Annotated in this window: 59 protein-coding genes, 1 tRNA gene and 1 pseudogene (2 of these 61 cut by a window edge); 29 read left to right on the plus strand and 32 right to left on the minus strand. The window is 62.9% G+C overall.

Features of this window, described 5'->3' with window-relative positions:
* Positions 1–905, plus strand: partial view of an amino acid permease gene (locus J0J06_RS00280; RefSeq protein WP_294039361.1) — the 3' portion only. 388 nt of this gene lie to the left of the window's left edge; the window shows 905 of its 1,293 coding nt (coding positions 389–1,293); its start codon lies beyond the left edge, outside the window; it ends in the stop codon at positions 903–905.
* Here J0J06_RS00280 and J0J06_RS00285 read toward each other — a convergent pair.
* The gene (locus J0J06_RS00285) at positions 882–2,477 is read right to left on the minus strand and encodes an NAD(P)/FAD-dependent oxidoreductase (protein ID WP_294039362.1); all 1,596 of its coding nucleotides are present in this window, start codon (positions 2,475–2,477) and stop codon (positions 882–884) included. The two genes, J0J06_RS00280 and J0J06_RS00285, sit on opposite strands and share 24 nt — an antisense overlap.
* Positions 2,478–2,582: 105 nt before the next feature.
* On the minus strand, positions 2,583–3,758 hold the full coding sequence (locus J0J06_RS00290; RefSeq protein ID WP_294039363.1) for an aromatic ring-hydroxylating dioxygenase subunit alpha: 1,176 nt from the start codon (positions 3,756–3,758) through the stop codon (positions 2,583–2,585).
* A 59-nt stretch (positions 3,759–3,817) separates the two neighbouring features.
* Between J0J06_RS00290 and J0J06_RS00295 the strand changes: the two genes are divergently transcribed.
* Positions 3,818–4,417: a 5'-methylthioadenosine/S-adenosylhomocysteine nucleosidase gene (locus J0J06_RS00295; protein ID WP_294039364.1), complete on the plus strand. Its 600-nt coding sequence runs from the start codon at positions 3,818–3,820 to the stop codon at positions 4,415–4,417.
* A 53-nt stretch (positions 4,418–4,470) separates the two neighbouring features.
* Entirely contained in the window at positions 4,471–6,177 is a 1,707-nt protein-coding gene (locus tag J0J06_RS00300; protein WP_294039365.1) for an FAD-dependent oxidoreductase, read from the plus strand.
* A 371-nt stretch (positions 6,178–6,548) separates the two neighbouring features.
* Here the strand turns inward: J0J06_RS00300 and groL are convergent, their stop codons facing one another.
* Positions 6,549–8,129, minus strand: a complete 1,581-nt coding sequence (groL, locus tag J0J06_RS00305) for a chaperonin GroEL (protein ID WP_294039366.1) — start codon at positions 8,127–8,129, stop codon at positions 6,549–6,551.
* A gap of 1,196 nt (positions 8,130–9,325) precedes the next feature.
* Between groL and J0J06_RS00310 the strand changes: the two genes are divergently transcribed.
* Together J0J06_RS00310 and J0J06_RS00315 are read left to right on the plus strand one after the other, a co-directional pair.
* On the plus strand, positions 9,326–9,787 hold the full coding sequence (locus tag J0J06_RS00310) for a hypothetical protein (protein ID WP_294039367.1): 462 nt from the start codon (positions 9,326–9,328) through the stop codon (positions 9,785–9,787).
* On the plus strand, positions 9,784–9,975 hold the full coding sequence (locus J0J06_RS00315; RefSeq protein ID WP_294039368.1) for a hypothetical protein: 192 nt from the start codon (positions 9,784–9,786) through the stop codon (positions 9,973–9,975). The genes J0J06_RS00310 and J0J06_RS00315 overlap by 4 nt, the downstream gene beginning before the upstream one ends.
* A gap of 420 nt (positions 9,976–10,395) precedes the next feature.
* Here the strand turns inward: J0J06_RS00315 and J0J06_RS00320 are convergent, their stop codons facing one another.
* A complete protein-coding gene (locus J0J06_RS00320) occupies positions 10,396–10,980 on the minus strand; it encodes a spermidine synthase (protein ID WP_294039369.1) in 585 nt (194 codons plus the stop codon).
* A 417-nt stretch (positions 10,981–11,397) separates the two neighbouring features.
* Complete coding sequence (locus J0J06_RS00325; protein ID WP_294039370.1) at positions 11,398–11,607, minus strand: cold-shock protein; 210 nt, start codon at positions 11,605–11,607, stop codon at positions 11,398–11,400.
* 487 nt (positions 11,608–12,094) lie between these two features.
* On the opposite strand from J0J06_RS00325, the gene J0J06_RS00330 reads away from it, so the two are divergent.
* From J0J06_RS00330 to J0J06_RS00345, 4 genes and pseudogenes are all read left to right on the plus strand, one after another.
* Positions 12,095–12,346 (plus strand): hypothetical protein, encoded by a 252-nt coding sequence (locus J0J06_RS00330; protein WP_294039371.1) that lies wholly within the window; start codon positions 12,095–12,097, stop codon positions 12,344–12,346.
* Positions 12,347–12,512: 166 nt separating this feature from the next.
* Positions 12,513–12,785: a hypothetical protein gene (locus J0J06_RS00335; protein WP_294039372.1), complete on the plus strand. Its 273-nt coding sequence runs from the start codon at positions 12,513–12,515 to the stop codon at positions 12,783–12,785.
* A 65-nt stretch (positions 12,786–12,850) separates the two neighbouring features.
* Positions 12,851–13,087, plus strand: coding sequence for a hypothetical protein (locus J0J06_RS00340; RefSeq protein ID WP_294039373.1), 237 nt, complete (start codon positions 12,851–12,853; stop codon positions 13,085–13,087).
* Between the two features lie 42 nt (positions 13,088–13,129).
* A pseudogene (locus J0J06_RS00345) lies at positions 13,130–14,172 on the plus strand (rod shape-determining protein).
* A 119-nt stretch (positions 14,173–14,291) separates the two neighbouring features.
* Here the strand turns inward: J0J06_RS00345 and J0J06_RS00350 are convergent.
* A complete protein-coding gene (locus J0J06_RS00350) occupies positions 14,292–14,603 on the minus strand; it encodes a hypothetical protein (RefSeq protein ID WP_294039374.1) in 312 nt (103 codons plus the stop codon).
* A 155-nt stretch (positions 14,604–14,758) separates the two neighbouring features.
* Here J0J06_RS00350 and J0J06_RS00355 point away from each other — a divergent pair, with 155 nt between their 5' ends.
* The gene (locus tag J0J06_RS00355; RefSeq protein ID WP_294039375.1) at positions 14,759–15,133 is read left to right on the plus strand and encodes a hypothetical protein; all 375 of its coding nucleotides are present in this window, start codon (positions 14,759–14,761) and stop codon (positions 15,131–15,133) included.
* Positions 15,134–15,416: 283 nt separating this feature from the next.
* On the opposite strand, the gene J0J06_RS00360 is transcribed toward J0J06_RS00355, so the two are convergent.
* Both J0J06_RS00360 and J0J06_RS00365 read right to left on the minus strand, forming a co-directional pair.
* A complete protein-coding gene (locus tag J0J06_RS00360; protein WP_294039376.1) occupies positions 15,417–15,875 on the minus strand; it encodes a hypothetical protein in 459 nt (152 codons plus the stop codon).
* A gap of 14 nt (positions 15,876–15,889) precedes the next feature.
* Positions 15,890–17,959: a catalase gene (locus J0J06_RS00365; RefSeq protein WP_294039377.1), complete on the minus strand. Its 2,070-nt coding sequence runs from the start codon at positions 17,957–17,959 to the stop codon at positions 15,890–15,892.
* A 218-nt stretch (positions 17,960–18,177) separates the two neighbouring features.
* Here J0J06_RS00365 and J0J06_RS00370 point away from each other — a divergent pair, with 218 nt between their 5' ends.
* Positions 18,178–18,519, plus strand: a complete 342-nt coding sequence (locus tag J0J06_RS00370; RefSeq protein WP_294039378.1) for a response regulator — start codon at positions 18,178–18,180, stop codon at positions 18,517–18,519.
* On the opposite strand, the gene J0J06_RS00375 is transcribed toward J0J06_RS00370, so the two are convergent.
* Positions 18,516–19,661, minus strand: a complete 1,146-nt coding sequence (locus J0J06_RS00375) for a PAS domain-containing sensor histidine kinase (RefSeq protein ID WP_294039379.1) — start codon at positions 19,659–19,661, stop codon at positions 18,516–18,518. The genes J0J06_RS00370 and J0J06_RS00375 overlap by 4 nt on opposite strands.
* Entirely contained in the window at positions 19,654–20,376 is a 723-nt protein-coding gene (locus tag J0J06_RS00380; RefSeq protein WP_294039380.1) for an alpha/beta hydrolase, read from the minus strand. Before J0J06_RS00380 ends, J0J06_RS00375 begins: the two co-directional genes overlap by 8 nt.
* A gap of 171 nt (positions 20,377–20,547) precedes the next feature.
* On the opposite strand from J0J06_RS00380, the gene J0J06_RS00385 reads away from it, so the two are divergent.
* The 4 genes from J0J06_RS00385 (at position 20,548) to J0J06_RS00400 (ending at position 26,314) form a co-directional block, all read left to right on the plus strand.
* Positions 20,548–21,180 (plus strand): tyrosine-type recombinase/integrase, encoded by a 633-nt coding sequence (locus tag J0J06_RS00385; protein WP_294040788.1) that lies wholly within the window; start codon positions 20,548–20,550, stop codon positions 21,178–21,180.
* A gap of 413 nt (positions 21,181–21,593) precedes the next feature.
* Entirely contained in the window at positions 21,594–23,000 is a 1,407-nt protein-coding gene (locus J0J06_RS00390; protein ID WP_294039381.1) for a 3' terminal RNA ribose 2'-O-methyltransferase Hen1, read from the plus strand.
* Positions 22,997–25,540: a polynucleotide kinase-phosphatase gene (locus tag J0J06_RS00395; RefSeq protein WP_294039382.1), complete on the plus strand. Its 2,544-nt coding sequence runs from the start codon at positions 22,997–22,999 to the stop codon at positions 25,538–25,540. The genes J0J06_RS00390 and J0J06_RS00395 overlap by 4 nt, the downstream gene beginning before the upstream one ends.
* A gap of 384 nt (positions 25,541–25,924) precedes the next feature.
* Positions 25,925–26,314, plus strand: coding sequence for a hypothetical protein (locus J0J06_RS00400; protein ID WP_294039383.1), 390 nt, complete (start codon positions 25,925–25,927; stop codon positions 26,312–26,314).
* A gap of 405 nt (positions 26,315–26,719) precedes the next feature.
* Here J0J06_RS00400 and J0J06_RS00405 read toward each other — a convergent pair whose 3' ends face one another.
* The 4 genes from J0J06_RS00405 to J0J06_RS00420 form a co-directional block, all read right to left on the minus strand.
* Complete coding sequence (locus J0J06_RS00405) at positions 26,720–26,893, minus strand: helix-turn-helix domain-containing protein (RefSeq protein WP_294039384.1); 174 nt, start codon at positions 26,891–26,893, stop codon at positions 26,720–26,722.
* A gap of 89 nt (positions 26,894–26,982) precedes the next feature.
* On the minus strand, positions 26,983–27,639 hold the full coding sequence (locus J0J06_RS00410) for a hypothetical protein (protein ID WP_294039385.1): 657 nt from the start codon (positions 27,637–27,639) through the stop codon (positions 26,983–26,985).
* On the minus strand, positions 27,636–28,811 hold the full coding sequence (locus J0J06_RS00415; RefSeq protein ID WP_294039386.1) for a site-specific integrase: 1,176 nt from the start codon (positions 28,809–28,811) through the stop codon (positions 27,636–27,638). The genes J0J06_RS00410 and J0J06_RS00415 overlap by 4 nt, the downstream gene beginning before the upstream one ends.
* A gap of 139 nt (positions 28,812–28,950) precedes the next feature.
* Positions 28,951–29,037: transfer RNA gene (locus J0J06_RS00420), tRNA-Tyr, on the minus strand.
* A 155-nt stretch (positions 29,038–29,192) separates the two neighbouring features.
* Here J0J06_RS00420 and J0J06_RS00425 point away from each other — a divergent pair.
* Positions 29,193–30,785: a M20/M25/M40 family metallo-hydrolase gene (locus tag J0J06_RS00425; RefSeq protein ID WP_294039387.1), complete on the plus strand. Its 1,593-nt coding sequence runs from the start codon at positions 29,193–29,195 to the stop codon at positions 30,783–30,785.
* A 2-nt stretch (positions 30,786–30,787) separates the two neighbouring features.
* On the plus strand, positions 30,788–31,543 hold the full coding sequence (gene rlmB / locus J0J06_RS00430) for a 23S rRNA (guanosine(2251)-2'-O)-methyltransferase RlmB (protein ID WP_294039388.1): 756 nt from the start codon (positions 30,788–30,790) through the stop codon (positions 31,541–31,543).
* Positions 31,544–31,654: 111 nt separating this feature from the next.
* Here rlmB and J0J06_RS00435 read toward each other — a convergent pair whose 3' ends face one another.
* The gene (locus J0J06_RS00435; protein ID WP_294039389.1) at positions 31,655–31,972 is read right to left on the minus strand and encodes a 2Fe-2S iron-sulfur cluster-binding protein; all 318 of its coding nucleotides are present in this window, start codon (positions 31,970–31,972) and stop codon (positions 31,655–31,657) included.
* Positions 31,973–32,041: 69 nt separating this feature from the next.
* Between J0J06_RS00435 and J0J06_RS00440 the strand changes: the two genes are divergently transcribed.
* Complete coding sequence (locus J0J06_RS00440; protein ID WP_294039390.1) at positions 32,042–32,665, plus strand: DNA-3-methyladenine glycosylase 2 family protein; 624 nt, start codon at positions 32,042–32,044, stop codon at positions 32,663–32,665.
* Positions 32,666–32,733: 68 nt separating this feature from the next.
* On the opposite strand, the gene J0J06_RS00445 is transcribed toward J0J06_RS00440, so the two are convergent.
* Complete coding sequence (locus J0J06_RS00445) at positions 32,734–33,141, minus strand: DUF2147 domain-containing protein (RefSeq protein ID WP_294039391.1); 408 nt, start codon at positions 33,139–33,141, stop codon at positions 32,734–32,736.
* A 124-nt stretch (positions 33,142–33,265) separates the two neighbouring features.
* Between J0J06_RS00445 and J0J06_RS00450 the strand changes: the two genes are divergently transcribed.
* Positions 33,266–34,591 carry an Nramp family divalent metal transporter gene (locus J0J06_RS00450; RefSeq protein WP_294039392.1) on the plus strand — a complete coding sequence of 442 codons (1,326 nt, stop codon included), beginning with the start codon at positions 33,266–33,268 and terminating at the stop codon, positions 34,589–34,591.
* 80 nt (positions 34,592–34,671) lie between these two features.
* A complete protein-coding gene (locus J0J06_RS00455; RefSeq protein WP_294039393.1) occupies positions 34,672–35,085 on the plus strand; it encodes a holin family protein in 414 nt (137 codons plus the stop codon).
* Between the two features lie 190 nt (positions 35,086–35,275).
* Here the strand turns inward: J0J06_RS00455 and J0J06_RS00460 are convergent, their stop codons facing one another.
* Together J0J06_RS00460 and J0J06_RS00465 are read right to left on the minus strand one after the other, a co-directional pair.
* Positions 35,276–35,941: a PEPxxWA-CTERM sorting domain-containing protein gene (locus J0J06_RS00460; protein WP_294039394.1), complete on the minus strand. Its 666-nt coding sequence runs from the start codon at positions 35,939–35,941 to the stop codon at positions 35,276–35,278.
* Positions 35,942–36,343: 402 nt separating this feature from the next.
* The gene (locus J0J06_RS00465) at positions 36,344–37,087 is read right to left on the minus strand and encodes a Yip1 family protein (RefSeq protein WP_294039395.1); all 744 of its coding nucleotides are present in this window, start codon (positions 37,085–37,087) and stop codon (positions 36,344–36,346) included.
* Between the two features lie 200 nt (positions 37,088–37,287).
* On the opposite strand from J0J06_RS00465, the gene hslV reads away from it, so the two are divergent.
* Together hslV and hslU are read left to right on the plus strand one after the other, a co-directional pair.
* On the plus strand, positions 37,288–37,839 hold the full coding sequence (gene hslV, locus J0J06_RS00470) for an ATP-dependent protease subunit HslV (RefSeq protein WP_294039396.1): 552 nt from the start codon (positions 37,288–37,290) through the stop codon (positions 37,837–37,839).
* A gap of 16 nt (positions 37,840–37,855) precedes the next feature.
* Positions 37,856–39,148, plus strand: a complete 1,293-nt coding sequence (gene hslU / locus J0J06_RS00475; protein WP_294039397.1) for an ATP-dependent protease ATPase subunit HslU — start codon at positions 37,856–37,858, stop codon at positions 39,146–39,148.
* On the opposite strand, the gene J0J06_RS00480 is transcribed toward hslU, so the two are convergent.
* From J0J06_RS00480 to J0J06_RS00525, 10 genes are all read right to left on the minus strand, one after another.
* On the minus strand, positions 39,149–39,523 hold the full coding sequence (locus J0J06_RS00480) for a hypothetical protein (RefSeq protein ID WP_294039398.1): 375 nt from the start codon (positions 39,521–39,523) through the stop codon (positions 39,149–39,151). It lies immediately after the preceding gene.
* Position 39,524: 1 nt separating this feature from the next.
* Positions 39,525–39,941, minus strand: coding sequence for a hypothetical protein (locus tag J0J06_RS00485; protein WP_294039399.1), 417 nt, complete (start codon positions 39,939–39,941; stop codon positions 39,525–39,527).
* A gap of 52 nt (positions 39,942–39,993) precedes the next feature.
* A complete protein-coding gene (gloB, locus tag J0J06_RS00490; protein WP_294039400.1) occupies positions 39,994–40,719 on the minus strand; it encodes a hydroxyacylglutathione hydrolase in 726 nt (241 codons plus the stop codon).
* Complete coding sequence (locus J0J06_RS00495; protein ID WP_294039401.1) at positions 40,719–41,762, minus strand: nitronate monooxygenase family protein; 1,044 nt, start codon at positions 41,760–41,762, stop codon at positions 40,719–40,721. Before J0J06_RS00495 ends, gloB begins: the two co-directional genes overlap by 1 nt.
* Before the next feature lie 4 nt (positions 41,763–41,766).
* Entirely contained in the window at positions 41,767–42,216 is a 450-nt protein-coding gene (locus tag J0J06_RS00500; RefSeq protein WP_294039402.1) for a VOC family protein, read from the minus strand.
* 141 nt (positions 42,217–42,357) lie between these two features.
* Positions 42,358–43,116: a tetratricopeptide repeat protein gene (locus J0J06_RS00505; protein ID WP_294039403.1), complete on the minus strand. Its 759-nt coding sequence runs from the start codon at positions 43,114–43,116 to the stop codon at positions 42,358–42,360.
* A complete protein-coding gene (locus J0J06_RS00510) occupies positions 43,116–43,823 on the minus strand; it encodes an alpha/beta hydrolase (RefSeq protein WP_294039404.1) in 708 nt (235 codons plus the stop codon). The genes J0J06_RS00505 and J0J06_RS00510 overlap by 1 nt, the downstream gene beginning before the upstream one ends.
* A 262-nt stretch (positions 43,824–44,085) precedes the next feature.
* Positions 44,086–45,006 (minus strand): alpha/beta hydrolase, encoded by a 921-nt coding sequence (locus J0J06_RS00515; RefSeq protein ID WP_294039405.1) that lies wholly within the window; start codon positions 45,004–45,006, stop codon positions 44,086–44,088.
* Between the two features lie 3 nt (positions 45,007–45,009).
* Positions 45,010–45,213: a helix-turn-helix transcriptional regulator gene (locus tag J0J06_RS00520; protein WP_294039406.1), complete on the minus strand. Its 204-nt coding sequence runs from the start codon at positions 45,211–45,213 to the stop codon at positions 45,010–45,012.
* Positions 45,213–45,620: a hypothetical protein gene (locus J0J06_RS00525; RefSeq protein ID WP_294039407.1), complete on the minus strand. Its 408-nt coding sequence runs from the start codon at positions 45,618–45,620 to the stop codon at positions 45,213–45,215. Before J0J06_RS00525 ends, J0J06_RS00520 begins: the two co-directional genes overlap by 1 nt.
* Positions 45,621–45,760: 140 nt before the next feature.
* Between J0J06_RS00525 and J0J06_RS00530 the strand changes: the two genes are divergently transcribed.
* Together J0J06_RS00530 and J0J06_RS00535 are read left to right on the plus strand one after the other, a co-directional pair.
* Positions 45,761–46,345: a hypothetical protein gene (locus tag J0J06_RS00530; protein WP_294039408.1), complete on the plus strand. Its 585-nt coding sequence runs from the start codon at positions 45,761–45,763 to the stop codon at positions 46,343–46,345.
* An 80-nt stretch (positions 46,346–46,425) separates the two neighbouring features.
* Complete coding sequence (locus J0J06_RS00535) at positions 46,426–46,611, plus strand: hypothetical protein (protein WP_294039409.1); 186 nt, start codon at positions 46,426–46,428, stop codon at positions 46,609–46,611.
* Positions 46,612–46,951: 340 nt separating this feature from the next.
* Here the strand turns inward: J0J06_RS00535 and J0J06_RS00540 are convergent, their stop codons facing one another.
* Positions 46,952–48,403 carry a Mur ligase family protein gene (locus J0J06_RS00540; protein WP_294039410.1) on the minus strand — a complete coding sequence of 484 codons (1,452 nt, stop codon included), beginning with the start codon at positions 48,401–48,403 and terminating at the stop codon, positions 46,952–46,954.
* 56 nt (positions 48,404–48,459) lie between these two features.
* Here J0J06_RS00540 and J0J06_RS00545 point away from each other — a divergent pair, with 56 nt between their 5' ends.
* The 4 genes from J0J06_RS00545 (at position 48,460) to thrS (ending at position 52,408) form a co-directional block, all read left to right on the plus strand.
* A complete protein-coding gene (locus tag J0J06_RS00545; protein ID WP_294039411.1) occupies positions 48,460–49,299 on the plus strand; it encodes an LD-carboxypeptidase in 840 nt (279 codons plus the stop codon).
* Between the two features lie 94 nt (positions 49,300–49,393).
* On the plus strand, positions 49,394–49,852 hold the full coding sequence (locus tag J0J06_RS00550; RefSeq protein WP_294039412.1) for a hypothetical protein: 459 nt from the start codon (positions 49,394–49,396) through the stop codon (positions 49,850–49,852).
* Positions 49,853–49,909: 57 nt separating this feature from the next.
* Entirely contained in the window at positions 49,910–50,182 is a 273-nt protein-coding gene (locus J0J06_RS00555) for a hypothetical protein (protein WP_294039413.1), read from the plus strand.
* 231 nt (positions 50,183–50,413) lie between these two features.
* Positions 50,414–52,408, plus strand: a complete 1,995-nt coding sequence (gene thrS, locus J0J06_RS00560; protein WP_294040789.1) for a threonine--tRNA ligase — start codon at positions 50,414–50,416, stop codon at positions 52,406–52,408.
* 41 nt (positions 52,409–52,449) lie between these two features.
* Here thrS and J0J06_RS00565 read toward each other — a convergent pair whose 3' ends face one another.
* Positions 52,450–53,262, minus strand: a complete 813-nt coding sequence (locus J0J06_RS00565; RefSeq protein WP_294039414.1) for a TorF family putative porin — start codon at positions 53,260–53,262, stop codon at positions 52,450–52,452.
* Positions 53,263–53,517: 255 nt separating this feature from the next.
* Here J0J06_RS00565 and infC point away from each other — a divergent pair, with 255 nt between their 5' ends.
* The gene (infC, locus tag J0J06_RS00570) at positions 53,518–54,048 is read left to right on the plus strand and encodes a translation initiation factor IF-3 (protein WP_294039415.1); all 531 of its coding nucleotides are present in this window, start codon (positions 53,518–53,520) and stop codon (positions 54,046–54,048) included.
* A 98-nt stretch (positions 54,049–54,146) separates the two neighbouring features.
* Here infC and J0J06_RS00575 read toward each other — a convergent pair whose 3' ends face one another.
* Both J0J06_RS00575 and J0J06_RS00580 read right to left on the minus strand, forming a co-directional pair.
* The gene (locus J0J06_RS00575) at positions 54,147–54,530 is read right to left on the minus strand and encodes a VOC family protein (protein ID WP_294039416.1); all 384 of its coding nucleotides are present in this window, start codon (positions 54,528–54,530) and stop codon (positions 54,147–54,149) included.
* 89 nt (positions 54,531–54,619) lie between these two features.
* Positions 54,620–56,075, minus strand: partial view of a [protein-PII] uridylyltransferase gene (locus J0J06_RS00580; protein WP_294039417.1) — the 3' portion only. It continues 1,295 nt past the right edge of the window; 1,456 of the gene's 2,751 nt are visible here — the last part of the coding sequence; its start codon lies beyond the right edge, outside the window; its stop codon occupies positions 54,620–54,622.

Consider the following 56,075-nt stretch of genomic DNA (forward strand, 5'->3'; position numbering starts at 1 on the left):
CGCTGCTGATGGTTGCGCTGACGCTGCTCAATTTGAGCGGCCTAAAGAGTTCCGGCCGGTTCCAGGTCGTGACGACCGCGCTGAAGCTGTTGCCGCTGTTCGCGGTCGTCCTGATCGCCGGGATGATGGCGCTGGGCGACCACGCCGCGTTCACCGCCACGCCGCACGCGCCAGTCGCCTTCGCGCCGCTCCTGTCCGCCACCGCGCTGACGATGGTCGCGATCATCGGGTTCGAATCGGCGAGCATCGCGGCCGAACGCATCCGCGATCCCGAACGCAATGTCATGCGCGCGACGATGACCGGGATCGTCCTGTCCTGCCTGCTTTATCTGGTCGTCTGCACCGCGATCACGTTCACCGTTCCGGCTGCCGAATTGTCGGCATCGAACGCCCCGGTCGCGTTGTTCATCGAATGGCATTGGGGGCGTTGGGCGGGCGATTTCGTCGCAGCGTTCGCGGTGATCTCCACCGTCGGGTGCCTTAACGTCTGGGTGTTGCTTCAAAGCGAGATACCGCTCGGCCTCGCGCGGGCGGGCCAGCTGCCGTCCTGGTTCGGCAAGACCAACGCGAGGGACATCGCGACGCTGCCGTTGGTGCTCGGGTCGGTGCTCACCTGCGCACTGTTGCTGATCGGATCGTATCGCAGCGGCGCCGCATTGATGGATTTCATGCTGCGGCTGACGGCGGCCTCGGGACTGTGGATCTACGCCTTTGCCGGACTCGCCGCGATCAAGGCGCGGGTGCGGCCGGTGCTGGCGTTGCTCTCCCTGCTCTTCTCGCTCGCGATGGTGGTCGGGTCGGGCACCGAGGCGGCGTTGCTCAGCATTGCGCTGATGGCGATCGCGTTGCCGCTCTATGCAATGACGCGCCGTGCAACCGCGTCAGCCGAACAGCCGGCCGAATAGGGAACGATCGCGCAAGATTTCGTGCGCCGCATTGTGCCCCGGCGCGCCGGTAACACCGCCGCCCGGGTGTGTGCCCGATCCGCACATATAGAGTCCCCTGATCGGGCTGCGATAGTCGCCATGGCCCAACATCGGTCGCGCCGCCCAGAGCTGGTCGAGGCTCATGTGCCCATGGAAGATGTCGCCGCCGATCAGCCCGAACTTACGCTCGAGGTCGAGCGGCGAGAGGATCTGACGCGCGATCACCGCCGCCTTGAAATTGGGGGCGTGGTGCGTGACGGTGTCGATGATCAGGTCGGCCACCTTTTCGCGATGCGCGTCCCAATCGGCCGCCGGATCGAATTGCTGGCAGAACAGGCTGGCGACGTGCTGTCCCGGTGGCGCCAGGCTGTCGTCGACCGTGCTGGGGATCTTCATCTCGACGATCGGCTGCTTGGACCAGCCCTGCGCCTTCGCGTCGGTATAGGCGCGGTCCATGTAATCGAGCGTCGGGGCAATGATGATCCCGGCGGTGTGATGCTCGGCCTTGTCCTTGCCCGGCAGCACCGTGAAGTCGGGCAGTTCGGACAGCGCGACGTTCATCCGGAACGTGCCTGAGCCGGTCTTGAAGCGGTCGATGCGGTGCGCGAAATCGGCAGGCAGGTCGGCGCGATCGACCAGCTGGCGGAACACCAAAGCCGGGCCGGCATTGGCGATCACCGTGTCGGCCGCAATCTCCTCGCCGCTTTCCAGCTTCACGCCGACCGCTTTTCCGCCATCCACCAGCACCTTGGCGACCGGCGTTTCCAGGCTGATCTCGACGCCCAGGTCAATGCAGGCCTCGGCCATGTAGCGTGTGATCGCGCCCATGCCGCCGACGCTGTGACCCCACATGCCCTTCTTGCCGTTGATCTCTCCGAAGACGTGGTGGAGCAGGACATAGGCGCTGCCCGGCGTGTCGGGACTGGCATAATTGCCGACCACCGCGTCGAACCCAAACGCCGCCTGGACGAACTCGTTCTCGTACCACCCCTCCAGGAAGTCGCGCGCCGACTTGACGAACAGGTCCATGACGTCGCGCTGCGCTTCGAGGTCCATCCCCGCGAGCCGTTTGCCCTGCACAGCCGCGGCGAGCAGCGCCCGCAGCCCACCGCCCGCGTTGGGCGGGGTCTTGAGCGCCATGTTGCGCAGCACTTCGGCGACGCGCTCCAGCGCTTCCTCGTAGCGCGGGAAGGTATCGGCATCCTTCTGGCTGAATCGCGCGAACTCCGCCTGCGTCCGCGCAGCGCCGCCGCCGAGCTTGAGATAGCCGTCCTCATGCGGGAAGAAGTTGCTGATCGTCCGCTCGACGATCCGCCAACCGCGCTCGTGCAGCCGCATGTCGGCGATCACCTTGGGGCGCAGCAGGCTGACCGTGTAGCTCGCGGTGGAGTTACGGAAGCCGGGATGGAATTCCTCGGTCACCGCCGCGCCGCCGATCACGTCGCGGCGTTCGAGGATGCGCACCTTCAGCCCCGCACGCGCGAGGTAGAAAGCGCAGACCAAACCATTATGTCCCCCGCCGATGATGAGGGCGTCGTATCGTTTCGTCATTCACCAGTTCCGTCATTCCCGCGAAGGCGGGAATCAATTGCCGCCACCGCTAGTTATTATCCGCTACGTCGCGCGAATGGATCCCCGCTTTCGCGGGGATGACGCTCAGACGGGATGCGGTCGACGGCTCCACCCCGGAGCGGGTGCGCGATGCTGGCGCGCTTCGGGGATGAGGCAGCGTATCTTCTTGGCGAAACTGCGCAGGCACACTTCGCTCGCGCCGATCGGGCCTACGGCGTAGCTGCGGCTTGCCATGCCCTGCTGGACGCGCTCGATCAGCCACGTATCCTCGGCATTGACCACGCGGTTGATCCGCCAATTGGCGTAGCGCACCAGCTTCATCTCGCGGCGGCCATCCGGCAGCGCGAAGGCCATTTCGCGCAGCACGCACGTCGTCGGCCCGGTCGGCAGCCATTGCATGAAATCGATCTGGTCGGCGTAGAGGTCGAACGCCATGTTCGGCCAGAGCTTGTAATACAGCCACAGCCGCTGGTTCTCTTCGGGCAAGTGATCCACGAGCGGCAGGTGCTTCTGGTAGAAGCGCTCCCACGGATTGTCGGAAGCGCGATCGACGATCTGGCCCGACATCTTGTCGACCCACGGCTGCGCCTCGATCGCATAGGATTTGCCGAACAGCCTGGTCAGCCCGTCATGCGCGACCGGGATGTGGAGGTTGTCCGAATAATTGTCGCCGACATTCTTCCAGTTGACCGCGCGCGGCCGCTCGCGAACCGGGGAGATGCAACGCATTTCCTCGAACCGATAGGGTGCGATCTCGTGCTCGTACGGCGCCATCATCGCCGCGACCGATGGCCCGTCGCCCTCCAGCCGGACGAACACGAAGCCGCGCCATAGTTCGACATCGATCGGCGACAGGCCGTTCTCCTCGAGCCGCAACGCCGGATAGTCGCCCTTCATCGGCACGCCGGTCAGCCGCCCGTCGGTCGCGTAGGTCCAGGCATGATACGGGCAGACGAGCTTCCTGGCGCACCCCGCCGGCCCCTCGACCAGCCGCATCGCGCGGTGGCGGCACACGTTGGTGAAGCCGCGCACCTGACCGTCGTCGCCGCGCGCGACGATGACGCTCTCGCCCAGATAATCGATCGTGTGGAAATCGCCGGAGCGCGCGATCTGGCTTTCGTGGCACACGATCTGCCACGAGGGACGAATCACGCGCTCCATCTCGACGCCGAAATATTCGGGGTCGGTGTAGAGCCAGCCGGGCAAGCTCCAGTCGGCGTCGGGATCGGTGTCTTCGATGTCAGCGAAAGCGTGCGCCATCGCCCATGTCTAGCAGACGTCATAGTCACAACGTAAGCCTGTGCCGGTTTTGGGAGACGATGATGCCGGACGTGATGTTCGTGATGGCGACCGAGCAAGAATACGGCGCCGAGCTGCGCCGCCGGATTACACCAGTGATGGTGGGCGTCGGACCGATCGAATCGGCGATCGGCACCGCCCTGGCGCTGCGCGCGCGCGCCGACGCGGGCGATCTGCCCAGCCTGGTCGTCTCGCTCGGTTCGGCGGGGTCGCACCGCCTCCAGATCGGCTCGACCTGGCAGATATCGAGCGTGTCGTGGCGCGACATGGACGCCTCCCGGCTGGGTTTCGAAAAGGGCGTCACCCCGTTCTGCGACCATCCCGCCGAGATCGCGCTGCCGACCCCGCTCCCAGGCGTGCCGAGCGCAACCCTGTCGACCGGTGGCGAGGTGATGGGGGGTGAGGCCTATCATCGCGTGCTGGCCGACCTGGTCGATATGGAAACCTTCGCCGTCGTGCGCGCGTGCCAGCGGTTCGGCGTGCCGGTGATCGGGTTGCGCGGCGTGTCGGACGGGCCGGGGACGCTCAAGGGCATCGACGACTGGACCGGGATGCTCGGCGTGCTCGACGAACGGCTGGCGGCGTTGGTGGACCTGGTCCCCGCAACGCTGGGTCGTTGAGGCGCGGAGCAGTTTCGGGCACAGTCGGTGCGTACTTGGGGTGGAGCACGACGATGGCCAACGCGACGGAACGCCACGATCAAATCTACCCGGTGCTGACCGCGGCGCAGATCGAGACCGCGCGGCGCTTCGCGAGCGGGCCGGAACAGACATTCGCGCCGAACGAGTTGATCTATGATTTCGGCGTGCGCGACGTGCCCGCCTGGCTGATCCTCGATGGATCGGTCACGGCGTTCCGGCGGAGCGGGATCGGCGCCGAAGCGACGATCGCGAGCTATGCGCCCGGCCAGATCACCGGCGAGACCAACCAGTTGAGCGGCCATGCCACGCTTGCCGCGGTGCGCGCCGGGGACGCGGGTGCGGTGGCGCTGCCGTTCGATGCGGCACACCTACGCGCGCTGATCATCGGGTCGGCGGATGTCGGCGAGACGATGATGCGCGCCTTCATCCTGCGCCGCGTCGCCTTGATCGAGGCGGGGCAGAGCGGCGGCGCCGGGTCGGTGCTGGTCGGCGAGCGCAACGCCGCCGACGTCGTGCGCCTGTCGGGCTTCCTCACGCGCAACGGCTATCCGCATATGGTGCTCGCGACGTGCGAGGCGGAGGGACGCGAACTGGTCCAGCGCCTCGGCGTGCACGACGACGACCTCCCGCTGATGATCTGTCCCAACGGCACCGTGCTAAAGCACCCGACCGATCACGAAGCCGCGACCTGCCTCGGCATCCTGCCCGAGCTACCGGCGGGCAAGGTCTATGACGTCGCGGTCGTGGGGGCTGGTCCGGCCGGGCTGGCGACGGCGGTCTATGCGGCGTCGGAGGGGCTGTCGGTGCTCGTCTGCGACACGCGAGCGTTCGGCGGCCAGGCCGGCGCGTCGTCGCGCATCGAGAATTATCTCGGCTTCCCGACCGGCATTTCGGGCCTCGCGCTTGCCGGCCGCGCGTTCAATCAGGCCACGAAGTTCGGCGCGGAACTGGCGATCCCGCTGGCGGTCGATCGGCTGCATTGTGGCGACGGAGGAGACCAGGGCGGTTTCACGCTCGATTTCAGCGACGGCCAGTCGGTCCGGGCTCGCACGGTCGTCGTCGCATCGGGCGCGCAATATCGCCGCCCGGACATTGCCAATTTCGATGAGGTGGAGGGTTCCGGCGTGTCCTATTGGGCGTCGCCGATCGAAGCCAAATTGTGCGAGGGCGAGGAAATCGCGCTGGTCGGCGGCGGCAACTCGGCGGGGCAGGCGGTGGTGTTCCTCGCGCCCTATGTGCGCACCCTGCACTTGGTCGCGCGGCGGCCGCTCGCGCAAACCATGTCGCGCTACCTGATCGACAGGATCGAGGCGCTGCCGAACGTCGAATACCATATCGGCTGCGAGATCGACGCGATCGAAGGATCGCGTGCGACGGGCGTCACCGGTGCCGTGTTCGCCGATCGCGCGTCGGGCGCGACCAAGCGCCACGATTTCCGTCACGTTTTCCTGTTCATCGGCGCCGATCCCAATACGCGATGGCTCGACGGCTGCGTGGCGCTCGACAATCGCGGGTTCGTGCTGACCGGGGAAGCGGCGGGGGCCGGCGTACGCTCACCGCTCGAAACCAGTCGCCCCGGCATCTTCGCCGCGGGCGACGTTCGCGGCGGATCGACCAAGCGCGTCGCCGCCGCGGTGGGCGAAGGGGCGGCGGTGGTCGCGCAGATCCACGCCTATCTGGCGGCACTTGATCAGGATTCGACGGCTGTAACGGAACAGCGTGTTCCTGCGTCAACCTGATTGACGCGGTTTCGAGGGTGGTGGTGGACAGGGCTTCCATCGAACAGAGAGGCCAAACAAACTGAAAATAAGTGGAATATTGCGCCCACATTTACGCCGTCCCCACATTATTCCCCACGGCACGCTTGCTCTGCGACATTCAAAGTCTAATGGTCGGGTCCTCCGAGAAGAGCCAAGTTTGCCAGAGCGATACAGGCGCGCAAAAGGGGCGATCTTGCGAGACATAAATTTCGAGGCGGAGCGACGGCGGGTTCGCGCCCCAGTATCGGTCATTCCGTGCCTTGGCGACTCGTCCTAAAAGCCGCCGATTCTCTTAAATAAGTCTCCTCCGGTGGGTCGCGGCTAACGTTACATCGGCAAGGCCTTTCGCCTCAGCCGGCGTTTGCAATTGCGGCTTCGGTGTTGAGCAGCAAGCCAGCAACCGACGCCGCGTCCTGCAAACTGGAGCGCACAACCAGGGTGGGATCGATAACGCCGGACTCGACGAGGTTTTCAAAGGTTTCAGTCTGGGCGTTAAAACCAATTGCAGGATCGTTGCCATCCAACAGGCGGCCAGCGATCACGCCGCCATGATGGCCGGCATTTTCGACAATCTGGCGCAATGGCGCCTGGAGCGCGCGACGAACAATGTGGATTCCGCTGGTCTGGTCGTCATTGGCGCCCTGCATGTCGATCAGTGCGTCGGCAGCGTATAGCAACGCCGTACCGCCACCCGGAAGGATGCCCTCCTCGACCGCAGCTCGCGTTGCGTGAAGTGCATCGTCGACGCGGTCTTTACGTTCGCGCATCTCTACCTCGGTCGAGGCGCCGACGCGGATGATGGCCACGCCGCCTACAAGCTTGGCAAGGCGCTCCTGCAGCTTTTCCTGATCATACTCGCTGGCAGTATTCTCAATTTGCGCTTTGATTGACGCAATGCGCGCAACGATCGCCTCATGTTCCCCAGCGCCATCAATGATCGTTGTCTCGTCCTTGTCGATCAAGACACGTTTCGCCGTGCCGAGCATATCGAGCGTAACGTTGCCGAGCCTGGTGCCGAGGTCTTCCGAAATAATCTGCGCCTTCGTGACAATGGCAATATCTTCGAGCATCGCTTTTCGGCGATCGCCGAATCCAGGAGACTTTACTGCTGCAACCTTCAGACCGCCACGCAACTGATTTACAACTAGCGTAGAGAGCGTTTCGCCCTCAACATCCTCGGCGATAATTAGCAGGGGTCGACCCGACTGGACCACGGCCTCCAGTACTGGGAGCAGTGCCTGTAGATCCGACAGCTTTTTTTCGTGAATGAGTATGTAAGGATCGACAAGCTCGATGTTCATCTTCTCAGCATTGGTAACAAAATACGGGCTGAGATAGCCGCGGTCGAATTGCATACCGTCGACCACCTCGAGTTCGAACTCGGTGCCCCGGGCGTCCTCAATCGAGATCACGCCTTCGTTGCCAACCTTGGCCATAGCCGCTGCGATCATATTGCCGATTTCAGCATCGCCATTGGCTGAGACGATGCCGACTTGCGCGATTTCGGCGTTGCTCGACACGGAGCGGGAGCGCGTACGGAGTGCCTCAACGACCTTACTCACGGCAAGATCAATACCGCGTTTGAGATCCATCGGGCCGACGCCGGCCGACACTGATTTCATCCCTTCGCGAACGATGGCTTGCGCGAGGACCGTCGCTGTAGTGGTGCCATCGCCAACATGATCCTGGGTGCGCGACGCAACTGCTCGAAGCATCTGCGCTCCCATATTCTCGAACCTGTCTTTAAGCTCGATTTCCTTGGCGACGGTCACGCCGTCTTTCGTGATGCGCGGCGCCCCATAGCCTTTGTCGAGAACGACATTGCGGCCTTTCGGCCCGAGCGTAACCTTGACCGCGTCTGCAATCATATCGACACCGCGCAGAATACTTTCGCGCGCGTCGTGGCCAAATTTCACGTCTTTGGCTGCCATCTGACTGCCTTTCAAACCTGAGGGATACAAGGCAGAGCACCGTACGAAATCAAATACCGCTCATCAGAAGGGTCGCCGGAGATCCCGCACCCGCAGCGTTAATCGCGCGGCGGAGATTGACGTGTCCCGTTCATACGGTTCTCCGTCCGAAGACGCCGCCGATACGAGCGCCTCCTCGCGTGATAAATCCGATGTCCCACGATTGCGGCTGCTAGCAACGCCATAGCCAATATCAGGCCATACGCGATGAGAAGTCGGGTCTCCATGATCACCCCCCTTTCGTCGCCGTCGAATCAAAGCCTCGCGTCGGCCTGACCGCGGTCAGGATTTTCGCTCAGCAAACTATCGAGGCTAGGCTGCAACTCGGCCGCGATATTCGCGATTGCGCTGCTGCGTAGCTTGCGATCTTCGCGAAGTTTGGAGGCTACGCCCTCCTTGGCCCAAGCGGCCGCGGCTGCAGTTGCGACCGACCTGACATTGTCGAGTGTAGTTGTGCGGGCGAGCGCATGTTGACGCGCTTCCTGCGTACGGCAGAGACTAGTGGAGGGCTGCATGGGGCGGCCTTTCAATTGAGTAGGTGTGATCAAGCTTGCCTTGGAGGTTGAACCTGTCCCGTGCCTTTGAGGGAGGGGTTCGAAGCATTCTGCTTCGGAGGGGCCGGCTTCTTCGGCTTGCGTGCTTCGCGGTTCCCGCGTTGTTGTCCCTTGGCCATATCGACCTTTCTTTGATCTGGAGCTGCGTGACGAAGGCTCGTGTGACGGCGGGAGCCGACCCACGGATGGTCAACCGACATTTTCGAGAGGCGAGGACCTGAGCACGCTGGGAGCAAGGCACTTAAAAATTCCCGCCTCTGAGCGGGAGCATGAAGGGCTCTCAGTCGCGGCCAAGCTCGAGAAAGGCGGCGCGATAGTTTGTATGTGGGGTCGGTAACGCAGTCGCGCCAGCCCCCTGAAAAAAGATTCGAACTATGAAACTATGAGATGCCAAGTGGCCAAGATTTTGTCTGGCCATATATCAGCGAGACAAAGGGGTCAGTGCAGCTTTTGACAAATTACCACAATGAACGGCCGCCGAGATCACGCCCATTGCAAATGGCTATGTCGCCTACCATTTATCGGCTACCGTTGATCAAAATACAGCAAATGAACGGCTGAGAGATGTCATGCGCTCCCGCTTACACGCAGAGGAGCATTCTGGTGACAAAATACCAAAATCACGAGAATTCGAACGAGTTGAATTCGCCATCGTGGGAAGACGACGGTGACAGCGTTCAGCACGATTTTCCCGACGGTGACCTCAACTCATTGCTTGCGCGAGAGCAATCTTCAATCATGAGCGCCGAAACGTCATCGACTCCCGCGCAGTTTGAGTTTCATCGTGACGCTTCTCGAAGCGCACGGCGGCTTGTAAATGCTACGCCGTATCCTGAGCATGAACCTCATGTTTTTGCCCGAGACCGAACAGCCGCGAGGGAGGATCGAGACGAACAGTTCGAGGCGCTGATCGAACTTGTCGAAAGGAATGAAAAGCTGTTGGCCCGCCGGTTCGCGGATGGGGAAGTCAGCTCCATATCACTCCAGCACCTCGAACGTTGCCAACGGCAAGACTGCGCACGCTTGCTTGGCACGTCGCGTGTCAACGTTGTGGAGAATGTATGATGGTTCGTGAGAACAAGCTCGGCCTTACAGAACTTACAGAGGCGGAAGAGAGGCAAATGATACAGCTTGGTATCGAACGTCGACCGATTGATTCTTTTAGAATCGGCCCATTCCGATACAGCAACCTGAAAGATGCCGTCGCTCAAGCCAAGCGGCAAACTCCAAACCAGCCTGGCGGCGCGCCATAGCCCAAGTTTATTGGAGGACCGACCGAGCTAACCGTCGCTGAACTTTGCAGGCCGCCAGGAATCTTGTGTTTTTTCGCTCCCACTATGCTCTGCCGAAAGCGAGTTGAAATTGCGAGTTCACGTATTCAGGGAGTAAAAAGCTTCGATTTTACGCTCAACGAATTGGGTATCAATCTGTCCCCTAAGCAAGGTCCGTGGAGATATTTTAAGACTCTGGACCTCGAAAGCGGCCGGTGCCGCATTGATCTAGATGTTGACGAGGCCTTGGCAAACATACCGGACAAAGGGTTTCACATAGTACCGGCTGACGTAACATTCGCGCTCAAGTAAGACCGCCGAGCAGGCGGTGATACTTGCGACCTGTATTCTTCGCGTCATGTCACCACGCGGAGCGAACGAATCAGCATTAGCGGCTGTTAGCTATCTTGGTTTCTCGGCGAGCCAAATGGTATGCACGGCTCGCTGTCCAATTTCCGTGTCAGGAACGGTTATTTCTTCGACGGCGAATCCTGCTCGGACCAAACGCTCCACAAACTCGTCGTCCGGGTAAGCCGACCAGATTGCAAGCACGCCAGTCGGTCGTAGAGCCGCGTACGCCGCGCGTAGGCCCCACGCGCTGTATAACCGCTCGTTGGCGGCGCACACGAACCCATCAGGACCGTTGTCGACATCGAAAATGATGCCGTCGAAAATCTCCTCTGCTTCCTCGATCACGTCGTGCACGTCCCGCATGTCGAGGAATAGTCGCGGGTCACTCAGTGTTGTGCCGAACAAATGTGCTAATGGTCCCGCTGCCCACTTGACAACTTGCGGTATAAGTTCCGCCACCACGATTTTGCTGGTCTGGGGCAGAACGGACAAAGCGGCTCCTAGTGTGAACCCCATGCCCAAACCGCCGATAAGAATATTGCCGTGATGGGGTGCCATTCGATCACACGCCAGGATCGCAAGCGCCTGTTCAGAATGAGAAGCGAGACTGCCCATCAACTCATCGTCGCCAAGCACGATGGAGAAATCCGAACCCCGGCGCAGCAGCTGTAAGTGCCCCCGCCCGGAATTTCCGCGCTATCGACGAGTTCGGTCGTCATGAAGGCGTTGACGTACCTGTCGGACGAGGTTGATCGTCGCGACCTTTCCGAAGGAGGGCGAACAGTTGCTTGCGAATTGACGAACCTGCCAAGTGCGGTGAGACCGAGCTATAACCTTCCGCCGACAATTGGCGGCCAATGTCGCTTCGGTCCCGGCATCTGCCCTCCCGAGCGATTTCAAAGGCACGCTCGACGGTAGTCAGGTGATGCATCGGCATTCCCTTTGATTGATGAAGCCTGACCGGGTCGCTGCCGACAAGCATTCGTCATAGATTATGCGCCGTCGGCGGCCGAGCATCGCCTAACGATGCCCGCGCCGCGAATCGTGGCGATCCTACTCGGCTGGCTTCAGGTTCACCGCAGCTTGCTTGCCGCGCTTGTCGGCCTCAAGATCAAATGACACGCGATCGTTCTGGTTAGGCGCGCCCATGCCAGAGATTTCTAGCGCCGAAATATGAACGAACGCGTCTTGCCCACCGCCATCAGGGGCGATGAACCCGTAGCCCTTGTCCGGATTGAAGAACTTCACGGTTCCGATAGTCATTATACGATTCCTTCTTCTGGCGGGTGACCAAGACGGTCAGCCCGGTGCCGTGGGAGCAGGGAAAGAAGGAGATGGGAGCCGCAAAGCGCCGAAGGCCGTCGATTTGCACTGTAGCACCATCGATATGGGCGCCACGCCGCGGCTGCGCAAGGTAAGATATTGCGATGCACGCACGACACGTCACGTATCGGCGGGGTCATCCCTGGCACCGAGCATATGAAAGAGGGAGGTTGGTCCTATGGTACCGGAAGCACCCAGCAGCGGATTGGAACGACACACGAACATGCGGGGAGGGCCGACGAGCTTACGGCTAGCCCTGAAACAATTATCGAAAGAGCGTCGCCCTTTTTAACCTTTTTCGCACGGCATGGACTCGCATCGGAACCTCTACAGCATGCCGGACATTAGGCTTAATCGCCGTGTCTACCTGAGGTTGACGGTTGACGGCGACCGGGTGACGACGCGCTCCCGCCATGGGAGCAAAGCCGTGCCCGTACATTTCTATCATCTTTGCGAAGCAAAAACTGTCCTGAAAGATCAAGTGGGCGTGCTCTTGGCCGACGGACGAATGGCGCGTTCCGTCGCAAGCCGCCACATTCGCGATCTCGTTGCCGGGGAAATCCGATCAAACGGTGTCGTCGATCTCGACCGAAGGCTTCAGGTTTGTCAGCCTACAGACCGCGAATTATTTGTGATCGCCTTTGAAGAGGCGGTCAGCGTTAGGCCCCGAAAAATTTGAGTTTCGCTCTCAGCTACCGTTGCCGAACCGCTTAATCGCAAGCGTGACAGTCATGGGTCGCTATTTCCGAGGCGGTGCGCTATGGTGTTTGCATCGCGTCCCCCAGCCAGCAGCATTGGCGCGACTGAGAGTGCTTCATGCTCCCGCTTCGAAGGAGCTTGTCGCCATGATGCCGACCATTCCCGCCACCAACGGCCACGATGCCTGGAGTAATCCCGGCACATCGCGAGCCATCAACGTCACCATGACACGCGCCGAAGTCGAGGCATTTTGCACCAAGCATAAAACGATCATCAGCGCGATCGAGGCACTGCCCCGCGGCGGCACCCGTGTCGTGATGATGAATGGCGATGAAGCAGCAATCATGCGCAAGGCGTTCGGCAAGACATTGATCGAGGGTAAGGTCGAACGCGAGCATTGGGCGACAGTCCGCCGATAACCGACGGCACGCTATGCCTTTCGGCAGGCAATAAGCCCAATACTTCGCGAGCGAAGGAGGCGACGATGGACAGGGTGATACCATCGGACATTGTCGAACAATGGATGTCCCATTTGCGCCTGCAGCGGTCTCGTGCGCGCGACGCCGTTTGGTTGATCGAACACGGCGCAACTTTGCACGACGGCCGTGACGGTACGCCTATGTACGACGCGACAGAGCGTTGGCTCGCCGAACAGCGCGAGGTCATTGCGGAGGTCGATCGTCTCGTCGCACTCTATGATGGAGTGAACGCCAAGAATTAGCGTGCGGATGGCTTCTCGCAGCGCGGCAAGTATCGGACATTGATGCGTATTCCCCGCTTGTTCAACACCTCTTCCAACGACATGGCCATCGATCTCGGGACGGTGAACACAATCGTCTATGCGCGGGACCGAGGCATCGTCGTGAACCAACCTTCGGTCGTGGCGATCGAAGAGATCAACGGCATATCCCGTCTTCGCGCGGTTGGCCTGGAAGCCAAAATGATGATGGGCAGGACGCCCTTAGGCACTCGAACCATCCGTCCGTTGCGCGACGGTGTGATCGCGGATGTCGAAGTCGCGGAGCAAATGATCAAGGCGTTCATTGATCTGGCGCGCGGTGGGCCCAGCCGGCTGTCGCGTCATCCCAACATTGTAGTGTGCATTCCGTCAGGTGCGACGCAAGTTGAACGCCGCGCGATCCGCCAGGCCACGGCCAACGCCGGCGCCGGCAGCGTCAGGCTGATTGAGGAACCGATGGCTGCCGGGATCGGGGTCGGTCTCCCCATCAACGAGCCGGTGGGTTCGATGGTGATCGATATCGGCGGCGGCACCACTGAAGTCGCGGTAATCTCGCTCGGCAATCTTGCCCATCATGCATCGGCGCGGGTCGGTGGCGATCGTATGGACGACGCGATTGCCTCCAGCGTTCGGCGCGCGCACAATTTGGTAATTGGGGAGCGACCGCCGAGCGCGTCAAGATGGCGATCGGTATCGCGCGGGTGCCAGCCAGGGGGCGTGGCCTGACGATGCTCGTGAAGGGGCGCGACCTGATCAATGGTGTGTCGCGAGAACTCGAGATCAGCCAGGCGGACATTGCAGGCGCGCTCAGCGATCTGGTTGGTCAGATCGTCTCGACGGTGCTTGGAATGCTGGCTCGACTTGAGCCGGAGCTCGCAGCGGATTTACATGAGCGAGGCATCGTCATGACCGGAGGCGGCTCGCTGCTCCGCGAAATTGACCAGGCCCTATCCGCGGCCACAGGGCTACAAGTGTCGATCGCCCAAGATCCGCTTAGCTGTGTCGCAATGGGAGCCGGCCGAGCGATGGAGGACGCAATTTACAATGGTGTGATGGCTGACGGTTAGGTGGCATCGTCAGGTCGGTCATCATCCACTTCTCTGATTGCGCATCATGTTAGAACGGGCGACTAACCGTCGGACCAAGCCATCGTGCGACGTTCGAATCAGCATCTTCCGCTGCCGTCTCATGACGTCATTCGGTCCGGGGTTTCATTAGGGCCGTCGCTGAGCAACGTACGGTTTGCATCGATTGCCAACGCGAGCCTTATCTCCTCTGGTTTAGCGAACCGTGAGAAGGTCTTGCCGTCGACGCTGACAACCAATTCGACGCTGACGGCGACATATATCGGATCGAACCGGCCCTGGTGCACGTCCTCGTGCGTGTGCAGCGTGTAAATTCCGGGAGAGAACTCGCGGGAGTCCCGCCCCAGCTTGAACGGATATTTGAACTCGACCTCGGTCTTAATCGAGCGACTTCCTAATACTTCGTGCCCCATCGCAAATCCCCGATACGCAGCAGTTTCGCCTAGAAGGGGCTGCCCAGCGTCAGCATTCCTGTCCGGACCGCGAGGGCAGCGCAGCTCTGACCGACGCGAACCCGGCTTCACTGCCGCCTGCAATCTCGATCGGCCTACCGCCCAAAGTGGGGTGAATGTCGTTCATGAAGCTGCACGCTGCTTCTCGTGTGCCGCAAGCCTGGAACGCCATCAGCGCGATCCTCGATTGCCGCGATAACACGTTGGGATCGGGTCCGCCGGCCGCGGAGCGCCGAAACCTGACGCGCTTCACCTCTTCGCTGCTTGCGCCGGCAAGGATGTGCGTCACGCCGCTCATCGAAGCGACGGCTGAAAAGGTGAAAACGCTTCGAGATTGTCTTGCATCGCGCGAATGCGCTGCGCGTAGCCCCGGGCCAAACCCTGATGCGATGAGCGCGACGGCTGGCACGATGCGGCATCAGCCTTCATCAAAGAAACTTGATGGCGATGAAAAAGGTCATTCAGGTCCATTTTTTGGGCCTCGCAACTAATAAGCGAGAACACGAGGAACCCAGCCAGCGACGCTTGGGGGTAAATTGCCGCTGATATCCTTGATGTAGGTAGTGACCTGTATATTCGCAACCCGGTCACGAAATAATGTGTGGGCCGACTTATTTTAACCGCGCCCACCAAGGTAGTGGTGAATATTCTCCTTTAGTTTCAGGAATTGATGTCTGGTACCGCCATTCTGCGGTGTTTTGGGACCAAGGACTTTAGCCAACCGCTAATGCTGCTAACTAAGAGCACGCGCCATTAAACGCGGGCTGTCCCTACTTACTTTTTCGCAAGCCTCCTGGCGTTGGCGGTGGCGATGCGGTGGACGGGGCGCAAGGCACCGTGACCGAGATGGGCACCAGCTGCGATAGCACTTAGCGCATATTCGACAGTCTGCTCGGCTAAGACAGCGCTCTCGCCGACGGTGGGAAGCCGCCCGGACGTCATAAATGCGCCGACCCGCCGCAAGTAAATCATCCATGCGCGATGATTGGCCATCGCTGTTCTGGTTACAAACAATGTGCTGCGGCTGAAGGCATCGATTTTTTCCGGTACCATGCGGGAAAATTCGCCGAAATCGCCCTGCATCGGCGACGCGATGGCATCCCGCATCTTGTCGGTTCGCGCGGTTATGACCGTTTGAGATGCCTGCAGCGTTTCGACGCCTCGCAACCACGTCGACTGCATGTCGAGCCCGGCGCGAACCATGCGCGACCAGACGGTAAATGGATCAATCATGTTTTTTCCTTGAGTCAGGCGAGAGTGCGAAGCGACGGCTCGCGGCCGTAGAAGCGTTGCGTTGCGGCTTTCGCGAAATCACTGCCCAAACCGGTAATCCCTTCGCCCGGGACCACGCCGGCCTTCTCGAGCAGCGGCTGCGCTGCCTCACTGGCGCCAATGGCCTTTAGATGACCGAAAGCGTTCATCGCAAAGTCGATCGCGGCGCTCTCCTTGAGCAGCGCTGCGCAGCCCGCGTCAGACACAATGATCGCGACCGCATCAAAGATCTGGCTCGGCGATCCGGCGAGTTGTCCGTCGGCCTTCTGCTGCGACCCGTCCGATAACTTGGCTCCGCCGACCTTGGGGGCGACGATGACCGCCTTGCCCTTGGCCTTCGTCACAGCCGTGACGACAGACGTCAGTTCGCCAGCGTCGGTTCCGTCGGCGATCAGGATGCCCACCGAACGCCCCTCGAGCGTCGGCTTCATCTTTTTGTGGATCGACAGCGCGTCGGACGGCGCCATCTCGACCGGCTCGCGCGCGGCGGCAGCCCTCTTCGGCAGGGCGATGCCCAGCCCGTCCGCAACCCGCCTGGCGAGATCCTCGTCGACGTTACGCAGATTGGCGACCATGCGTGGCGGCACCTGGTCGAGCAGCCCGACCTTCGATAGTTCGAACACGAACGACGAGGCGATGTGCGCCTGTTCGCTTTCGGTTTGCGAGCGGTAGAACAGCCGGGCCTGGCTATAATGGTCGGCGAACGTCTCCGGCCGAAGGCGCAGCTTGTCGCCCATTTCGTCCGGGCTGCTGGCGGCGTTGGTCGTCGCGAATCCCCCGGGAGTCTCGCGCGGGCCGCCTTCCTCGCCATGTGCGGCCAGGCTGTTGGGTTCGTAATTGGCGCGGCCGGTCGAGACCATCGTCTGCATCATGCCGTCGCGCTGGAAATTGCCGAACGGACAGCGCGGTGCGTTGATGGGTATCTGGTGGAAGTTGGTCGTGCCGAGGCGCGACTTCTGTGTGTCCATGTAGCTGAACAGCCGCCCTTGCAGCAGCGGATCGTTCGAGAAATCGATCCCCGGGGGTACGTTGGTCGGCAGGAATGCGACCTGCTCGGTCTCGGCGAAGAAATTGTCGACGTTGCGGTTGAGCACCATGCGACCGATCACGCGAAGCGGTACATCCTCCTCGGGGATTAGCTTGGTTGCGTCGAGCACGTCGTAGGGCTGAGCATCCGCGAACTTCTGGTCGAACACCTGGATCGCCAGCTCCCATTCGGGAAAGGCGCCGGTATCGATCGCCTCGAACAGGTCGCGGCGGTGATAATCATTGTCGGCCGCCTGGAGCTTGAGCGCCTCGTCCCAAATCGTCGACTGGATACCGAGCTTAGGCCGCCAGTGGAACTTGACGAAGCTCGACTTGCCGGCGGCGTTGACCAGCCGGAACGTATGGACTCCGAACCCTTCCATCATGCGCAAGCTGCGCGGCAGCGTGCGATCCGACATCGCCCACATCAGCATGTGCGTCGTCTCGGGCATCAGCGAGGCGAAGTCCCAGAAGGTGTCGTGCGCGCTGCCCGCCTGCGGATAGCCGCTGTTCGCCTCCATCTTTACCGCGTGGATGAGGTCGGGAAATTTGATGGCATCCTGAATAAAGAACACCGGGATGTTGTTGCCGACCAGGTCCCAATTGCCCTCACGGGTATAGAATTTGACGGCGAAGCCGCGCACGTCGCGCGGCGTATCGACCGACCCGGCGCCCCCCGCAACTGTCGAGAAGCGCGCAAAGACTTCGGTCTTTTCGCCTTTCGTGAAGACGGCGGCCTTCGACAGATCCGAAATATCGTCCGTCGCCTCGAAGAAACCGTGGGCGCCGCTGCCGCGCGCATGCACGATGCGTTCCGGAATGCGCTCGTGATCGAAGTGAAAGATCTTTTCGCGAAGAACGAAATCTTCCAGCAGCGTCGGTCCGCGCCATCCGCTTTTCAGGCTATTTTGATTATCGGAAACGGCGACGCCGTGGTTCGTCGTCAGCGCCGGCATGCCAACCTCGGCTTGCTGATGCGTTTCGCCGCCGTTCGCACGGCGATCGGTAGGATTGGGCATGGCTGATTTCTCTCAAAGCACGCGCGGCGCTCCGCGGGTTTCGTCAATCCAACGCGCAGGCAGCAAGATCGACCCGCGCGAGACGAGATAATTGCACTGATCGAAAGCAGCTTAATTGGCCCTCGCTTGACAGTGACGAAATTTAATTCGGAGCGGGCGGTGTCACATCACGAAGCTGGCGCGTTGGGTCTCTTATTGGAGAGTCTTCTGTGTGCCACGTGCTGATTATCGAAGACGAACCGCTTATTGCGTTGGATATCGAGGACCTGTTGCGCGAGTACGGCGCGCTGACGTTCAGCTTTGCCGATACGCAAGACGATGCCGTGACACGGTCGCACGAGCAACGGCCCGATTTCATCCTATCCGACGTCTGGTTGCTCCAGGGAACCGGCCCGCTCGCGGTCGAGAGTATTCGTCAAGAATACGGAACGGTCCCCGTAATCTTCGTCACCGCGACGCCAGAAGCTTGTACGCCTTGCGCACCAGGAAGGATATTCCGAAAGCCGCTAAACCGGCCGGCGATCGGGGAGGCGTTCCGGCAGATGCGTGCCGCGTCCTAAAGCGCGACTGGCGATATCTCGCGCAGCGGCATCGTGAACGTGAAGCGCGTCTCGGTCGTCCCGGAATCGACGAGCAGAATTCCGTCATGCGCCTTCGCAATCTCCGACGCGATGTGGAGCCCGAGTCCGAGACCGACCTGGGTAGCGCGGATGTCGCCGCGAAAGAACGGTTGAAACAGCCGTGCCATTGTCGCCTCGTCGATCGGAGCGCCACCGTTGGCCACGGTAATACTGAGGGTCTCCGCATCGGTGCGTGCCTCAACGCGGATCGGTTCCGATTTACTCCCGTGCGTCAAAGCATTGCCGAGCAAGTTGGATAACAGCTGCCCCACCCGTACTCGGTCGCAATCGACCGGCTCGGCGACCGCGAAATCGACGCGGACGTCCCTGTCGGGATTAACCGACCTCAGCTCTGCGACCACTTGCTGCAATACCGGCGTTAAGGGAGCGACTGCATCCCGGCTCAGCGTCAAGCCACCGCCCAGCCTACCACGCGCGAAATCCAGTACATTGTCGATCAATTCGGACGCGCGAATGACGCTGCCCTGCATGAGGGTAAGGACTTGCCGACCGCGCACGCTGAGCGTTTCACGGGCCCCCAGCAGGCGAACGCCGCTGCTGATCGACGCCAAGGGGTTTCGCAGGTCGTGCCCCAACACGGCGATGAACTGTTCGCGCAAATGCGAGCTCTCCCGCTCCGTGGCAACGGCGCGCTCAGTTGCGTCATTGGCATCGATCAGCGCCCGCTCGTACTGGCGGCGTGCGGCAGCCCGGAAAATCGCCAGCCTGACGTTCCGCAGGTCGCCCGCCGCATCGCGGCGCTCCGTGACATTGACCAGGCACTGCACCTTGCCTCCGTCTCCAGCGCGGAAATCCATGGCGACCTCGTCCACGAAACCCTGCAGTCGAAGCAGCGGTGACACATTGGTTTCGTAGAAGATTCGAGTAGGCACCGTAAGGACGTCGCTAAGCGGCCTGCCAAATAAGTCTTCGGCGGCATGACCTATCCACTCAGCAATGCGACGGTTTGCAGCCCTGATCCGATTATCGGCGCCGAGCAAAAGATAGCCGCAGGGGGCTTCGTAGAAGATATCGCGGAAATCCTCCAGGGGAACGCCTGCGCGAGATGCCGACTCAGACAAAGGCTTTGATCGCGGCGATTTCCTGCTGTGGCGCGCTAAGGTTGGGACAATGGCCCGTGGCGTCGAGCACAACCAGTTCGCTGTCGGCGATATGATCCCGGACGTACTCGCCGACTCGTGTCGAGGCGATGGCATCGTCTCGACATTGGAGGATGAGCGTCCGCGCCGCTACGCCCGCCAAATCCTTGCGATTATCCGAAACAGGCGCCATCATAGCCGACCACCCAGGGTGATTGTCGGCCAGCGACTCGAGCAGCTCATCGATATCGGCGGCCGAGAAACCGCCATGATACGTAGCATCATCGATGTAACGAGGCGAAGGACACACCAGTACCAGCTCTGAAAACAGCGTCGGGTCAGAAGCTGCTGCAAAAATGCCGATCATCGCGCTGACCGAGTGCCCAACGAAAATTGCGCCCCGCAGATCGAGCTCGCGACCGATCTCTACCAAATCACCAGCATATGCCTGGAGACTGTCGTATTTGACGCTGTCGTAGGCTGAAAGCTGCGAGCCACCGGCACCCACATGGTCAAACAGGACAACTTTGAACATCGCCTCGAAGGCTGGTGCCACGAAGCGCCACATGTTCTGGTCGCAACCAAAGCCATGCGCGAAGACGATCGCGCGATCGCCTTGGCCTGCCACATGAACATTGTTGCGAATAAGAACCGACATGCCGCCTCTCTGAAACCCGCTGAGCGGCAAGGTAGACATCGTTAGCATTTCGCCATCAGTCCGCCAATGATTGTGCAACGCTCTAGAACACGCTTAGCCGTTGACCGTTTTTCCCTCGGGACGGCCAACTGCCATCGGCTCGGCTCTAGGCTTGTCGCCGAACTCAGGATGACGATCGCGCCCGGCCAATCAAGGCCGCGGAGAAGAACGATGGGATATTCCAGATACGATCCGGCAATGCAGGGACGCCCTGCGTGGAACGCAGGAAAGATGGTAGGCACCAAGCGGCCTCTGACACAAAAACAAATATGGGCAGTTCGTTTCTTTCTCGAGCGCGAAGGACGCCTTCGCGACCGCGCGCTGTTCGATCTCGCAATCGACAGTAAGCTGCGCGGCTGCGACTTGGTCAAAATAAAGATCGGCGACTTGGTTTCCGGCGCCGAGATCAGAACTCGGGCAATTGTCATCCAGCAGAAGACTGGGCGCCCTGTCCAATTCGAGCTGACTGCAGATGTCCGGTCCAGCCTCTTGGCGTGGTTAGAGCGACGCGGCGGCTCGATTGAGGACTATGCCTTTCCGAGCCGCGTCAACCACGCCGGGCACATAAGCACCAGGCAATACGCTCGCTTAGTCGATGAGTGGGTAACCGCAATCGGTCTCAGGCGCGCGGAGTACGGCACGCATTCGATGCGTCGGACGAAAGCATCAATGATCTACAAGGCCACCGGCAATCTTCGAGCGATCCAGATCCTGCTCGGTCACACGAAGATCGAAAACACGGTCCGGTATCTTGGCGTCGACATCGAAGATGCTTTGCTGCTCGCCGAGCGCACCGAAATCTAAGTTGAAGCGGCCCTTCGGTTTGAAGGGCCGCTTTGTCAGTTTCGCAGCCTGGAGCCATTCCGAAATCGGCCCAGTTTCGGCCGCTGATTATGAGTCAGCTGCCCAGCGTCCGCTCTGCTCGATCGAACATCACAACCTGCCGGTCGGTTATCGGCCCAAGCGTTACCAATCAACAAGCGAGGTTGACGAGCGCGGCAGATAGCTAGATGCTCCACCTCATGGCCTTGCGCTCGCGCACATTTATCGAATCCAATCGCTTCGCCGAAGCAGCGATGCCGTGTGTCCAGTATCTGCGCCCTGTCGCCAATCACCCTAGCGCTCAGGCTGCGCCATAGTCGGATCATCGCTCCACCGACCATGACCCGCAGCCCCGTCGAGCCCTCGATGGGGCTTTTTCATACCCGGAACTGACCATGCTTCTGACAATCACGACCACGCATCGCCCCGCAACCGACCTTGGTTTCTTGCTGATGAAAAACCCGGCGAACGTGCATGCGGTCGAACTCCCGTTCGGCTCGGCGACCCTTTTCTATCCCGAGGCGAGCGAGGAGCGTTGCACGGCGGCGGTGACGCTCAAGATCGATCCGGTTCAGCTCGTGCGCGGAAAGGCGGGACTGGAGGATCAATACGTCAACGATCGCCCCTATGCGGCTTCGTCGCTGTTGTCGGTTGCGTTGGGGCGGCTAGTCAACACCGCGATGGGCGGCAGGTCGAAAGACCGGCAAGAGCTCGCCGACGCGGCGATTCCGCTTGAGGCGTTCATCACTCCGCTGCCGGCACGGGGCGGGCCCGATCTGATTGAGCGCCTTTTTGCGCCACTCGGCTACACGGTCGAGGCGGCACCAATTGCGCTCGATCCGGCGCATCCAGAATGGGGCGATAGCCTCTATGTTGCGCTGCAGCTGAGCGGCACGGTGCGGCTCGCGGCGTTGCTGACGCACCTGTTCGTGCTGATCCCGGTGCTCGACAATCAGAAGCACTATTACATCGGCGAGGCCGAGGTGGAGAAGCTGCTCCGCAAGGGCGAGGGCTGGCTTGAAACGCATCCCGACCGCGAGCTGATCGTGCGCCGTTATCTGCGTTTCCGCGGGCTGATGAACCGCGCAAACGCCGCGCTCGAGGATAAGGTCGAAGCTGAAGCGCCCGAGGAAGCCTCGGCGCGCGATGCCGCCGAAGACGCGATCGAGAAGCCGATCCGGCTCAACGATCAGCGCATGGATCGCGTCATCGGTCTGCTCAAGGAGCTGGGCGCGGCGAGCGTGCTCGACCTCGGCTGCGGCGAAGGACGGTTGTTGCGCGAATTGCTCAAGGTGCCCGGCGTCCGTAAGATTACCGGGGTCGAGGTGGCGCCGCGCGTGCTGGCCGCGGCGGGGGACCGGCTGCGGCTTGAGAGCATGCCCGACATGAAGCGCCAGCGGATCGAGCTGCTGCAGGGCTCGCTGGTCTATCGCGACGACCGGCTCAAGGGGTTCGACGCCGCCGCGGTGGTTGAGGTGATCGAACACATGGATGCCGAGCGCTTGCCCGCGTTTGAGGCGGCGCTGTTTGGTCATGCCCGGCCGGCCGCGGTCATCGTGACGACGCCGAACGCCGAATATAACGCGCTATTCGAGAGCCTGCCTGCGGGCAAGTTCCGGCACAATGATCACCGCTTCGAATGGACCCGCACCGAGTTCCGCCAATGGGCGGAAAGCGTCGCGTTGGCGCACGGCTATGCCGTGCGGTTCGAGGGCATTGGAAGCGAGGATGCGAGGCACGGCTCGCCGACCCAGGCGGCCGTGTTCACGCGCGCGGAAGCGAGCGAGGGGATGGCGGCATGAAGATCGAGATCCCCGAATTCGCGCTCGTCCTGCTCGTCGGTGCGTCGGGCACCGGCAAGTCGAGCTTTGCGGCTAAGCACTTCCTGCCGACCGAAACGGTGTCCTCGGATCGGATGCGTGGCTGGGTTGCCGATGACGAGACCGATCAGAGCGCGACTAAGGACGCTTTCGACGTGCTGCACTTCGTCGTTGAAAAGCGGCTCAAGGCACGGCGTTTCACGGTCATCGATGCGACCAACGTCCAGCCGGACGCACGAAAGGGCCTCATCGCGCTCGCCAAGAAATGGCACGCGCTGGCGGTCGCGATTGTGTTCGATCTGCCAGAGGCGTTGGCGGTTGCGCGCAACGCCGAACGGCCCGATCGCCAGTTCGGCGCCGGCCCGGTGCGGCGTCAGATGCTCAACCTCAAGAAATCGATGCGCGGTCTGCAACGCGAGGGACTGCGTTACGTCCATGTGCTGCGCTCGGTCGAGCAGGTCGATGCGGTGGAGATCGTCCGCACCAAGCTGTGGACCGATCGCCGCGAAGAAACCGGGCCGTTCGATATTATCGGCGACGTCCACGGTTGCTGCGACGAACTAGAAACGCTGCTCGGCAATCTTGGCTATGCGGTGACTTGGTCGGGCAAGGACGTGACAGTGGTGCCGCCAGAGGGGCGCCGCACGATCTTTGTCGGTGACCTGGTTGATCGCGGACCGCGTTCGCCTGACGTGCTGCGCATCGCGCGCCACATGGTCGAGGCAGGAACCGGGCTTTGTGTTGTCGGCAACCATGACGACAAGCTCAAGCGGCATCTGTCGGGCAAGAACGTCAAGGTCGGGCATGGCCTGGCCGAGACGATCGAGCAGTTCGCGGCCGAGCCGCCGGAGTTCGGGCCGAGCATGCGTGATTGGCTTGACGGCCTGATCAGCCACTACGTCCTCAACGGCGGCGACCTCGTCGTCGCGCATGCCGGCGTGAAAGAGGATATGCAGGGTCGCGCGTCGGGCGCGGTGCGCAGCTTCTGCATGTATGGCGAGACCACCGGTGAGATCGATGAGTTCGGCCTGCCGGTGCGCTGGGACTGGGCGGCCGAGTACAAGGGCAAGGCCAAGGTCGTGCACGGCCACACGCCGGTCGTCGAGGCGAACTGGGTCAACGGCACGCTTTGCATCGACACAGGCTGCGTATTTGGGGGCAAGCTCACTGCGTTGCGCTATCCCGAGATGGACCTGGTCGAGGTGCCGGCGCTCAAGACCTATTACGAGCCGATCCGCCCGCTTGGCGAACCGTCGCCGTCGACCAGCGAAGCACAGCCGCATCAGTTGGATCTGGCCGACGTTCTCGGCAAGCAGGCGATCGATACGCGGCTCTATGGCATCGTCACGGTGCGCGAGGAAAATGCGGCCGCGGCGCTGGAGGTGATGAGCCGTCACGCCGTCGATCCGCGGTGGCTGGTCCACTTACCACCGACCATGTCGCCGGCCGAAACCAGCGCGATCGACGGCTGGCTCGAGCGGCCCGAGGAGGCGTTCGCTTTCTACGGGTCGAAGGGCGTGACCAACCTCGTCGTCGAGGAAAAGCACATGGGGTCGCGCGCGCTGATCGTGCTCGCTCGCAACCAGGACGCTGCGGCGCGCCGGTTCGGCGTGGCCGATGGGGGGCGCGGTGTCATCGTTACGCGCACCGGACGCCGCTTCTTCACCGATGCCGAGCTCGAAGCGGCAGCGCTTCATCGCATCGATAAGGCGATGGAGACCGCCGGGATGTGGAACGATCTCGGCACCGATTGGATGCTGTGGGATGCGGAGATCATGCCGTGGAGCATGAAGGCCGGCGCGCTGATCCGCGATCAATACGCCGCAGTGGGTGCTGCGGCTACCGCTGGGCTCGATGCGGCGTCAGTAGCGTTGGAAGCGGCCCGCGCGCGAGGCGTCGATGTTGGCGACCTCGCCGATGCAACGACGAAGCGGCTGGACGACGCCTTGCTTTATCGCTCGGCCTACAACCGCTACGTCGCACCATTCGTCGGGATCGACGATCTGCGCATCGCGCCATTCCACCTGCTAGCCAGCGAAGGTGCGGTGCATGACGACAAGAACCATGTTTGGCACATGAGCCAAGCGCATCGCCTTGCCGCGGCCGACCCTGCGCTGATCGTCGCGACCGCGCATCGCCAGATCGACCTGGAGGATGCAACGCAAGTCGCGAACGCGATCGCGTGGTGGGAACAACTCACCGCTTCGGGCGGAGAGGGCGTGGTCGTCAAGCCGCTCGAGTTCGTGGCCCGCGTTCGCAAGGGTCTGCTCCAGCCGGCGATCAAGTGCCGCGGGCGCGAATATCTGCGGATCATCTATGGCCCTGATTACGATCAGCCGGAGAACCTTGCGCGTCTGAAGAAGCGTGGTCTGGGGCAAAAGCGGTCGATGGCACTGCGTGAATTCGCGTTGGGGCTGGAGGCACTTCACCGCTTTGTCGAGCATTCGCCGTTGACCCGCGTCCACCAGTGCGTTTTCGGCGTGCTCGCGATGGAGAGTGAGCCGGTCGATCCGCGACTCTAATCGTAGGTTAGCTTTGGCGCCGTTGAGCCTTCAAAACTGATGGGCCGCTTTCGGACCAACGGTGGTCGCTTAGACGTCATCAGCCGCTTGCGCGTCGCGGGAACAGATCCTTGGCACAGCATCGGTTTCGATGCGCGGCCACACCTTGATTCCCGATAAAAGCGCGATTGGCGCTGGCGCCGAATCAACTTGCCGCGTACCATCATTACGTCGCTCGGGTCTGAACAGCCTTAGCGGCGCACAACTGCGTGCTGAGCACGGGTCCGCTCATGTCGGGCGGCCCGCTGAATACAACAGGCTTCGCCGAATAAGCGGGGCGTGCTGCACCCGTGCTCGCACGTGTTCAACCACCCGGCGCCAGCCGGGCGAAACACGGGGCTTGCGATGACTAACTCACTGCTGGTGCTGATCGTTTTGATATTGCTTTTCGGCGCAGGCGTCGTTCGCGGTGTGCTGCTGAATTTCGTTGGCCTGATCGTTTTTGCCTTATTGGTGGTTGCGATATTCATGACCGTGCCGCCGATTGTCTTTGCGATCATAGGCTCTGTAGCTGGCACTATAATCGTCGCCCTGTTGGTTCGGGATCATCGCACGAATGCGCGACGTGAGCGGGCGATGGCTATATTTCGCAAATACGAGGATGCGCGTTTGGCGGAAGAGCGTCGGCGGCGTCTGGAAGCTCAAATGGTTGAGGCGGAGAAAAAGCGGATGCGCTTCCACAATATCGCACCGGACAAGGCCGCGCGTCGCGCGATTAAGAGACATTTTCGGTGAGCCTTGTGTGTGGCTGGACATTCAATCGAGCCAAAACTTGAGCCGAAACGACTACTCTAATCGCATTTGGCTTTTGGTGGGATCCGGTGAACAGACAAGCGGGACCAGCCCCGCCTTAGAATGGCGAAGCCGATCCCGCTAATCTCAATGTCGCTTTGGCTTTTGGAGCCGACCGGCGTTTTTGAGACCCCGAGCGACGCAGATGAGACGCGCCCGGATCGCCGCCTTCTTAACGAGATGGCTCATCCCACCCCGGAGATCCATGGGCATGCGGCTTCAGCGGTGCCCTTCGGGTTTATGATCTCAGCCCCACAGTACCCGATATCAATCGCCGAGCTGCCGTCTTTAAGCCGAACCTCGGGTTGATCCGCCGATCATGCGACGGTCATTGGGGTCGCGACAACGCTAACTGCTGTCGTTGCCGTCCGTCAGTGCATGAAGGGATGAGACGCGGATCAAGGTTCGTCGGCCGATCTTTACAGTGGCGAGCTTACCTTGGCCGATCAGCCTGTATAACGTCGATCTGCCGATCGAAAGTAGAGTCGATGCATCGGCGATCGACACCAGCATATTGTCCATTTCGTTTTCCGTTCGGGAATGACAAGGCGCGCTGAGCGCTGCCGGGACATGCTGGGAGACGAAATTGATAAAAAGCGCCAAACGAATGGCTAGCTGGCGCTTTTTTTGGGCCTGCCCCGATCGCGAATGCTTTCAACAAGAACATCAGGTTCTAGTTCAAGACCGAAGTACATCACCATTTCCGGAGCAGCGGGCAAAATGTATCCACGCTGCCTCGCGCCTTTTTTACCTTCTCTGATTGCCTTTTTTGTGCCCTCATCACCAGACGAAATCTTACCTAGAGCCTCTCGGGCGCTATCTCGCGCTTCTTCGGCACGCATCCCCAAGTTTTGATTTCCGGTTGCGAGATAAACCATCGCCGCCGCCGACCCAGCTTTGGCACGCTCACGTCTTGCTTGACCGCCGTCGGGCAAGTCTGCGTCTTCGCGGTGTGCTAGTGTTAATTTGAAAGGTTGATCAATGCTTGGCTTGGTTAGATCGATCAAATGCCTGGCTGTCGATTTCCCGACACGTTTTGCCAAAGCGCGTATTGCGCGAAACCGAACTGAGGCATGAACAGGATTTGCCAAAGCGCCGGCCATCCAAGCTAAATCTCTGGTGAGCTCAACGCGGTCGAGAATGTCCTCATCGGACGGGGCTTTCTGACGGCGCTCCGAGGTTTGAGGACCAGTGAGAGCACCGATGTCCCGAAAGATTGCCTTGGCGTCGGGGCTCAAATGCGTAGCAATGGACGCCTTTTTGTTCACGATGCGAGTCTCACGACATTTCGTATCGGGCCGCCGCAAAAAGCACCCCACGCGGCCATGAGTTGTCGGCGTTTTTCGAGAAAGTCTGTGCGGCGATATGCCGCCACCACTTTGTCAGCGACGACGTGTGCCAACGCCGCCTCGGCAACCTCTCCAGGAAAGCTGGTTTGATCGGCAGCCCAGTCTCGAAAGCTGGAGCGAAAACCATGCGGTGTAGCGACGACTTTCATATCACGCATGATTTTTACCAGCGTCATGTCCGACATTGGCGTATCTCGCTTTGCTCCTGGGAAGACGAGATCAGTGCCTCTTATCCGCAAGCTTGACGCTGTTTCAAAAACGCGGACAGCTTCTTTCGAAAGCGCAACCACATGATGCTTTCCGGCTTTCATGCGCTCAGCCGGGATGGTCCACGTCTTCGACTCAAGGTCTAGTTCTGGCCAGCGAGCTCCACGAACTTCGCCAGATCGAACGGCGGTTAGGATCAGCGCTTCCAAGGCGAGGCGACCGAATGTTTGGCGACCTGCTTGTAGACTTGTCAGAAACGGCGGAACCTCGTCATACGGTAGGGCTGCATGGTGCGCGATTTTGCGCGGCTGCCGCGGAAGGCCCTTGGTAATCGAGCGCACCGGTGCTTCCGCGTCGCGCCACCCTTTCGAATAAGCCCAGTCCAATACAGCGCCGACACGCTGTCGCACTCGGCGAGCTGTTTCCGGCTTTGTCAGCCAAATATCGGCCAGCAGATCGCGAACCATCGGACCAGTGATGTTGGATACGGGCAGATCGCCAATCGCAGGAAACGCGAACATCTCTAACGTTCGCAGCCACTGCCATTGATGATGTCCGTTCTTCCAAGTTTTGCGGTTCTGCTCGAAAACCTGCGCCGCGGCTTGACGAAAGGTCGGTACGCCATTGGCTTTCTGGCGTTCTGCGACAGGATCCAGCCCCGCTTCTATTTCAGCGCGCACTTTCGACGCTTTGGCTCGCGCGTCAGCCAGACTTACCTTGGATGCGCTGCCTAGCCCTATGTCACGTCGACGCCCCGCCTTCTGGACACGGACGATCCAACTCTTGCTTCCGTTAGACCCCACTTGCAAAAACAGGCCGTCTCCATCGCCATAACGACCCGGCTCCTTGACAGTCCTGACAGCGATGACGGTGAGCTTGCCCAAGCCTCGTTTCCCACATTTCTCCCCACATCATGAGGGCGATGCCGGGAAACTTCAAGGGACGTTGGGAGACATTACATGCCTATTTCCTTCGGCAGGCAGGTCTTCAGCGAACGTCTACGAATTTTTAGAAACTCGGAAATGGTGGACAGGGCTGGATTCGAACCAGCGTACGGGAAACCCGGGCAGATTTACAGTCTGCTGCCTTTAACCACTCGGCCACCTGTCCCCAGGTCGTCGCCCGTGTGGGCGGGTCGCTCGTGGAAAGCGAGGGCGCCCCATGCCCAAGCGCAGCCTCGCTGTCAACGCGCCTCGCCACCCTTGCGCACAACGTGGCGCGGCAATAGCGTACGCGCCGTTCGTCGCTCCCAGGGGACTTCATTCATGCGCAAACGCCTGCTCGCCGCCCTCGCGGCCACTGCCCTTCTCATTCCCGCCGCGTCGCAATCGACCGACCTGACCATGACCACGCGGATCATGGACGAAGGGTTCAACCGCAGCCGGGTGATGCTGACCGCCGAATACCTTTCCGACCAGATCGGCCCGCGGCTGACCAACTCGCCGGGGATGCGCAAGGCGGAAGGCTGGACGATGGGCAAGTTCAGCGAATGGGGGCTGACCAACGTCCATAAGGAAGGGTTCGAATTCGGCCGCGGCTGGTGGATCGAAAGCTCGTTGGTGAAGATGGTCAGCCCGCGTCCGATCCAGCTGACCGCGATCCCGATCGCCTGGACGCCTGCGACCAACGGCACGGTGACCGGGGAAGTGATCGTCGCGCCGATCGGCAATCCCGGCGACTTCGCCAAGTGGAAGGGCAAATTGCGCGGTAAGATCGTGCTGGTGACGAAGCCCGACACCGGCTCCGAACCCGGCCAGCCCGCGTTCAAGCGCTGGACCGACGACGAACTGGCGAAGATGGACCAGTTCCAGCAGCCTACCTACGATCCCGACGCCGCCGACCGCCGGATGAAGCGGCTGGGCTTCGCGAAGGCGATGGACGCGTTCCTGCAGGAGGAAGGGGCCGTCGCTTATGCCACCAAGTCGCGGCTCGACGGCAAGCTGGTCCATGGCGAGGGGTATCTGTTCGGGGTCGGCGACACGGTGAAGACGCCGGGTGTCGAGATCGCGGCGGAAGATTATCGCCGTCTCGTGCGGCTCGCCGGTCTCGGCGTCGCGCCGACCGTGTCGATCAACAACGACGTTCGTTTCGACGACAGCGATACCAAGGCCTATGACGTCATCGCCGACGTTCCCGGCACCGCCAAGGACGGCAGCTATGTGATGGCCGGTGCCCACCTCGATTCGTGGGTGGCCGGCGACGGGTCGGCGGACAACGGCGCGGGCACCGCGATGATCATGGAAGCCGCGCGCATCCTGTCGAAGATGCCCAAGCCCAAACGCACGATCCGCTTCGCGCTTTGGGCCGGCGAGGAGCAGGGCCTGCTCGGCAGCCTCGCTTATGTCGAGAATCACTTCGCGACGCGTGGTGGTGCCTCGACCGCGACCGGCATGGCGCGCTATTACGGCTGGGATAACCGCTGGCCGATCACGACCAAGCCGGAATGGTCGAAGATGGCGGCTTATTTCAATATCGACAACGGATCGGGCAAGCTGCGCGGCATTTATGCCGAGAACAATCCGGCGGTCGTGCCGATCTTCAAGGACTGGCTGACGCCGTTCAATTCGATGGGCGCGTCGTCGGTGGTGATCCGCAAGACCGGCGGTACCGATCACGTCTTCATGCAGGCGGTTGGCTTGCCGGGCTTTCAGTTCATCCAGGACCCGCTCGATTATGGCAGCCGCATCCACCACACGTCGATCGACACGTTCGATCACCTGAAGGGTGAGGACATGCGCCAGGCCGCCGTGATACTGGCGGCGTTCCTGTGGAACGCGGCGAACGGCGACGCCTTGCCGCGCCCACCGCTCCCCACGCAGCCGACGAAGACCGATCCGTTCGCGTATCCGGACGAGTAAACATGGTGAAGCGCCGCGGCCATCGACCATCGCAGGGAACCAACAACCGCCCCCGTTTGTGGGGGCGGCATCCCGTGCTGGCGGCGCTCGCCAACCCGGAGCGGACGGTGCGCAAGATGTGGGCGACGCGCGAGGCGCTGGCCGGGCTCGACATCCCGCCGGTGATCCCGATCACCTATGCCGACGTCGCAGACCTCGGGCGGCTGGTGCCCAACGACGCGCCGCATCAGGGGCTGGTGATCGAAGTCGAGCCGCTCGAGGACATCTGGCTCGGCGATTTGCTCGAACAGGGAATGGGCGAGGGCGACGAGCGGCCGCTGCTGGTCCTCGACCAGGTAACCGACCCGCACAATGTCGGCGCGATCCTGCGCTCGGCGGCGGCGTTCGACGCGCTCGGCATCGTGACGCAGGACCGCCATTCGCCACCCGAAAGCGGGGCGCTCGCGCGCTCGGCGTCGGGCGCGCTGGAGATCGTGCCGTGGGTGCGCGTGGTCAACCTGTCGCGGGCGCTGGAAGAGATTTCAGAGGCCAATTTCTGGCGGATCGGCCTGGCGGGCGAGGCGAGCGATACGCTGGGCAAGGCGATCGGCAAGGCGCGCGTCGCTTTGGTCCTGGGTGCGGAGGGCGAGGGGATGCGGCACAACACGATGCAGCATTGCGATCAGCTCGCCCGCCTGCCGATCTCCCCCCGGATGGAAAGCCTCAACGTGTCCAATGCCGCCGCGATCGCGCTCTACGCCGTGGCGGCGCGTTCTTGATTGACGGCACCGGCCCGCTCCCCACCCGACCGCCCATAGAATAAACTGATTGGGCGGTCGGGTGGGGGAGCGCGCCGGTGCCGCATACCGCGCGTGAGCGCGGCAAAAAAATCAATCTTCCGCCGCGATCCGCACCTTCAGGCCGTCGAGCTTGTCGGTAAATTCGATCTGGCACGACAGCCGGCTGGTCGCGTCACGGTCGGCGGACGAATCGAGCAGGTCGTTCTCGTCCTCGCTCATCGGGTTGACCATCTCCGCGAAGAACGGATCGACATGGACGTGGCACGTCGCGCAGCTGCAGCATCCGCCGCACAGCGCGAGGATCTCGTCGATCCCGGCGTCACGGATGACCTCCATCACCGATAGCCCGGCCTCGCCGGTGATTTCCTGTTCTTCCCCGTCGCGCGTCACGACGATAAGCTTGGGCATGGCTATCCTTCCTGATCTCGTCGCCCGACGCCATGCCGCGCCAGGCCCCCGCAATCAAGGGCGCTGCCTGTGGTAACGACGGCGGAGACGATGCGGGCGGCGTGCGACGCGCTGGCCACGCTCGACCCGGCCTTTGCGCGGGCGATCGAGCGTGCAGGCTATCCCGAACCACGCGTGCGCGAACGCGGCTATGGCACGTTGCTCCGCACGATCGTCGGCCAGCAGGTCAGCGTCGCCGCGGCGGCGTCGATCTGGCGCAAGCTGGAGGGGCAATGCGGCGACCTTGAGGACCCGGCGAACGTCGCGAAGGCGACTGACGAGCAGCTGCGTGCCGCCGGTCTGTCGCGCCAGAAGGCGAGCTATGCGCGCAGCCTGGCGGAGGAAGTGACGAGCGGCCGCCTCGACCTCGCCGACCTACCGGCGGATGACGAGGAAGCGATCGCCAAGCTGGTCCAGGTCAAGGGCATCGGCCGCTGGTCGGCGGAAATCTACCTGTTGTTCGCGGAAGGACGCCCCGACGTCTGGCCCGCCGGCGACTTGGCGGTCCAGATCGAGATCGGCCGCATCCTCGGCCATGCCGACCGCCCCAGCGAAAAGGCGATTCGCGACCTGGCCGAAAAGTGGCGCCCCCATCGTGGCGCCGCGGCGATCGTGGCGTGGCACCATTACAAGGTCGACATGGACGTGATCTGAATCGTTCTGCGTCCGCGGAACACCGCTTCTCCAATCGCAAGCGGCTCCCGCTCGCGATTGGCGTTGCGCTATCCTGCCGGCGTCCACATCATCGTCCGGCAGAACAAGGCCACGCACCCCTGCACCTTGAGCTTGCCGCCATCGCGGGCGACGACGGCGCGATAGGTCTTGCCCGTCTTGGGGTCATAGATCTGGCCCGTCCATCCGTCGCCGTCGGGCGTCAGGCCTGTCAGGATCGCCAGCCCGACTAGCGGGCGGGTCTTGAGCTTGGGGTCGGGATTGAGCGCATCGACCGGCGGACCGGAGGGTGGCCCCTTGATCACCTTTGCAATGCGACCGCACAGCGTCGCGCCACAGGGCCCGATCGCGACGACCGCACCGCCGTCCGTGGTCAGCCAGCGCCCGGCGATCGGTTGCGCGGCCAAGACCGGGAGGGTGACGGCCAGCGCGAGGCAGGCAACCAGGGGACGAATCACGATACGCTCTCCATCAATTATCGTGCAGTCCGCTTGGACGACTCCACGCCATGTTCCAAGAGGGTTGGCCGCGACCGTGTTTCGCCGCTAGCTAGCGGCAACGATTGCCGAGGAAGCGCGCAAAGTGCCACCACCGCCGACCAGTGACGCGATCAACGGCAAGGGTTTTGGCGCGTCGCTGTCCGAAAGCCATGCCAGCGTGTCGGTGCCGCGCCGCGGATTCTGGCGGCGGCTGATGGCATTTATCGGGCCGGGCTATCTGGTCGCGGTCGGTTATATGGACCCCGGAAACTGGGCGACCGATCTCGCCGGCGGATCGGCGTTCGGCTACACCCTGCTCGCGGTCGTCCTGCTGTCCAGCCTGATGGCGATCCTGCTGCAGACGCTGTCGGCGCGGCTCGGAATCGCGGCGGGGCTGGACCTCGCCCAGGCGTGCCGCGCGCGCTATTCGCGCCCCGTCACGTTGGTCCTCTGGCTGTTGTGCGAACTCGCGATCATCGCGTGTGATTTGGCCGAGGTGCTCGGCACTGCGATCGCGCTCAAACTGCTGTTCGGACTCCCCTTGCTTGCCGGCGTGTTGATCACGGCATTCGACGTTATGCTGTTGCTTGCGCTCCAGCGTTTCGGTTTCCGCAAGCTCGAGGCGTTCGTCGCGACGCTGCTGGTCGTGATCGCCGGGTGCTTTGTCTATGAATTGTGGCTGGCGCGGCCAGACTGGCTCGCGGTGGCGGGCGGCTTCGTACCGACCGGGCAAATCGTGACCAACCCGGCGATGCTCTATATCGCGATCGGCATTCTCGGCGCGACCGTAATGCCGCACAACCTCTATCTCCATTCCTCGGTCGTGCAGACGCGCGCGTTCGAGCCGGGCGACAAACGAGGCGCGATCCATTTCGCGACGATCGACACGGTGGTGGCGCTCGGTTTCGCGTTGCTGATCAACGCCGCAATATTGATTCTTGCCGCGGCGACCTTCCACGTCGCGGGGCGCACCGACGTGGCGGAGATCGAGGACGCCCATCGCCTCCTGTCGCCGATGTTGGGCGCGAGCGCGGCGAGCGTGGTGTTCGCGCTGGCGCTGCTCGCGTCCGGCCAGAACTCGACGATTACCGGCACGCTCGCGGGGCAGATCGTGATGGAGGGTTTCCTCGACATCAAGCTTCCCGTCTGGCTGCGCCGGATCGTCACGCGCGCGATCGCGATCGTCCCCGCCGCGCTCGTCATCGCTCTGGTCGGGGAGGGGGCGACAACCAACCTGCTGGTGCTGAGCCAGGTAGTGTTGAGCCTGCAATTGCCGTTCGCGGTGATTCCGCTGGTGGCGTTCACGGCCGACCGCAAGCTGATGGGCGAGTTCGCCAGTCCGCTGGCGTTGCGGGTCGTGGCCTGGGTCGTCGCGGCGGCGATCGTCGGGCTGAACGTGAAATTGCTGGTCGGGATCGCTGCGGGCTAGTCGAGCCTGGCGAAACCATTTTCCTACAGGAAACCATATAGGATAACTCCATTGGTTAAATTCAACCAAGGAGAACGATCATGGCTATCCTCGATGCGATCGTCGGTCCGATTGCCGGGCTACTCGACAAGCTGATCCCAGACCCCAAGGCGCGCGACGAGGCCAAGCTCAAGCTGCTCGCCTTGCAGGGCAGCCAGGAGATGGAGGCGACGCGCACGCAGATTTCCGCGATCCTAGCAGAGGCGCAGTCCGTTGACCCCTGGACCAGCCGGGCGCGGCCGAGCTTTCTCTATGTGATGTATGCGCTGTTGCTCTGGGCGATTCCGATGGGGCTGATCGCGGCGGTGCAGCCGCAAATGGCGAGGGACATCGCGGCCGGCATGAACGCCTATCTCAACGGAATCCCGGAGCCGCTCTATGCGCTCTTCGGGACCGGTTACCTTGGTTACACCGTCGCGCGGCAATGGGGGAAAGCCAAGGGGGTCGACAAGTGATCGCTTGGACGCGGCGTCCCATATCAAGTGAGCCGTAGGGGGTATCAGTCGCCGAGCTAGCGGCATGCTCCAAATACAGTGACGTTCGTGAAACTTGGGAGCGGCGCATCCCGGGCAAAAGAAAACCGCGGCGACCTTTCGGTCACCGCGGCAATCTTTCCCATGATCGACCCGAAGGTCGATCGCGGTCTTAGGCGAAGCGGACGCGCGGCGTCTGACGACGCGTGCGGAGCAGGCCGCCCATCGCGCCGAAGCCGAGGAGCATCAGGCCCCAGGTCGCCGGCTCCGGAACCGCCGTCAGGTTGGCAGTGCCGTTGAAGTTCGAGCCGTTGCCGCCCGTGAAGTTCAGGCTGTACTTGACCGTCTCCGACCAAGGACCCGCCACCGAGATGGCGTTGCCTGCGCTGAGAACGCCGGGGCCGGTGAAGACACCCTGCTGCAGCTGCGTGCCCGAGAACAGCGCGTTGGCGGCGCTGTAGTACGAGGTCAGCGTGGCCGTCGCACCCGAAATGGTGTTCGAGGTCAGCGTGCTGAGCAGACCGTTGGTGGCCGACGTGATGCCCTGCTGCGTGATGTACACGTCGATCAGAGCGTTGGAGCCACCCTGGCTCTGGATGTTGATCGACTGCGTGAGCAGCGTCGCCGCCGAGAGCAGCGGATTGCCGGTCGCGCCGACATTGTAGAAATAGCCGCCGGTGGTCGTGTTGTAGTTGACCGAACCGGTGCCGCCGTCGCAGCCAACGTTGGTGATGGCGCCGCCGTTAACGGCGATGCCGATGCAGATGGTCGCATTGGCGGCCGGCGCCAGCGCGATGGTGGCCACCGTGGCCGCCAAACCGAGTACAAAACGCTTCATTAGTATTCCCCTCTTCAATCTCAAAACATCGGTTGCGACGGGCCGCCCTCTGGATGGGGCGAATCGCGTTTGATCCCATTAACACCCTATTAATCTTTCGAAGCAGGTCAATTGCGGGGAATCCCGGCATGGGACAGATCGGTGCTGTTTTTGGGCAGATTCCTCAAGATTCCAGTGCCTTGATAAAACCACCCCCGGGAAGAATCTTTTCCATTAACTTACATTAAGTTCCTGTGGCGACTTGCCACGACTGTTGTGTGTTACGGAACCACGAAGACTAGGTTTCAATAGAATTGCACAAATACGACATCGCCCCGTGGTAGCGAACAGTAAACGGTCGATATCGGCTTGGTCGTGGTCCGAACGAACGCTCGCACTTGGGAGACGAATCCACCGTAACGATCACCCCTTTGCTGCGGGCTTGCCGGTTTCGATAGTCGTCGCGCCGATCGTCAGGGTGCCGCCGGGCGTGGTGATGCTGGAGGCAGGGCTCATCGCGAACATCGTCGACGCGAGCGCCGCCGCGACCGCGATGACCACCCAATTGACGACGATACCGACAACCACCGCGACCACGACATAGACCGGTCGCTGATCGTCCGGCACCTTCATCATCACCGGCACGCCAACCCAGAACAGGTAGACGCTGTACAATCCCAGGATCGCCAGCGGCGCGGTCGGCCAGGTGAGCTGGAATATCCCGCACAGCCAGGCCGCGGTTGCGGAGAAGGCGACGAGTTTCAGTGCGGCGATCGGGTTCTTCGTCCCCTTGAAACTGGGGGCGAGTGCGTCGAGCAGCAAACTCCACAGCCATACGCCCAGCATGGACAACCCGATGGCGATCACCGCCTGGACGATCGAACCGACCAGCGACGGGCGGAAGCTGACCCCGAACAGCGTCAGCGGAAACAGGATGTTGCGGATCAGCCCGGCGATCGGGCCGATCGCGGCCAGCGGCAGCACCCAGCTCGTCATGACGCCCTGCACCGTCATCGGCTCGGCCTCGATCGCCGGCCATTCGGCGGCGGGGCTCATCAGCAAGCGCTTGATCCGATCGATCATGTTGCGCGCCGCGGGCGGCGGTCCGGGAGGGGGTGGAGTCGGCGCCGCTGTTTCGGGCGTGTCGTTGGGAAATTCGCTGGCCATGATCGTTCCCCCTTCTATCGCGGGCGCCGCCCGCATGTCGGCAGCGACCATGCAACCGGCCCCCGCGGATTGATTGGACAGGAGCGACATTGCGCCGCGCTGTCGCGCAGAGCAACCTCAAACGGCGCCGCGCTGTTGCGCAGAGCAACCTCAATCGGCCATCTGTTGCGCGGGTGAAACCGATGCCTACATGCACGGCCATGAGTGACACTATCAAATGGCACGGCACCACCATCCTGTCGGTGCGCAAGAACGGCAAGGTGATCGTGATCGGCGACGGCCAGGTTTCGGCGGGGCAGACCGTGATGAAACCCAATGCGAAGAAGGTCCGGCGGCTGGGCGACGGCAGCGTGATCGGCGGGTTCGCCGGCGCGACCGCCGACGCGTTCACCCTTTTCGAACGTCTGGAGGCGAAGCTGGAGCGCGCCAACGGCCAGCTGATGCGCGCCGCGGTCGAGCTCGCCAAGGACTGGCGGACCGACAAGTATCTTCGCAACCTGGAGGCGATGATGATCGTCGCCGACAAGGAAGTGACGCTGATCCTGACCGGCAATGGCGACGTGCTGGAGCCGGAGAACGGCGTCGCGGCGATCGGCTCCGGCGGCAATTACGCGCTCGCCGCCGCGCGCGCCCTGGTCGAATACGAGGAAGACGCCGAGACGATCTGCCGCAAGGCGATGGCGCTCGCCGCCGACCTCTGCGTCTACACCAACGACCGCGTCACGGTCGAAGCGCTCGACAGCGTCAACTGATTTTCAAAGAGACACCATGAACGATTCCCTGACTCCCAAAGCCATCGTCGCTGCGCTCGACGCGCACATCATCGGCCAGACCGACGCCAAGAAGGCCGTTGCGGTCGCGCTGCGCAATCGCTGGCGGCGGCAACGGCTCGGCGCCGATCTGCGCGACGAAGTAACGCCCAAGAATATCCTGATGATCGGCCCGACGGGATGCGGCAAGACCGAGATCAGCCGCCGCCTGGCGAAGCTGGCCGACGCGCCGTTCGTCAAGGTTGAGGCGACCAAGTTCACCGAGGTCGGCTATGTCGGCCGCGACGTCGAGCAGATCGCGCGTGACCTGGTCGAGGAAGCGATCCGGCTGGAAAAGGAACGCCGCCGCTCGGCGGTGAAGGACAAGGCGGAGGAAGCGGCGATGAACCGCCTGCTCGACGCGCTGACCGGCAAGGATTCGTCGACCGCCACGCGTGAGGCGTTCAAGCAGCGGTTCCGCGACGGCGTGCTCGACGCGACCGAGATCGAGATCGAACTCGAAGCCGCGCCGCAAATGCCGTTCGACATCCCCGGCGCGGGGCCGCAGATGATCAATCTCGGCGAGATGATGAAGGGGTTCGGCGGCCCGCAATTGAAGCGCCGCAAGCTGACCGTGCCGATGGCGTGGGACAAGCTGGTCGAGGAAGAGGCCGACAAGCGCCTCGACCAGGACGAGGTATCGCGCCAGGCGCTGGCCGATGCGGAAGCCAACGGCATCGTCTTCCTCGACGAGATCGACAAGATCGCGGTCAGCGACGTGCGCGGCGGATCGGTCAGTCGCGAGGGCGTTCAGCGCGACTTGCTCCCGCTGATCGAGGGCACCACGGTAGCCACCAAATACGGGCCGATGAAGACCGACCACATCCTGTTCATCGCGTCGGGCGCGTTCCACGTCGCGAAGCCGTCGGACCTGCTGCCCGAGCTGCAGGGCCGCCTGCCGATCCGCGTCGAGCTGAAGGGCCTGACCGAGGACGATTTCGTCGCGATCCTGTCCGACACCAAGGCGTCATTGCCCGAGCAATACAAGGCGCTGATCGGCACCGAGGGCGTGACGATCGATTTCACCGACGACGGCATCCGCGCGGTCGCCCGGATCGCGGCCGAAGTGAACGGCGCGATCGAGAATATCGGCGCGCGGCGGCTGCAGACGGTGATGGAAAAGCTGCTCGAGGACGTCAGCTTCGACGCGGAGGATCGCGCCGGTACGTCGCTGACGATCGACGCTGCCTATGTGGAAAGCCAGCTCGCCAGCATCGCGCGCAACACCGACCTCAGCCGGTTCGTGCTCTAACTATTTCGTCGGCAGATCGTACGGCGTGAACTTGCCCAGTCGGCAATAGGGGCCGGGAATGATCGATCCCGGCTCCTGCGCCCGGAAGCGGTCGTTGCGGCACAATTGGCTGCCAAAGACTTCGACGATCAGCGTCGCGGTCGGCCGCAGCCCGGGACATGTCCCCTCCAGATCGTTGCGCCAGATCCGCTTGAGCGACTGGCGGTAGAGGATCGTGCGGTTGTCGATAATATCCGGCCCCATGATCCGCGCCTGATCGACACAATCGACGGGCGCGCCGGCGACGCGGCCCGCGAGCGGGTCCTTGGCCGGCGCGGCAGGCGCCGCGGAACCGGCGACCCCCGCCAGCAAGACCGGTAGGAGCGCGAGCCGCATCCTATTTGCGATAGGCGGTGAACGACCCAAGCGCGCAACTACCGCTTGGGACGGTCGATCCCGGTGTCACGGTGCGCCCGATGTCACCGCGGCACAGGCGGCCCGCATTCGACCTCGTGATCAGAATGTCGCCGCGTTCCACTGCTTCGCAGCCGCCACCGGTGTCGTTGACGTAGATCAGCCTGTCGCTGACGCGATACACCAAGGCAGGACCATAAGCCGACAGCGACGCGGGCGCCGTGCGGTAATTGTCGAGGCAGTCGGTTTTCTCGGCCGGGCTCAGCCCCGCGAGTTGCTTGCCGAGCGCCGCGCGATCGGCTTCGGCGCGGGCCTGCGCACGCGCGGTTTCGGCGGGGGACATCGCGCAGCCGGTCAGCGCCAGCGCGGTTAGGGCTATCGTGGGAACAAGGACACGCATCGGCGACTCCATCGCATCAACCCCCTATTGTGGAGATATAACGCGCTGGAGCTCAAAAAGCATCCTTGGCGGCGCGGCGTTCGGCAAATTGCTCCACCGACGTCGCGCGCATGAAAGGGTTGGTCGCGCGTTCCTCGCCGATCGAGGTCGGGACGGTCGGCTCACCCTTTTCGCGCATCAGCTCGACCGTGACGAGGCGCTGGGCAATGGCGTCATTGTCGGGCTCGGCGACATGCGCGAACCTGGCGTTCGAAAGGGTGTATTCGTGCGCGCAATAGACCTGCGTCTCCCGCGGCAACTTGGCGAGCCGTTGCAGATTGGTGTGCATCTGCTCGGCGGTTCCTTCGAAAAGCCGCCCGCATCCCATCGCGAACAACGTGTCGCCAGGGAACAGCGCGGCGTCGTCGGCGAAGTAATAAGTGATGTGTCCTGCCGTGTGCGCCGGCGTCTCCAGCACGCTCGCGACATGATTGCCGATCGTCACCGTATCGCCCTCCGCAACCAGCCGGTCGGCGGTCGGGATCTTCGCGGACTCGGCGGCGGGGGCGATGACGTGCGCGCCCGTCGCCTCCTTGATCGCTTGGTTTCCCCCGGTGTGGTCGGGGTGCCAGTGCGTATTCCAGATCGCCGAGATCGTCCATCCGCGCCGCTCCGCCTCGGTCAGCACCGCGGTCGCCTCGCCGGGATCCACCACGATGGTTTTCTGGCTGTCGGGGTCGTGGACCAGCCAGATATAATTGTCGCTGAACGCGGGAATACGGACGATTTCCAGGGCCATCAGGCGGTCTCCAGCAGGGAAAGAGTTTCGGCGGCGAGGCGACGAGTCAGCGCTTCGGCGGGTTCGGGGCGCACGCGCGCCGCGCCGGTCCCGGCCCAGAGCGGCGAATAATCGCCGCGGCCATCGGCTTCGGCCTTCGCGCGGAGCGGTGCGAGCGCGGCGCTTGCGTAGGGAAAGGGCGGGGCGGCGGGATTGACCGGCCCGATCGCGTCGATCAGCCGGTTGCGCAGCCCGCGCGCGACGCCGCCCGAAAACAGGTTGGTGAACACCGTTTCCGTCGCGGTGCCGAGCAGCGCGCGGTGTGGCGCGCTGGCATTGCTTTCGGGTGACGCGAGAAAGGCTGTGCCGATCTGCACAGCACTCGCGCCTGCTTTCAGCGCCGCCGCAATCCCAATCGCATCGACGATTCCGCCCGCCGCGATCGTCGGCACCGCGACCTCGACGCGCAAGAGGTCGGCGAGCGGCGTCGGCCGGTGGTGGCCGAGGAACCAGCCGGCATGGCCCCCGGCCTCGGCGCCCTGCAGGATGATCGCGTCCGCGTCGGCTTCGGCCAACCAGCGGACTTCGGCGGGCGTGGTGGCGTTGCCGACCATCAAGGCGCCGGTGGCCATCACGCGCTCGATCAGGTCGGGGGAGGGCAGCCCGAAGTGGAAGCTGACGATGTCGGGTCGTACCGCCTCCACCGCTTCCGCCATCATGGCGTCGAACGGCCGGCGGAGCGGCGGAGGCGGGGCAGGGTTCACCCCTTCGGCATCGTAGAATGGTTGGAGCAAGGCCCGCCACGCACTGTCATCGGGCGCGGGGCCGAGACGGTGGCAGAAGAAGTTGAGGTTGAGCGGCCCGCTCGCTCTTGCGCGCACCTCGGCCGACTGTGCGATCACTTGCTCGGGCGTCAGCATTGCACAGGGCAACGATCCGATCGCACCGCCGCGCATCGCCGCGACGGCCAAAGCAACTCCGCTCGCCCCGGCCATCGGCGCCTGGACGATCGGGACACTCGCGCCCGTCAGGTCCAGAAACCGGGGGTCGGGCCAGCCGCTCACCGTCCTACCATTCGCCAGTATTCTGCATCGACGCCCAGGGCTCGGCAGGTTCCAGCACGCCGTCCTGCAGGATCTCGATCGAGATGTTGTCGGGGGTGCGCACGAACGCCATGTGGCCGTCGCGCGGGGGGCGGTTGATCGTGACGCCCGCGTCCATCAGCCGCTGGCACGTCTCGTAGATATTCTCGACGCGATAAGCGAGGTGCCCGAAATTGCGCCCGCCGGTATAGGTTTCGGTGCTGCCGTCTTCCGCCGGCCAGTTATAGGTCAGCTCGACCTCCGCCCGGCGCTTTTCGCCCAGTTCCGCATTGTCGTCGGGCGTGGCGAGGAAGATGAGCGTGAAGCGCCCCTTCTCGTTGTCGAACCGGCGCACTTCCTTGAGGCCGAGCAGTTCGAAGAATCTGACGGTCGCGTCCGGGTCGCTGACGCGGATCATCGTGTGGAGATAGTTCATCTGGCGCGCTCCCTTTGGGTTGAGCGGGAGATAGGACTCCGGCTTCCGTCATACCACCCTTACCGTGCTCCGGCGCAGGCCGGAGCGCTGGAGAGGTCACGCGTCGGTTGCCAGCGCTCCGGCCTGCGCCGGAGCACCATATTACTTGACGGGCGGTGCGGACACAGGCGCAGGCGCATCGAACTGTGCCAGCGCCGCTCGGGCGTTCTGGCCCGCGGAACTCGTCGGCGCGATCTTCACCGCGGCTTCCCACGCCCTCTTCGCCGCGTCGCCATCGCCCGCCATCGCGGCGATATTGCCCGCCTCGAGTTGCACCGAGGCGTCGTCCGCGGACAGCTTGAGCGCTTGTGCGATGTCGTTCTGCGCGCGCGGCAAGTCCTTCGTCCGCCGCGCCAGCGTCGCCGACAACAGCCACGCCAGCGGGTCGTTCGGCGCGCTCTCCAGCGCCGCGTCGAGATCGGTCCGCGCGCCTGCCAGCTGCCCCGCCGCGACCAGCGACCGCGCGCGGTCGAGCAATGCTTCGCCCCTGTCTTGGCCCGCCAACGTCCCGCCTGCGAGCGCGTTGTTCAATGCGGCATAGGCCTTCACCGGCTCGCCCGTCGCCAGCCAGGCGTTGCCCGCCTGCGCCCAGTATCGCGTCGCGAGCGGGTCCTTTGCCGTCGCCGCCTCCTGCGCTGCTGCTTCGAACGCGATCGCGGCATCGCGCCACTTTTCCTGCATTGCATAGGCCAGACCCAGGCATTGCCGCGCCTTCGCCCCGCCACCCGCCAGCCGGAACCGTTCCGCCTCGTTCTGCGCGGCCTCAGCGTTGCTCGTCGCGAGGTCGAGGCACGCATGGTATCGCGCCTCCATCGGACCGTTCGTGTCGGCGGCTTGCAGCGCGAGGGGGAGGAGGATCATCAAAGGCTTTCGACGGTGCGGATCAGGAGCGCGATGTCGCTGTCGCGCGACAGGCGGTGGTCGCCGTCCTTGATCAACGTCGCCTGAATGTCGGCTGACTTGATCATCTGGATCAGGTGCATCGTGCGCTCCGCCGGCACGTCGCGGTCGCCGAGGCCGTGGATCAGCCGCACGGGGCAGAAGATCGGGATCGCCGCCGCCGTCATCCGCGACGCCTCTCCCGATTGCCAGAACCGGCTGGTGAAGACGGTCGGCTGATCCGAATAAGGCGAGGGGCGCTCGATCCGGCCGTCCTGCAGCAGCTTCATCTTCTCCTCCATGGAGAAGCCCCAGTCGGTGAAGTCCGCCGCCGCCGCGATGCCGACCAACGCTGCGACCTTCTCCGGATGGTCGCGCGCGATCATCAGCGCGATCCACCCGCCCATCGACGATCCGATCAGGATCGCGGGCTCTCCGAACAAGTCGAGAATCGCGAGCGCATCGTCGCGCCAGCCAGTCAGCGTCTGATCCTCGAACAGGCCTTCGCTCTGTCCGCATCCGGCATAGTCGAACCGGACGAAGGTGCGTCCCGCCGCCTTCGCCCACGCCTCCAGCGCGAGCGCCTTCGCGCCCTCCATGTCGGAGGCGTAGCCGGGGAGGAAGATCACCGGCGGACCCTTGCCGGTGGTCAGGCGATAGGCGGGCATGGGGCGGGGAGCGGCAGTCATGATAGCGGCTTTATGCAGGCATTCTGCAAACGCAAACCCCACAGGATCCTGCGGCCGCCCGATGCAACGGCGTGGGTTGGCCCCAAACCACAGGGGAAATCTTTACTGTTTCGACAATATCGTTTCGCCGCGGAACTTTGACGGCCGGCGCCGGTTTCAACCGCCAGTCTTCAGGTACGCGTTACTTCGCCTCGCATGCCGAGGCAGGGGTTCTGGCGCACCGGTAGCAGACTTTGATCCCCTGCTACCGGTGCGCTGGTTCTTATCGCGCGAACGCCGCGACCGCCTTCGCGAATGCTTCTGGCTGATCCAGCATGATGAAATGCGCGCTGTCGTCGATGCGGACATAGGTGACGTGCGGCGCGGCGGCATAAGCGCCCTTGTAGAACGGATCGGCCATCGCCGCGGGCAGCCCTGCCGAACTCGGATAGAGCAGCGTGATCGGCGTCGCGATGTCCTTCAAGTCGCCGCGCAGGTCGGTCGTGATGTCTTCATACATCGCCTGCGCCGACACGCGCGCATCGGCCTTCATGACCCAGCCGGCCACCGCCGCCTGGCTTTCCGGCTTGAGCGCCAGTGTCTTCGCGGTGCGCTCTGCGCTCGCCGCGTCGGGCTTGCCATAGGTCGCCGCCATCTGGTCGCGCATCGCCTTGGCCTGCGGCTCGACCGCCGCAACCGTCGCGGTCGGCCCGAACAGCATCCCGAACCACGGCAGCGAATCGACGATCATCAGCTTGCCCAGATCAGCCGGGTGCGCCTTTGCCAGCATCAGGCCCACAAGTCCGCCCATCGAATGCCCGATCACCGCCGCGCCCTGCAGCTTGTTCTTCGCGATATAGGAGTCCAGGTCCGCGACGATCCCGTCGAGCACGCCGGGCTTCAGATTGTCGCCGGGGTCGTCGCCGGCAAAACCGTTGACCTGGACCAGCACAACCCGGTGCGTCTTGGCGAGTTCTGGCCAAACACCGTCCCATACGGACGATGGCGACGACAAACCGGGGATCAGGATGATTGTCGGGTTGCTGGCGGAACCCCGCGTCTCGATCGAGATATGGGGCATGCGGACCACCGGGGCCGGCGTGACGCAAGCCGGGTCGGCCGGCTGTGCATGCGCATGGCCGGGGTTCAGCACCAGCAGCGGGGCCAGGCACGCGGCGGCGATGCGCAGGGGAATATATTTCATGGGTCAGGCTTCCTTGGAGGGAGAAACGAAAATCTGTTCGATGGCGAGTTCGAACAGCTCGGCGATCTTGAATGCGAGGGGGAGCGAGGGGTCGTACCGCCCGGTCTCGATCGCGTTGACGCTCTGGCGCGACACTTCGAGCCGGTCGGCCAGGTCGCCCTGGCTCCAGTTGCGCTCGGCGCGCAGCACGCGGAGGCGGTTTTCCATCAACCCCTCCCGATCGTCAGCTTGTTGATGAAGGCTCCGATACCGAGTCCGGCGAACCACAGGACGGAGGCCCAGTAGGCCGGGATGTGGCTGACCATATCGAAGCTTTCGAGGAAGCCCCAGATCGTCGCCAGGCTGAGCATGATGCCCGACGCCCAGAGCGTCTGGCGCACCGTCATCATCCGCAGATATTCGTCTGTTTCTTCAACCAGATAAAGTCCGATCGCGGCGAAGATGCCGACGATCGGTAACGCCGGCAGCACGGCGACTACCCAGGCCAGCCCCCCGCCGATCAGGTGATGCTTGAACGCATAGACCGCGGGCAAAAGGAACGCGCAGTAGATCAGGCTGAGCACGATGACCCGCACGCTGTATCGCTTGGCCGCGGGAGAGAAATTGCCGTTCATGTAAAGCCTCCTTTCGAATCAGTGAGGGAAGCTTTACATGGAAAGCGTGCTTTACGTCAAGGGAGCTTTACATTGCAGTTTGTAGATCGAAGCGTAAAATGCCTCCGGTCGTGCGACTTACCTGCGCAAAAGGTTGAAAATTGATCCCGAACCCCCGTGACATAACTCCCGAGGAGCGCTCTTTCTGCGAGATGTTGGGCATCGCGGTAATGCGTTGGAATTACGTGGAAGCTCTATTCAAAACACTTGTGTTCGGCGCCGTTAATCCGCCACGCCCAGGTTATCGCGTTGACACGCTGATCGCGCATCTAGGTAGTGCTGAACTATCGGACTCGTTGAAGGCCATTGCCGACAATTATGACGAGCCAATGCGCTCTCACATGAAGCACTGCTCGCGAATGTTTGATAGTGAACGATCGCATCGCAATCATTTAGTCCATGGGTGCCAGCTCTTTGGCTATGAGGAGGGAGGCGATGAGCCTCACGCCTTGACCGAAATAGTGTCTGCAAAGGGCGGTCAGCTTCGTATTACGCAACCCAAGGTGTCGAATGACGATCTTGAAAGCTTCGTTTCAAAAACAGAAGAGGCGAGAAAATACTTCACCGCCGTTTTGTTAATTTTGTGGGGGGGTAAGTCGGCTGACGGGCTCCGCGAACTCGAAAAACCGCCAGTCCGAAAACCCATTGAGCGCAGCTACAGTCCACTGATTCCCGCCGGTGCGTAGTTGGGGTCGGCGTGCCCTTGCCTCCACCCCCCAACAAGCGCACCCTCCTCCCGCCCTCCAGGCAAAGAAGGATTAGGACCATGCGTACCCTGTTTCTCGCGCTCGCCGTCGTTTCACTGTCCGCCACGCCCGCGCTCGCCGCGCCGTGCAAGGACGCCAAGGGCAAGTTCATCAAATGCCCGGAAAAGAAGCCGGTGGCCGCCAAGAAATGCCGGTTGAACGGCAAGTTCGCCAAGTGCGGAACGCCGGGCGCCAAGCCGGTCTGATCGAGTCTTGCAGGAGGTTCGCCGGCGACTCGCCCCCCGCGAGTCGCTGGCGGACATGTCGCGGTCGGGGCTTCCAATGTAGGGTTTCGGCTGACATTGCCGTGACGTTCTTTGACATCGCGACCGTCTTAGCCCCACCCGTGTCCTGCTGCCGCGGCACCGGAAAAATTTTCGCGACTAATGTCGTCGGGCGGAGGTCGCGCCGGCGTGGTTGAGACTTGCGCTTCAGTGTGACCCTGGTGTGACGTTAGCCGCGAGCGAAGGGTGGCCGACGCGGAATATTCCGCGTCGTCGGACGGCGCTTTGGGCGCCGCCGGCCGGCCCCGGCTCGAACTCGGATTTAGCTGGCGCCAGATCCTGCGTCGCCGGGGCGTTCCGCGATTGCGGCCAATATGTCGCCCGCGACCTGGCTCAGCGTGTCGTCGCGCGCGCCCATCACGATGGTGCGGTCGCCGCCCTGCGCCAGCCCGGCGATCGCCGCCGCGGCCTCCGTCCGGTCGGCGATGTGGCGCGCGTCGCACCCCTTGGCGACCAGATCGGCGACGATGTCCGCACTGGTCACTTCGCGCTCGACAGTGCCCCCGTAATAGGCCGGGTCTGGCAGGATCAGCACGTCGCCGGATTTTAGGTTGGCAGCGAACGCCTCGACCAGTTCGCGGCGCATGACCTTCAACGGCCCGTACCCATGCGGCTGGAACAGGACCAGCAGCCGCCCGGGAAAGGCGTGGAGCGTCGTCAGGGTCGCGGCGATCTTGTCGGGGTTGTGGCCGAAATCGTCGAGCACCGCGACGCCCTGCGTCTCGCCGACCAGCTCGAAGCGGCGGCGCAGCCCCGTGAACCCGCCGATCGCCACCGCTGCCTCGTCCAGCGCGACCCCGGCGGCGTGCGCGGCCGCGATTGCGGCGAGCGCGTTGGAGATGTTGTGGCGGCCGGGCACTTGCAGCTCGACCGGGATCGGGTCGTGGTCGCGCACCGCCAAGGTGAAGGCCGCACCGAACGGCCGCTCCTCGATCCCCGTCGCCATCACCTCGGCATCGGCGTTGATCGAGAACCCGACGACACGCTGCTCCGACAACGTCCGCGTCAGCGCCGCGCCGTCGGGATTGTCGAGGTTGATCACCGCGACCTCTGCCTTGGCGATAAAGTCGCCGAACAACTGGTTGAGTTCCTCGAGGCTCTTATGGTCGAGGCTGACATTATTGAGCACCGCGACGCGCGGCGCGAATAAAGCGATCGACCCGTCGCTTTCGTCCACCTCGCTGACGAAGGCGTCGCCGCCGCCGACCAGCGAACTCGCGAACGGCGCGTTGGGGGTGGCGAAGTTCTTCATCACCGCGCCGTTCATCACGGTCGGGTCGCGGTTGGTCGCGTGCAGGATCCAGCCGATCATGCCGGTCACGGTCGACTTGCCGCTGGTTCCCGCGACGCCGATCGGCATCGTGCTGTCGTTGAACAATTCGGCCAGCATCTCCGCGCGGGTGCGCCGCTCGCAGCCCAGCCGCTCGGCGGTGACCATGTCGGGCACGGCCGCCTCGATCGCGGCGGAGGCCACGACGATCTGATCGGGCGATGTTATCCCGCTGCCATCCTGGGGGAACAGGTCGACGCCCAGGTCGCGGAGGTAATCGAACTTTGCGGGCAATCGCGACTGGTCGAGACTGCGGTCCGATCCCGCGACGCTGCGCCCCCGCGCGGCCAGGATCATCGCCAGCGGCATCATGCCGGACCCGCCGATCCCGACGAAGAATGCGGGTTTGTCGGACGGTTCGGTTTGGGAGTTGGCGTCGGGCATAGGAAGCGGCTATCCCCGCTTTCGGTTATGTCGGCAAGCATGGGACGGCGGGACAAATGAAAATCGCGGTGATGGCCCCCGCCAACCGAGTCGACGAACACGCGCTCGACGCCGTGCCCGCGCTCGCCGCCGAATATGGCGTGGAGCTCGTGATCGACCCGCAATGCTGGGCGTCGGGCGGCGGACACACCTGGGCGGGGCCGGACCAGCTACGTGCCGACACTTTCCTGAAATATGCCAACGACCCCAGCTATCACGCGATCTGGTTCGCGCGCGGCGGCTACGGCTCGAACCGGCTGTTCCCGCTGATCTTCCCGCATCTGGAGGAAGCGGCGAAGCACAAGGCCTATATCGGCTATTCGGACATGGGGTTCCTGCTCGGCGCGCTCTACGCCCGCAAGATCGGGAAGCCGATCCACGGGCCGATGCCGGTCGACATCAACCGCAAGGTGGGCGGGCGCGAATGCGCGGCGCGGACGCTGGCCTGGCTTACTCGCGGCGACAAGTCGGCGCTCGAACCCGGCATCATCGGCACCGGCAAGCCGGCGGCGGCGTTCAATCTGTCGATTCTGGCGGCGATGATCGGGACCAAGTGGCTCCCCGATCTCGCCGATCACGATCTGCTCGTCGAGGAAGTCAGCGAGCATCTCTACCGCGTCGATCGCATGATGTTCACCGTCGCGAACGCGACTCAACTTGCGGGGATCAATTCGCTCCGGGTCGGGACGATCACGCTGCCTGACGCCGACGGCCAGGCCGATTTCGGCCATACCCCCGATCAGATCGCCTGGGACTGGTCGAAGCTTATGAAGAAGCCCTATGAGGGCCGTGCGCTGATCGGTCACGACGCCGCCAATCATGTCGTTCCGTTCGGGCAAGTAATACCGAAAATTTGACCCTATTTTACAAGTAGTGGGCTTGTTCCCCGACGGTTCCGAACTTCTTGCTAACCAATTGGCGCTAGCGCTGGTCCTTGCAGGAGGGCGCTACGTGCCGCAGTCGTTAGAAGCATACCACGCCGAAATCGAAGCAATGATCGTCGAGGGCGAGGGACTCGTCGCCGCCCGCGATCCCGCGACAGTCAGGCACCTCAAGCGCCGCATCGCCGATTCGATGCTGGTGGTCGCGTCCTACCAATTGTTCATCCACCGCAACGTTTTCGCGCCGTTGCTCGGCCAGTCGGACCCCGCGCTGCGTTCGCGCGTCAACGAAGTGAAAGTCGAATGCATTGCGCTGACCGAGGATTTGCGTTTCAACGTCAGGGATTTCCTGGCCGATGATGCCCCGCTTAACTGGGATGCTACTGCAGCCAAGATGGCGTGGTTCAACGGGCGCATGAAAAAGCACATCGCCGACGTCCGCCAATTGATGTCGCCGGACCTTAGCGACAAGCAGCACGCGGCGCTGATCGCGCGCCGCACCGGCGTCATCGGACCGGTTGCCGCCTGACCTTGACAGTGGGGAGCGACGCCGCGACGGGGCGTCAACACCAATTTCAAGGGTAATATGATGGACGACATCGCCGATTTGCAGGCCCAATTGGTCGCGTTGCGCTTGGCGGTCGAGGGTGCGTGGCTCTCGCTGTTAAGCAATGACCCCGATCCGGTGGCGCAGGCAGGCCAACTCAAGGACGCCAATGTCGCATCGGTGGATCAACTCGACGCTTCGACTCCCAACGCAAAGGCCTTGCGTGACGCGGTGGCGACGCACACCGCTCATATCTGGGGCTCGATCGAATGGCAGCTCAAGACGATCCGAGACGAGCAGGGGAAAGCGTGACTGGCGTCACTCACCCATCCGTCCTATATAAGCGCCGATGAGCCGCGCTTTCGCCGTGACGACTACTACCACCCTCCCGGGTTTCCGGGGGGCTGTCGGCACGCGCCTCTAACCGCGCCGACGACCTCGCCCGGGAACGGGTGAGGCTGGCGTCCGCTTTCCCGTTCCGTCTTCCAACCGGACGCCGCCGCGTGCATAGGCGCGCGCAACGCAACAGGAACGACGATGAACATGCTTTCGATCACGCTCCCCGATGGCTCCGTGCGCGAGGTCGCGCCCGGCACCACGCCGGCGGACCTTGCCGCGGCGATCGGCCCGGGCCTCGCCAAGGCGGCGATCGCCGCGCGGGTCGATGGCGAGCTGCGCGACATCACGCGGCCGTTCGACGGGAGCGCCAACCTCGCGCTGGTGACGAGCCGCGACGAGGAGGACGCGCTCGAACTTGCCCGCCATGATTTCGCGCACGTGCTGGCGGAGGCAGTGCAGAACCTGTTCCCGGGCACGCAGATCACGTTCGGCCCGGCCACGGATGACGGCTTCTATTACGATTTCGCGCCGAAGGATCGTCCGTTCACCGAGGAAGACCTCCCCGCGATCGAGACAGAGATGCGCCGGATCATCGCCAAGGACGAGCCGCTGATCCGAGAAGTGTGGAGCCGCGCCGACCTGATCGCGCGCTGGAACAAGCAGGGCGAGACGTTCAAGGCCGAATGGGCGGCCGAACTGCCCGAAGGCGAGGAACTGACCGTCTACAAGGCAGGCAACGGCCCCGACGCCTGGCTCGACATGTGCCGTGGGCCGCACCTCGCTTCGACTGGCAAGCTCGATCCCAACGCCTTCAAGCTTACGCGCGTGTCGGGCGCCTATTGGCGCGGCGACCAGAACAATGCGATGTTGAGCCGCATCTATGGCACGGGCTGGCTCAACAAGAAGCAGCTCGACGAGCACCTCTTCCGGCTGGAGGAAGCCGCCAAGCGCGACCACCGCAAGCTGGGGCAGGAGATGGACCTGTTCCACCTCCAGGCCGAAGCGCATGGCAGTGTGTTCTGGCACCCGCACGGCTTCACGATCTGGCGCGCGCTGGAGGCCTATATGCGCCGCGCGATCGACGGCGCCGGCTATCAGGAAGTGAAGACGCCGCAGGTGATGGACGCGCGCCAGTGGGAGCAGTCCGGCCACTGGGGCAAGTATCGCGAGAACATGTTCGTCATTCCCGACGAAGTCCCGAACGTCGAGGACGAAGGGCCGATCGTGTCGAACGACGCGCAATGGATGGCGCTCAAGCCGATGAACTGCCCGGCGCACGTCCTGATCTTCCGCCAGGGGATCAAGTCGTATCGCGACCTGCCGCTGCGCCTCTACGAAAACGGCTGCTGCCACCGCAACGAGCCGCACGGCGCGCTCCACGGCCTGATGCGCGTGCGCCAGTTCACGCAGGACGACGCGCACATCTTCTGCCGCGAGGACCAGATCGTCGCCGAGGTACAGGATTTCTGCCGCCTGGCCGACCGCATCTACAAGGACTTCGGCTTCAAATATTCGATCAAGCTGGCGCTGCGTCCCGACAATCGCTTCGGCACTGAGGAGATGTGGGACAAGGCCGAGGCGGAGCTGCGCGACGCCGTGGTCCGTGCCGGCATGGCGACGGAAGAATATGGCTGGGAAGAGCTGCCGGGCGAGGGGGCGTTCTATGCGCCCAAGCTCGAATGGCATTTGACCGACGCGATCGGGCGGACATGGCAGGTCGGGACGATCCAGTCCGACCGCGTGCTGCCCGAACGGCTCGACGCGAGCTATGTCGGAGAGGATGGCGAGCGGCACCGGCCGGTGATGCTCCACCGCGCGATCTTCGGCAGCTATGAGCGCTTCATCGGCATCCTGATCGAGCATTTCGCCGGCAAGTTGCCGGTGTGGCTGGCGCCGACCCAGGCGGTGGTCGCGACGATCGTGTCCGACGCGGACGATTATGCGGTTCAGGTTGCGGCGGAGCTCAGGAAGGCCGGATTGCGTGTCGAAACCGATCTTCGCAACGAGAAGATCAACTACAAGGTGCGCGAACATTCGCTGGCCAAGGTTCCGAACCTGCTCGTCGTGGGTAAGCGCGAGGCCGACGAGGGCACGGTCGCGCTGCGTCAGCTCGGATCTGAGCGGCAGCAGGTGCTGAGCCTCGCCGCTGTAGTCGAACAACTGGCGAAAGACGCGCTGGCGCCCGACCTCGCCGTTTAGCAAAAATCGGCGGGCGGCCGAAACCGCCCGCCGCCCCCTTTTTAAAACGCGGCACTCACCGAGAACACCACTGTCGGCCCCGCGATGGAAGATCCGTTCTTGGTCGACGAGAAATTCGGCAAAAGATACGCCGACTTCGCCTTGGTGATGTCGGTATCGACGTAGGATACGCCGAGCGTCACCGGTCCGAGCACGTAGTCGAGCCCGGCCGACCAATCGAAATAGTCCCCGGTCGGGGCGACGCTGGTGCCGTTCGGACCGAGACCGGGATTGCCGTTCGAATGGCCGAGATGCACCTTGGCAGTCAGCGGCGTCTTCGGAATGCCGACGCTGGCATCGCCCCAGATGTACAGATTGTCCTGCGATTGCCCGCGGCTTTGCGGCGTGTTGGAGAAGTTGCCGAGTGCCTTCTGCTTGGGCGCATAGGCGACGCCCGCCAACAGGCTGGCGGGACCGATCGTGGTACCCAGCTTGACATAGGGTTCGGCGAAATCGGTCAAATCGGCACCGCCAGGGTACATGTACCAGGTCAGGCCGACGTCGATCGTCGTGCCGCTGGCGACTTCCTTCTTGAACCCGGCATACAGGTCGAGTTCCAGGTTGGCGCCGCCGAACGTGCCCCAGCCAGCCAAGTTCGATCCCCAGGTGCCGATATAAAGGCCGCTCTCATGCGCGACACTGACTCCGCCTTGCACGGCGATCTGCTTGTCGGTTTGCGAAACACCGCGAAAGCGATAGTCGCTGACGACGGCCACACCGCCCGACACCGTAATGGGCTTGGGCGGTTCTTCCTGCGCGAACGCGGGGGTGGCAGTGCATAACAACGCCGAAAACACGGCCAGACGATATTTCATGGAACATTCCCCCTGCTTTTATTGAGGTGGTGAACGTTCCGCCTGCGGGCCGCCCGGCTGCGCCTTCTCTGGGACCATGAGACGACATGCCGGACGACACGCTTTGGCTATCCTCCGGGTGGGAGCGGGGAGTTGCTGGATTGTGACGAAGTGTTTCTGGCGTGCCTTCGTCCACGCCCGCTTTCCAAGTCGATGCCGAAAGCTTATATCGGCGCTCCCGTAACCACAGGAGCATCACCTATCCCACCGCCCAATATGCGCCGGCCTTTGCAGGCGCCGCCGATGAACGGCCCCCGATTCAACGAATTCATCCAGTCGCCCAAGGTCCGCGTAATCGACCATGAGGGCGAGAATCTCGGCGTGATGTACACGCGCGAAGCGATGGAGCAGGCCGCCGAACTGGGTCTGGACCTGGTCGAAGTGTCGCCCAACGCGGACCCGCCGGTCGCGAAGTTCCTGGATGTCGGCAAGTTCAAGTACGAGGCCCAGAAAAAGGCCAACCTTGCCCGCAAGAGCCAGAAGACGCAGGAGATCAAGGAGATCAAGATGCGTCCGAACATCGACGATCATGACTATGAGACGAAGATGAAGGCCGTCCACAAGTTCATCGGCGAAGGCGACAAGGTGAAGATAACGCTGCGCTTCCGCGGTCGCGAATTGTCGCACGGTCAGCTGGGCATGAACCTGCTCAAGCGCGTTCAGGAAGACACGGTCGAGGACGCCAAGGTCGAATCCTATCCGCGCATGGAAGGCCGGCAGATGCTGATGGTGCTGGCGCCCAAGTGAAATAGCGAAAGCTATTTCGCGTCTCGTCGGCCACGCCGACGGCGTCGCGTAGCGACAACCGACGGCGCGGATTTACTCCGCGCCGTTTTGCGTTTCGGTTATGCTACCGGCTGCTCCCACAGCTCGATCGCATTCCCCTCCGGATCATGAATCCGCGCAAACTGTCCGGTGGCCGGGTCGCTCCACTCGGGCTTTGTGATCACATCGATCCCGTCCGCCTTCAGCTTCTCGATCAAGCCGTCGATATCGCGCACCCGCAAGTTGAGCATGAACTGCTTGTCGGCTGCGAAATAGTCTGTGTCGGCCTTGAACGGCGCGAACACCATCGGGCCGCCCTGCACGGTCCAGGTCCATTCATCCGCCGGCCCGGTATCGTCCGCCGAACAGCCCGCGCCGACGCCCAGATTGTCGCGATACCAGGCATTGAGCGCGTCGGGGTCCTTCGCGCGGAAAAAGAAGCCACCCATCCCCAAAACCGGCATCGTCGATCTCCCTGTTGAGTCGTTCCTGCTTATCGCCGGTCGACGGGTGTCGCGCCATCACCCGAACGGGGGGTTTTCGCGAATATGCGTCATGCCGCCTCGCGAATGGCCTCGCCCGACGCTGCCTCGACCATCCGCCGCTCGAGCGCTTTCACGCGGCTCGCCGTGTCGATCTTGTCGCCGGTCAGATCGGTTACATAGAAGGTATCGACCGCGCGCTCGCCATAGGTCGCGACATGTGCCGAATGGATCGTCACCTTCGACTGGAACAAGGCGTGCGCCAGTTGGTGGAGCAACGCGGGGCGGTCGCGGGCATTGACCTCCACCACCGTAAAACGGTTGGACGCGTGGTTGTCGATAAACGCCGCGGGGCTGATGTCGAATGCTTCGGCGCGCGGGCGGGGCAGGGGTTTGGCCTTCAACCGTTCGGCCAGCTTGTTGCGATTGGCCAGCGAATCCTCGATCGCCCGCTTTAGCCGTGCGATCTGCCCGGCATCGTCGAACGGCCGACCCAAAGGATCCTGAACCAGGAAATTATCGAGCGCCATGCCGTCACGCGTCGTGTGGATGTGCGCGTCGATGATGTTGCCGCCCGCGATACTGATCGCACCCGCGATGCGATAGAACAGCCCCGGATGGTCGGCGGCGTAGATCGTCACCAGAGTCGCGCCCCGGTCGCTCTTGACCGATATGGCGATCGATAGCGGCGCATCGCCGGCTTCGGCGACCAGGCGAAGGTTCGCCGCGAGCACGTCTTCCGGCTCGGCGACCCAATAGGATTCGGGCAGCTTCTTGACGACCCGAGCGAAGGACTTCGCGTCCCAGCCGAGCGTCGCGGCGACCGTTTCCTGTTTGGCTGCGATGCGTTCGCCGCGTCCCTTCTGCTTGTGCCCGAGCCGCAGCACTTCCTCGGCCGCTTCGTACAGGTCGGTCAGCAACTGCCGTTTCCACCCGTTCCACACACCGGGTCCGACAGCGCGAATGTCGACCACGGTCAGCGTCAGCAGCAGGCGCAGCCGCTCGGGGCTTTGCACCACTTCGCAGAAATCGAGAATCGTCTTGAAGTCCGACAGGTCGCGCTTGAACGCGGTCGCCGACATGAGAAGGTGATAGCGCACCAGCCAAGCGACGGTCTCGGTCTCTGCGGCGGTCATGCCGAACCGAGGGCATAGCCGTTCGGCCACGCCCGCCCCCAGGATCGAATGGTCGCCGCCGCGTCCCTTGGCGATGTCGTGGAGCAGGACAGCGACAAAGAGCACACGCCGCGACGCGATCTGCTTCATGATCGCGTGGGCGAGCGGATGGTCGTCCTGCAACTCGCCCTTTTCGATCCGGCTGAGCAAGCCGATCGCGTGGATCGTGTGCTCGTCGACCGTGAAATGGTGATACATGTCGAACTGCATTTGCGCGACGACGCGGCCGAAATCGGGTACGAAACGGCCGAACACCCCCGCCTCGTTCATCCGGCGCAGCGCCGTTTCGGGATGGCGGTGGCTGGTCAGCACGTCGAGGAACAGGGCGTTGGCGTCGGGGTCTCGGCGGATG

The sequence above is a fragment of the Sphingomonas sp. genome (assembly GCF_017304615.1).
Classification (GTDB): domain Bacteria; phylum Pseudomonadota; class Alphaproteobacteria; order Sphingomonadales; family Sphingomonadaceae; genus Sphingomonas.

Coding starts and splice junctions, on each gene's coding strand:
- J0J06_RS00385 (WP_294040788.1), top strand. CDS start 20,548: ATGGGATATTCCAGATACGATCCGGCAATGCAGGGACGCCCTGCGTGG.
- J0J06_RS00295 (WP_294039364.1), top strand. CDS start 3,818: ATGATGCCGGACGTGATGTTCGTGATGGCGACCGAGCAAGAATACGGC.
- J0J06_RS00575 (WP_294039416.1), bottom strand. CDS start 54,530: ATGCCGGTTTTGGGGATGGGTGGCTTCTTTTTCCGCGCGAAGGACCCC.
- J0J06_RS00465 (WP_294039395.1), bottom strand. CDS start 37,087: ATGGCCAGCGAATTTCCCAACGACACGCCCGAAACAGCGGCGCCGACT.
- J0J06_RS00460 (WP_294039394.1), bottom strand. CDS start 35,941: ATGAAGCGTTTTGTACTCGGTTTGGCGGCCACGGTGGCCACCATCGCG.
- J0J06_RS00545 (WP_294039411.1), top strand. CDS start 48,460: ATGAAAATCGCGGTGATGGCCCCCGCCAACCGAGTCGACGAACACGCG.
- J0J06_RS00455 (WP_294039393.1), top strand. CDS start 34,672: ATGGCTATCCTCGATGCGATCGTCGGTCCGATTGCCGGGCTACTCGAC.
- J0J06_RS00325 (WP_294039370.1), bottom strand. CDS start 11,607: ATGACTATCGGAACCGTGAAGTTCTTCAATCCGGACAAGGGCTACGGG.
- J0J06_RS00290 (WP_294039363.1), bottom strand. CDS start 3,758: ATGGCGCACGCTTTCGCTGACATCGAAGACACCGATCCCGACGCCGAC.
- J0J06_RS00500 (WP_294039402.1), bottom strand. CDS start 42,216: ATGAACTATCTCCACACGATGATCCGCGTCAGCGACCCGGACGCGACC.
- J0J06_RS00515 (WP_294039405.1), bottom strand. CDS start 45,006: ATGAAATATATTCCCCTGCGCATCGCCGCCGCGTGCCTGGCCCCGCTG.
- J0J06_RS00395 (WP_294039382.1), top strand. CDS start 22,997: ATGAAGATCGAGATCCCCGAATTCGCGCTCGTCCTGCTCGTCGGTGCG.
- J0J06_RS00510 (WP_294039404.1), bottom strand. CDS start 43,823: ATGACTGCCGCTCCCCGCCCCATGCCCGCCTATCGCCTGACCACCGGC.
- thrS (WP_294040789.1), top strand. CDS start 50,414: ATGCTTTCGATCACGCTCCCCGATGGCTCCGTGCGCGAGGTCGCGCCC.
- J0J06_RS00335 (WP_294039372.1), top strand. CDS start 12,513: ATGATGCCGACCATTCCCGCCACCAACGGCCACGATGCCTGGAGTAAT.
- J0J06_RS00565 (WP_294039414.1), bottom strand. CDS start 53,262: ATGAAATATCGTCTGGCCGTGTTTTCGGCGTTGTTATGCACTGCCACC.
- J0J06_RS00380 (WP_294039380.1), bottom strand. CDS start 20,376: ATGTCTACCTTGCCGCTCAGCGGGTTTCAGAGAGGCGGCATGTCGGTT.
- J0J06_RS00555 (WP_294039413.1), top strand. CDS start 49,910: ATGATGGACGACATCGCCGATTTGCAGGCCCAATTGGTCGCGTTGCGC.
- groL (WP_294039366.1), bottom strand. CDS start 8,129: ATGGCAGCCAAAGACGTGAAATTTGGCCACGACGCGCGCGAAAGTATT.
- J0J06_RS00340 (WP_294039373.1), top strand. CDS start 12,851: ATGGACAGGGTGATACCATCGGACATTGTCGAACAATGGATGTCCCAT.
- gloB (WP_294039400.1), bottom strand. CDS start 40,719: ATGGCCCTGGAAATCGTCCGTATTCCCGCGTTCAGCGACAATTATATC.
- infC (WP_294039415.1), top strand. CDS start 53,518: ATGCGCCGGCCTTTGCAGGCGCCGCCGATGAACGGCCCCCGATTCAAC.
- J0J06_RS00300 (WP_294039365.1), top strand. CDS start 4,471: ATGGCCAACGCGACGGAACGCCACGATCAAATCTACCCGGTGCTGACC.
- J0J06_RS00485 (WP_294039399.1), bottom strand. CDS start 39,941: ATGCGTGTCCTTGTTCCCACGATAGCCCTAACCGCGCTGGCGCTGACC.
- J0J06_RS00390 (WP_294039381.1), top strand. CDS start 21,594: ATGCTTCTGACAATCACGACCACGCATCGCCCCGCAACCGACCTTGGT.
- J0J06_RS00425 (WP_294039387.1), top strand. CDS start 29,193: ATGCGCAAACGCCTGCTCGCCGCCCTCGCGGCCACTGCCCTTCTCATT.
- rlmB (WP_294039388.1), top strand. CDS start 30,788: ATGGTGAAGCGCCGCGGCCATCGACCATCGCAGGGAACCAACAACCGC.
- hslU (WP_294039397.1), top strand. CDS start 37,856: ATGAACGATTCCCTGACTCCCAAAGCCATCGTCGCTGCGCTCGACGCG.
- J0J06_RS00480 (WP_294039398.1), bottom strand. CDS start 39,523: ATGCGGCTCGCGCTCCTACCGGTCTTGCTGGCGGGGGTCGCCGGTTCC.
- J0J06_RS00535 (WP_294039409.1), top strand. CDS start 46,426: ATGCGTACCCTGTTTCTCGCGCTCGCCGTCGTTTCACTGTCCGCCACG.
- hslV (WP_294039396.1), top strand. CDS start 37,288: ATGAGTGACACTATCAAATGGCACGGCACCACCATCCTGTCGGTGCGC.
- J0J06_RS00355 (WP_294039375.1), top strand. CDS start 14,759: ATGTCGTTCATGAAGCTGCACGCTGCTTCTCGTGTGCCGCAAGCCTGG.
- J0J06_RS00525 (WP_294039407.1), bottom strand. CDS start 45,620: ATGAACGGCAATTTCTCTCCCGCGGCCAAGCGATACAGCGTGCGGGTC.
- J0J06_RS00435 (WP_294039389.1), bottom strand. CDS start 31,972: ATGCCCAAGCTTATCGTCGTGACGCGCGACGGGGAAGAACAGGAAATC.
- J0J06_RS00405 (WP_294039384.1), bottom strand. CDS start 26,893: ATGGACAATATGCTGGTGTCGATCGCCGATGCATCGACTCTACTTTCG.
- J0J06_RS00360 (WP_294039376.1), bottom strand. CDS start 15,875: ATGATTGATCCATTTACCGTCTGGTCGCGCATGGTTCGCGCCGGGCTC.
- J0J06_RS00350 (WP_294039374.1), bottom strand. CDS start 14,603: ATGGGGCACGAAGTATTAGGAAGTCGCTCGATTAAGACCGAGGTCGAG.
- J0J06_RS00365 (WP_294039377.1), bottom strand. CDS start 17,959: ATGCCCAATCCTACCGATCGCCGTGCGAACGGCGGCGAAACGCATCAG.
- J0J06_RS00315 (WP_294039368.1), top strand. CDS start 9,784: ATGATGGTTCGTGAGAACAAGCTCGGCCTTACAGAACTTACAGAGGCG.
- J0J06_RS00520 (WP_294039406.1), bottom strand. CDS start 45,213: ATGGAAAACCGCCTCCGCGTGCTGCGCGCCGAGCGCAACTGGAGCCAG.
- J0J06_RS00540 (WP_294039410.1), bottom strand. CDS start 48,403: ATGCCCGACGCCAACTCCCAAACCGAACCGTCCGACAAACCCGCATTC.
- J0J06_RS00285 (WP_294039362.1), bottom strand. CDS start 2,477: ATGACGAAACGATACGACGCCCTCATCATCGGCGGGGGACATAATGGT.
- J0J06_RS00400 (WP_294039383.1), top strand. CDS start 25,925: ATGACTAACTCACTGCTGGTGCTGATCGTTTTGATATTGCTTTTCGGC.
- J0J06_RS00505 (WP_294039403.1), bottom strand. CDS start 43,116: ATGATCCTCCTCCCCCTCGCGCTGCAAGCCGCCGACACGAACGGTCCG.